49 protein-coding genes, 1 tRNA gene and 2 pseudogenes (2 of these 52 cut by a window edge) are annotated in these 57671 nt (G+C 59.6%); 29 read left to right on the plus strand and 23 right to left on the minus strand.

Translation table 11 applies throughout. From position 1 onward, the window contains the following. Nucleotides 1-3573, minus strand: the 5' portion of a protein-coding gene (locus MHY24_RS01080; protein WP_239228049.1) for a multifunctional oxoglutarate decarboxylase/oxoglutarate dehydrogenase thiamine pyrophosphate-binding subunit/dihydrolipoyllysine-residue succinyltransferase subunit. The gene continues 168 nt to the left of window position 1, outside the view; the window shows 3573 of its 3741 coding nt (coding positions 1-3573); it begins with the start codon at nt 3571-3573; its stop codon lies beyond the left edge, outside the window. Nucleotides 3574-3732: 159 nt separating this feature from the next. Further along, nucleotides 3733-4467: a hypothetical protein gene (locus tag MHY24_RS01085; RefSeq protein ID WP_204609521.1), complete on the minus strand. Its 735-nt coding sequence runs from the start codon at nt 4465-4467 to the stop codon at nt 3733-3735. A 116-nt stretch (nt 4468-4583) separates the two neighbouring features. Between MHY24_RS01085 and MHY24_RS01090 the strand changes: the two genes are divergently transcribed. The 3 genes from MHY24_RS01090 to MHY24_RS01100 all read left to right on the plus strand — a co-directional run bounded on the left by MHY24_RS01090 (nt 4584) and on the right by MHY24_RS01100 (nt 8234). After that, nucleotides 4584-6287 carry a carboxylesterase/lipase family protein gene (locus MHY24_RS01090; protein WP_239228050.1) on the plus strand — a complete coding sequence of 568 codons (1704 nt, stop codon included), beginning with the start codon at nt 4584-4586 and terminating at the stop codon, nt 6285-6287. Nucleotides 6288-6368: 81 nt separating this feature from the next. Beyond that, nucleotides 6369-7217: a hypothetical protein gene (locus MHY24_RS01095; protein WP_005327531.1), complete on the plus strand. Its 849-nt coding sequence runs from the start codon at nt 6369-6371 to the stop codon at nt 7215-7217. 174 nt (nt 7218-7391) lie between these two features. Then, nucleotides 7392-8234 carry a hypothetical protein gene (locus tag MHY24_RS01100; protein WP_239228051.1) on the plus strand — a complete coding sequence of 281 codons (843 nt, stop codon included), beginning with the start codon at nt 7392-7394 and terminating at the stop codon, nt 8232-8234. On the opposite strand, the gene MHY24_RS01105 is transcribed toward MHY24_RS01100, so the two are convergent. Further along, nucleotides 8231-8749, minus strand: coding sequence for a hypothetical protein (locus MHY24_RS01105; RefSeq protein WP_239191617.1), 519 nt, complete (start codon nt 8747-8749; stop codon nt 8231-8233). The two genes, MHY24_RS01100 and MHY24_RS01105, sit on opposite strands and share 4 nt — an antisense overlap. 112 nt (nt 8750-8861) lie before the next feature. On the opposite strand from MHY24_RS01105, the gene MHY24_RS01110 reads away from it, so the two are divergent. Then, nucleotides 8862-10103 (plus strand): MFS transporter, encoded by a 1242-nt coding sequence (locus MHY24_RS01110; RefSeq protein ID WP_239228052.1) that lies wholly within the window; start codon nt 8862-8864, stop codon nt 10101-10103. A gap of 14 nt (nt 10104-10117) precedes the next feature. Here the strand turns inward: MHY24_RS01110 and MHY24_RS01115 are convergent, their stop codons facing one another. Further along, a complete protein-coding gene (locus MHY24_RS01115) occupies nt 10118-10927 on the minus strand; it encodes an Nramp family divalent metal transporter (protein ID WP_204609511.1) in 810 nt (269 codons plus the stop codon). A gap of 232 nt (nt 10928-11159) precedes the next feature. Here MHY24_RS01115 and MHY24_RS01120 point away from each other — a divergent pair, with 232 nt between their 5' ends. After that, a complete protein-coding gene (locus MHY24_RS01120) occupies nt 11160-11894 on the plus strand; it encodes a hypothetical protein (RefSeq protein WP_049361434.1) in 735 nt (244 codons plus the stop codon). Between the two features lie 742 nt (nt 11895-12636). Here the strand turns inward: MHY24_RS01120 and MHY24_RS12030 are convergent. Both MHY24_RS12030 and MHY24_RS01130 read right to left on the minus strand, forming a co-directional pair. Continuing rightward, complete coding sequence (locus MHY24_RS12030; protein WP_316971205.1) at nt 12637-12939, minus strand: Nramp family divalent metal transporter; 303 nt, start codon at nt 12937-12939, stop codon at nt 12637-12639. Nucleotides 12940-13032: 93 nt separating this feature from the next. Then, on the minus strand, nt 13033-16155 hold the full coding sequence (locus MHY24_RS01130) for a DUF3427 domain-containing protein (protein ID WP_239228053.1): 3123 nt from the start codon (nt 16153-16155) through the stop codon (nt 13033-13035). A gap of 367 nt (nt 16156-16522) precedes the next feature. Here MHY24_RS01130 and MHY24_RS01135 point away from each other — a divergent pair, with 367 nt between their 5' ends. Continuing rightward, nucleotides 16523-16726, plus strand: coding sequence for a hypothetical protein (locus MHY24_RS01135; RefSeq protein ID WP_239191599.1), 204 nt, complete (start codon nt 16523-16525; stop codon nt 16724-16726). Nucleotides 16727-16763: 37 nt separating this feature from the next. Here the strand turns inward: MHY24_RS01135 and MHY24_RS01140 are convergent, their stop codons facing one another. After that, the gene (locus MHY24_RS01140; protein ID WP_239228054.1) at nt 16764-17108 is read right to left on the minus strand and encodes a (deoxy)nucleoside triphosphate pyrophosphohydrolase; all 345 of its coding nucleotides are present in this window, start codon (nt 17106-17108) and stop codon (nt 16764-16766) included. A 133-nt stretch (nt 17109-17241) separates the two neighbouring features. On the opposite strand from MHY24_RS01140, the gene MHY24_RS01145 reads away from it, so the two are divergent. Both MHY24_RS01145 and MHY24_RS01150 read left to right on the plus strand, forming a co-directional pair. Beyond that, nucleotides 17242-18588: a YjiH family protein gene (locus MHY24_RS01145; RefSeq protein WP_239228055.1), complete on the plus strand. Its 1347-nt coding sequence runs from the start codon at nt 17242-17244 to the stop codon at nt 18586-18588. Nucleotides 18589-18635: 47 nt separating this feature from the next. Beyond that, on the plus strand, nt 18636-19124 hold the full coding sequence (locus tag MHY24_RS01150) for a hypothetical protein (RefSeq protein ID WP_239228056.1): 489 nt from the start codon (nt 18636-18638) through the stop codon (nt 19122-19124). A gap of 37 nt (nt 19125-19161) precedes the next feature. Here the strand turns inward: MHY24_RS01150 and hutG are convergent, their stop codons facing one another. Further along, nucleotides 19162-20094 carry a formimidoylglutamase gene (gene hutG / locus MHY24_RS01155; protein ID WP_239228057.1) on the minus strand — a complete coding sequence of 311 codons (933 nt, stop codon included), beginning with the start codon at nt 20092-20094 and terminating at the stop codon, nt 19162-19164. A 63-nt stretch (nt 20095-20157) separates the two neighbouring features. Here hutG and MHY24_RS01160 point away from each other — a divergent pair, with 63 nt between their 5' ends. Both MHY24_RS01160 and hutH read left to right on the plus strand, forming a co-directional pair. After that, entirely contained in the window at nt 20158-20901 is a 744-nt protein-coding gene (locus MHY24_RS01160) for an IclR family transcriptional regulator (RefSeq protein WP_239228058.1), read from the plus strand. A gap of 78 nt (nt 20902-20979) precedes the next feature. Beyond that, nucleotides 20980-22533: a histidine ammonia-lyase gene (gene hutH / locus MHY24_RS01165; RefSeq protein ID WP_239228059.1), complete on the plus strand. Its 1554-nt coding sequence runs from the start codon at nt 20980-20982 to the stop codon at nt 22531-22533. Here hutH and MHY24_RS01170 read toward each other — a convergent pair. After that, nucleotides 22511-23302, minus strand: a complete 792-nt coding sequence (locus MHY24_RS01170; RefSeq protein WP_239228060.1) for an SGNH/GDSL hydrolase family protein — start codon at nt 23300-23302, stop codon at nt 22511-22513. The two genes, hutH and MHY24_RS01170, sit on opposite strands and share 23 nt — an antisense overlap. A gap of 189 nt (nt 23303-23491) precedes the next feature. On the opposite strand from MHY24_RS01170, the gene hutU reads away from it, so the two are divergent. From hutU to MHY24_RS01190, 4 genes are all read left to right on the plus strand, one after another. Continuing rightward, entirely contained in the window at nt 23492-25168 is a 1677-nt protein-coding gene (gene hutU / locus MHY24_RS01175) for a urocanate hydratase (RefSeq protein ID WP_239228061.1), read from the plus strand. Then, nucleotides 25169-26338, plus strand: a complete 1170-nt coding sequence (gene hutI, locus MHY24_RS01180; protein ID WP_239228062.1) for an imidazolonepropionase — start codon at nt 25169-25171, stop codon at nt 26336-26338. A 43-nt stretch (nt 26339-26381) separates the two neighbouring features. After that, nucleotides 26382-28241, plus strand: a complete 1860-nt coding sequence (locus MHY24_RS01185; RefSeq protein WP_239228063.1) for a DEAD/DEAH box helicase — start codon at nt 26382-26384, stop codon at nt 28239-28241. Nucleotides 28242-28389: 148 nt separating this feature from the next. Continuing rightward, nucleotides 28390-29616, plus strand: coding sequence for an HNH endonuclease signature motif containing protein (locus MHY24_RS01190; RefSeq protein WP_239228064.1), 1227 nt, complete (start codon nt 28390-28392; stop codon nt 29614-29616). A gap of 20 nt (nt 29617-29636) precedes the next feature. Here the strand turns inward: MHY24_RS01190 and MHY24_RS01195 are convergent, their stop codons facing one another. Genes MHY24_RS01195 through putP form a run of 3 tightly spaced genes read right to left on the minus strand, consistent with a single transcriptional unit; the run spans nt 29637 to nt 32312 of the window. Next, on the minus strand, nt 29637-30086 hold the full coding sequence (locus MHY24_RS01195; RefSeq protein ID WP_239191570.1) for a DUF2269 domain-containing protein: 450 nt from the start codon (nt 30084-30086) through the stop codon (nt 29637-29639). A 44-nt stretch (nt 30087-30130) separates the two neighbouring features. Next, on the minus strand, nt 30131-30709 hold the full coding sequence (locus MHY24_RS01200) for an HNH endonuclease family protein (RefSeq protein ID WP_239228065.1): 579 nt from the start codon (nt 30707-30709) through the stop codon (nt 30131-30133). 37 nt (nt 30710-30746) lie between these two features. After that, complete coding sequence (putP, locus tag MHY24_RS01205; RefSeq protein WP_204609485.1) at nt 30747-32312, minus strand: sodium/proline symporter PutP; 1566 nt, start codon at nt 32310-32312, stop codon at nt 30747-30749. Between the two features lie 166 nt (nt 32313-32478). On the opposite strand from putP, the gene MHY24_RS01210 reads away from it, so the two are divergent. From MHY24_RS01210 to MHY24_RS01240, 7 genes are all read left to right on the plus strand, one after another. Further along, nucleotides 32479-35514 (plus strand): DEAD/DEAH box helicase, encoded by a 3036-nt coding sequence (locus MHY24_RS01210; protein WP_239228066.1) that lies wholly within the window; start codon nt 32479-32481, stop codon nt 35512-35514. A gap of 3 nt (nt 35515-35517) precedes the next feature. Then, a complete protein-coding gene (locus MHY24_RS01215; RefSeq protein WP_200435167.1) occupies nt 35518-36339 on the plus strand; it encodes an SWIM zinc finger family protein in 822 nt (273 codons plus the stop codon). Continuing rightward, on the plus strand, nt 36339-37457 hold the full coding sequence (locus MHY24_RS01220) for an exonuclease SbcCD subunit D (protein WP_239228067.1): 1119 nt from the start codon (nt 36339-36341) through the stop codon (nt 37455-37457). Before MHY24_RS01215 ends, MHY24_RS01220 begins: the two co-directional genes overlap by 1 nt. Continuing rightward, on the plus strand, nt 37457-40042 hold the full coding sequence (locus tag MHY24_RS01225; RefSeq protein ID WP_239228068.1) for an AAA family ATPase: 2586 nt from the start codon (nt 37457-37459) through the stop codon (nt 40040-40042). The genes MHY24_RS01220 and MHY24_RS01225 overlap by 1 nt, the downstream gene beginning before the upstream one ends. Before the next feature lie 4 nt (nt 40043-40046). Further along, the gene (locus MHY24_RS01230; protein ID WP_239228069.1) at nt 40047-40553 is read left to right on the plus strand and encodes a MarR family winged helix-turn-helix transcriptional regulator; all 507 of its coding nucleotides are present in this window, start codon (nt 40047-40049) and stop codon (nt 40551-40553) included. A gap of 5 nt (nt 40554-40558) precedes the next feature. Beyond that, a complete protein-coding gene (locus MHY24_RS01235) occupies nt 40559-40858 on the plus strand; it encodes a molecular chaperone GrpE (RefSeq protein ID WP_239228070.1) in 300 nt (99 codons plus the stop codon). A gap of 108 nt (nt 40859-40966) precedes the next feature. Beyond that, nucleotides 40967-41170 (plus strand): hypothetical protein, encoded by a 204-nt coding sequence (locus tag MHY24_RS01240; protein WP_005323426.1) that lies wholly within the window; start codon nt 40967-40969, stop codon nt 41168-41170. Between the two features lie 56 nt (nt 41171-41226). On the opposite strand, the gene MHY24_RS01245 is transcribed toward MHY24_RS01240, so the two are convergent. The 3 genes from MHY24_RS01245 to MHY24_RS01255 are packed head-to-tail and all read right to left on the minus strand — an operon-like array spanning nt 41227 to nt 43805. Further along, nucleotides 41227-42393: an ABC transporter permease gene (locus MHY24_RS01245; RefSeq protein ID WP_239228071.1), complete on the minus strand. Its 1167-nt coding sequence runs from the start codon at nt 42391-42393 to the stop codon at nt 41227-41229. A gap of 3 nt (nt 42394-42396) precedes the next feature. Then, complete coding sequence (locus tag MHY24_RS01250; protein WP_239228072.1) at nt 42397-43296, minus strand: ABC transporter ATP-binding protein; 900 nt, start codon at nt 43294-43296, stop codon at nt 42397-42399. 2 nt (nt 43297-43298) lie between these two features. Further along, nucleotides 43299-43805, minus strand: coding sequence for a hypothetical protein (locus tag MHY24_RS01255; protein ID WP_239228073.1), 507 nt, complete (start codon nt 43803-43805; stop codon nt 43299-43301). 98 nt (nt 43806-43903) lie between these two features. On the opposite strand from MHY24_RS01255, the gene MHY24_RS01260 reads away from it, so the two are divergent. The 3 genes from MHY24_RS01260 (at nt 43904) to MHY24_RS01270 (ending at nt 46725) form a co-directional block, all read left to right on the plus strand. Beyond that, on the plus strand, nt 43904-44701 hold the full coding sequence (locus MHY24_RS01260) for a MerR family transcriptional regulator (protein WP_239228074.1): 798 nt from the start codon (nt 43904-43906) through the stop codon (nt 44699-44701). 659 nt (nt 44702-45360) lie between these two features. Continuing rightward, on the plus strand, nt 45361-45918 hold the full coding sequence (locus tag MHY24_RS01265; RefSeq protein ID WP_204609464.1) for a hypothetical protein: 558 nt from the start codon (nt 45361-45363) through the stop codon (nt 45916-45918). A gap of 405 nt (nt 45919-46323) precedes the next feature. Next, the gene (locus tag MHY24_RS01270) at nt 46324-46725 is read left to right on the plus strand and encodes a GNAT family N-acetyltransferase (protein WP_239228075.1); all 402 of its coding nucleotides are present in this window, start codon (nt 46324-46326) and stop codon (nt 46723-46725) included. A gap of 241 nt (nt 46726-46966) precedes the next feature. Here the strand turns inward: MHY24_RS01270 and MHY24_RS12120 are convergent. From MHY24_RS12120 to MHY24_RS01280, 3 genes and pseudogenes are all read right to left on the minus strand, one after another. After that, nucleotides 46967-47212, minus strand: a pseudogene (locus MHY24_RS12120) (hypothetical protein); the annotation flags it as partial. Further along, a pseudogene (locus MHY24_RS12125) lies at nt 47131-47406 on the minus strand (Shedu anti-phage system protein SduA domain-containing protein); the annotation flags it as partial. The pseudogenes MHY24_RS12120 and MHY24_RS12125, both read right to left, overlap by 82 nt. A 15-nt stretch (nt 47407-47421) precedes the next feature. After that, nucleotides 47422-47904, minus strand: coding sequence for a hypothetical protein (locus MHY24_RS01280; protein ID WP_239228076.1), 483 nt, complete (start codon nt 47902-47904; stop codon nt 47422-47424). 52 nt (nt 47905-47956) lie between these two features. Here MHY24_RS01280 and MHY24_RS01285 point away from each other — a divergent pair, with 52 nt between their 5' ends. After that, a complete protein-coding gene (locus tag MHY24_RS01285; protein ID WP_239228077.1) occupies nt 47957-48316 on the plus strand; it encodes a helix-turn-helix transcriptional regulator in 360 nt (119 codons plus the stop codon). Further along, nucleotides 48313-48915 (plus strand): cadmium resistance transporter, encoded by a 603-nt coding sequence (locus tag MHY24_RS01290; RefSeq protein ID WP_239228078.1) that lies wholly within the window; start codon nt 48313-48315, stop codon nt 48913-48915. Before MHY24_RS01285 ends, MHY24_RS01290 begins: the two co-directional genes overlap by 4 nt. Before the next feature lie 342 nt (nt 48916-49257). Here the strand turns inward: MHY24_RS01290 and MHY24_RS01295 are convergent. The 5 genes from MHY24_RS01295 to MHY24_RS01315 form a co-directional block, all read right to left on the minus strand. Next, a tRNA-Arg gene (locus MHY24_RS01295) sits at nt 49258-49331 on the minus strand. Between the two features lie 53 nt (nt 49332-49384). Beyond that, a complete protein-coding gene (locus tag MHY24_RS01300) occupies nt 49385-50968 on the minus strand; it encodes an alpha/beta fold hydrolase (protein WP_239228079.1) in 1584 nt (527 codons plus the stop codon). Between the two features lie 124 nt (nt 50969-51092). After that, complete coding sequence (locus MHY24_RS01305; RefSeq protein WP_239228080.1) at nt 51093-51713, minus strand: LUD domain-containing protein; 621 nt, start codon at nt 51711-51713, stop codon at nt 51093-51095. Continuing rightward, the gene (locus tag MHY24_RS01310) at nt 51710-53215 is read right to left on the minus strand and encodes a lactate utilization protein B (protein WP_239191528.1); all 1506 of its coding nucleotides are present in this window, start codon (nt 53213-53215) and stop codon (nt 51710-51712) included. The genes MHY24_RS01305 and MHY24_RS01310 overlap by 4 nt, the downstream gene beginning before the upstream one ends. Beyond that, on the minus strand, nt 53215-54000 hold the full coding sequence (locus tag MHY24_RS01315; protein WP_204611449.1) for a (Fe-S)-binding protein: 786 nt from the start codon (nt 53998-54000) through the stop codon (nt 53215-53217). Before MHY24_RS01315 ends, MHY24_RS01310 begins: the two co-directional genes overlap by 1 nt. 212 nt (nt 54001-54212) lie before the next feature. Here MHY24_RS01315 and argS point away from each other — a divergent pair, with 212 nt between their 5' ends. From argS to MHY24_RS01330, 3 genes are all read left to right on the plus strand, one after another. Further along, complete coding sequence (gene argS / locus MHY24_RS01320) at nt 54213-55865, plus strand: arginine--tRNA ligase (protein ID WP_239191526.1); 1653 nt, start codon at nt 54213-54215, stop codon at nt 55863-55865. Beyond that, nucleotides 55866-57203 carry a diaminopimelate decarboxylase gene (gene lysA, locus MHY24_RS01325; RefSeq protein WP_239191524.1) on the plus strand — a complete coding sequence of 446 codons (1338 nt, stop codon included), beginning with the start codon at nt 55866-55868 and terminating at the stop codon, nt 57201-57203. A gap of 174 nt (nt 57204-57377) precedes the next feature. Then, nucleotides 57378-57671: the beginning of a homoserine dehydrogenase gene (locus MHY24_RS01330; RefSeq protein ID WP_204609445.1), read on the plus strand. It continues 1050 nt past the right edge of the window; only the first 294 of its 1344 coding nucleotides appear in the window; it begins with the start codon at nt 57378-57380; its stop codon lies beyond the right edge, outside the window.

Here is a 57671-nt window from a genome sequence, read left to right on the forward strand (position 1 = left end):
GGCTGGCTCGTCTTGAATGAAGCGAACCTGGGTGGCGTTCGGGTAAGCCTCGAATGCCTCGCGCAGGCGGTTGAACGGAATCGGGTGGAGCATCTCCACGCGGACGATGGCGATGTCATCGCGACCATCGGCCTCGCGCTTCTTTTCCAGATCCCAGTACAGCTTGCCGGAGACCAGCATGATGGTCTTGACCTTGTCGGTATCGCCGACCTTCTTGCCGTTGACATCAACGAAGTTCGGGTCGTTGATAACGGACTGGAAGCGCTTGACCTCGGTGAAGTCTTCCACGGCGGAGGTGGCCGCCTTGTTGCGCAGCATGGACTTCGGGGTGAAGACGACCAGCGGGCGCTTCATCTCACCGAGTGCCTGGCGGCGCAGCAGGTGGAAGTGGTTAGCCGGGGTGGAAGGCTGAGCCACGGTCATGGAACCCTCAGCGCACAGCTGCAGGTAGCGCTCGATGCGGGCGGAGGAGTGGTCCGGGCCCTGGCCCTCGTAGCCGTGTGGCAGGAGGAGCACCAGGCTGGACAGCTGGCCCCACTTGGCCTCACCGGAGGAGATGTACTCGTCGATGATGGTCTGGGCGCCGTTGGCGAAGTCACCGAACTGTGCCTCCCAGGCCACGAGGGCGTCTGGGTTGCCCACGGTGTAGCCGTACTCGAAGCCCATGCCGGCGAACTCGGTCAGCGCGGAGTTATAAACCATGAACTTGCCGCCGTTGCCCTTGGAGGTGGCGATGGCGTGCATCGGGTTGTACTCGTTGCCGTTGCGTGGGTCGAAGGTGACGGCGTGGCGCTGGGTGAAGGTACCGCGTCGGGAATCCTCACCAGCCAGGCGGACAACCTTGCCTTCGCCGGCCAGGGAACCGAAGGCGATGAGCTCGCCCCAGCCCCAGTCGATGCCGCCCTCACGGGAGGACTTCTCGCGCTCCTTGGCTACCTTGCCCACGCGCTTGTGGTACTCGAAGTCCTCTGGTGGGTTGCCATAAGCGGCACCCAGCTCGGCGAGTTCCTCAGCGGTAATGGAGGTATCGAGGCCGCGGGTGAGCTCCTGGGAGGAAGTGATGCCGGTCTGCTCCTTCGGGCGAGCCTTGCCGGCTTCCTTGTGCTCAGCAAAGACGGATTCCATCTGGTCGTGGAAGTCACGTGCGGCTGCTTCGGCATCCTCAGCGGAAAGGTCACCACGGCCGATGAGATCGTTGGTGTAGTGCTCGCGCACTGCCTGGTGCTCGTCGATGACGGAGTAGAGCTCCGGCTGAGTCATGGATGGGTCATCGGCCTCGTTGTGACCGCGCAAGCGGTAGACCATGAGGTCGATGAAGACATCCTTGCCAAACCGGCGGCGGTACTCGGCTGCCATCTGACCAACCCAGACAACTGCCTCTGGGTCATCGCCGTTGACGTGGAAGACCGGGCAGTCGAAGCCCTTGGCCAGGTCGGTGGCGTAGTGGGTGGAGCGGCCGGAGTCCGGGGTGGTGGTGAAGCCCACCTGGTTGTTGACCACGATGTGGACGGTGCCGCCGTTGGTGTAACCGCGCAGTTGGGACAGGTTGATGGTCTCCTGGACAACGCCTAGGCCGGTGAACGAAGCATCGCCGTGGAGCATGACCGGAACAACGGTGTGGCCCTCTGGGCCCTTGTCCAAGATATCCTGCTTAGCACGGGCGATGCCCTCCATGACCGGATCGACGGCCTCGAGGTGGGATGGGTTGGCGGCAAGGGTGACCTTGATTTCGCCATCGCCAAACATCTGCAGGTGGTGGCCCTCGGAACCCAGGTGGTACTTCACGTCACCAGAGCCGCCGAGCTGGCCGCCCTTGTAGTTGCCGTCAAACTCGCCGAAGATATCGGCCAGTGGCTTGCCCACGATATTGAACAGGACGTTGAGGCGGCCGCGGTGTGGCATGCCGATGACGACCTCGTCCAGATCCTGGCCGGCGGCGGTATCAATGATGGAATCCAGCAGCGGGATGAGGGTCTCGGCGCCCTCGAGGGAGAAGCGCTTCTGGCCCACGTACTTGGTCTGCAGGAAGTTCTCGAATGCTTCGGCGGCATTGACCTTCTGCAGGATGTACTTCTGCTCCGCGTTGGTTGGCTTCGGCATGCCCGCCTCCAAGCGGTCCTGCAGCCAGCCGCGCTCATCGCGGTCGAGGATGTGGGTGTATTCGGAGCCGACCTTCAAGGTGTAGGCGGCGCGCAGGCGAGAGAGCACCTCGCGCAGGGTCATCTGCTCCTTGCCGCCAAAGCCACCAACATTGAAGGTGCGGTCCAGATCCCAGATGGTCAGACCGTGGGTTGCGATGTCGAGGTCGCGGTGGTCCGGGTTAGGCAGGCCCGGCTGGATCCAGCCCAGCGGGTTGGTATCGGCCAGCAGGTGGCCGCGGGAGCGGTAGGACTCGATGAGCTGCATGACGCGGGTGTTCTTGTCCACGCCGGAGTTCGGCATGTCCTGCGCCCAGCGGAACGGCTCATAAGGCACGCCCATGGAGGAGAAGAGGTCGTCCCAAAAGGCGCCGTCGACAAGCAGCTGGCCAATGGTGCGCAAGAACTCTCCGGACTCTGCACCCTGGATGACGCGGTGGTCATAGGTGGAGGTCAGGGTAACCAGGCGGCCGACGCCCAGGTCTGCCAAGCGGTCCGCGGAAGCGCCGGCGAACTCGGCCGGGTAATCCATGGAGCCCACGCCGATGATGGAGCCGGCGCCCTTGGTCAGGCGGGCGATGGAGTGGCGGGTGCCGATGCCGCCTGGGTTGGTGAGGTTAATGGTCACACCAGAGAAGTCATCCATGGTGAGCTTGTTCTTGCGAGAACGGGTAACGATGTCCTCGTAGGCCTCAACAAACTCGGAGAAGGACTTGGTCTCGCACTCCTTGATGGCGGCGACGACCAACGCGCGGGAGCCATCCTTCTGCGGCAGGTCAATGGCCAAACCCAGGTTAATGTGCTCCGGCTGGATGACATAAGGCTTGCCATCCTTTTCCTCGTAGCGCACGTTCATATCTGGGTGCAGCTGTACGGCCTTAACCATGGCGTAGCCGATGATGTGGGTAAAGGAGATCTTGCCACCGCGGGTGCGCTTGAGGTGGTCATTGATCATGGAGCGGTTTTCCCACATGAGCTTGACCGGCATATCGCGCACGGTGGTAGCGGTAGGAATCTCCAGGGATTCCTCCATGTTCTTCGCAATGGCCTTGAACATGCCCTTGAGCTGGCGCTCGTCGCCGCCCTTGTAGTCTTCGATGCGGTCGAGCGGGGACTCGGACTTCTTCACGGACTGCTTTGCCTTAGCGGACTTTTCCTGCGCCTTGGCCACGGACTTATCCACGTTAGTCTCGCGGGCCTCCTGCTTGCGGGCGGTAGTCGTACCCTCAGTCTTCTTCGCGGCAGGCTTAGACGGCTTCTTCGGGGCTTCCTTGGCAGGTGCCTCAGACTTGGGCGCGCCGTTTGCTTCGAAGTAGTCGCGCCACTCCTTATCTACGGAGTTAGGGTCCTTGGAGTACTGCTGGAACTGCTCGTCTATCAGCCACGCATTGGGGCCGAAGATATTCGATGTGCTCACGGCAGGTATTCGCCTCATTTCTCTGCTTTAAAATGGTCGTTTATTCGACTTTAGTGCGGCCTTTGCACGAGCGCATGCGTCACTCGCCAAAGAGTCTGCCTACATGATACGGGTCATACCCCTAAACTCACTATGTTAGGGGTATCAATAGCCCCGCTTAGTGGTTTCCGGCTACCCCTAGGCTTGGGTGAGGGGAGAAAGCTGCTCGCTGGCGTGCTCGATGACCTGCTTGGCCAGCTTGCGGTTGGCGGTGGTGCCCAGCACGGCGCCGATGCCCATGGGCATGAGCTTGCTGATCCACGCCCACTTCAGGCGCTTGGTGATCTGCTTGGTAAAAAGCTTGGTCAGGCGGCCGTTGATGCCAGACAGCGTCGGGCCGGAGAAGCGGGAGAGGCTAGCGGCCGAGCGCATGCCCGCCACGCTATTGAGATCGCCCACAAAAGTATCCACCAAAGCGGACCCCTTCGAACCGGTCAGCACCAAAAGTACAAGGGCGCGGCGGCGCTCGGGGGACTTGATGTCATCGCCACGCAGGTAGGCCGAAGCCAAGATGTACCACGCGGCCGCCTCCAAGAAGACTACGGATTCGCCGGCGATGGTAGCTGCGCCGGTTACCAAACCGACACCAGGGATGGCAGCAGAAGCGCCCGCGGCCGCACCGGTGCCGGAGGTGATATTGAGGAAGTGCTTGTCAATGAGTTCTTGCAGCTGCTGCGGGCTCGCGTCCTTATTGCGCTTTTTCAGGTTGTCGACGTACTTGATGATGACACCGGACTGCACGGCTACTGCGCGGTCCAGGGAATTGAGGAGCGCGGAGGTAAAGCGGTTGGTATCTTCCGGATCGATGTCATAGGTATCGACGGTGTCGACCTCGGCGGAGTTGTCCTTCTTGTCTTTAGTAAAGAAACCCATGTGTCCTTTTCTTTCGCTAAAACTTATCTGCGCCCAGCATAGTAAAGGCTCTATTAATACGCCGTCGCGCCGCAAAGAGATCGCCGAGGGCGTGCAGGGCACCTAAGCTAGAGGGCATGGTTACGCCGCACGAGAACAACCGCGACTCCGAGGGTTTCCCTCTGGAGGAGTCTTCTGCGGCGGCGCGCCTCAAAGCAGAGCAGGCCCACGAACGCGCCCGCCGCGCGCACGAAGAGGCCCAAAACGCCCTGGCAGATGAGCTCACCGTGCGCACTACCTCCGGGTGGGTGCGCGGCGTTATAGAGGAGGACCTGCGCACCGATCGCCCCATTAGCGCCGGGCCGGTGCTCACTTGGCGCGGCATCCCCTTCGGCGATACCACCGCCGGGGACAATCGCTTCCGCGCTCCGCAGCCCGCACCGGCCTGGGAGGGCGTGCGCGATTGCAGCCAGTTCGGCCCACCGGCCCCGCAGACCACGTATTCCTGGACCGACCGCATTATCGGCTCCGAGGACTGTCTGCACCTCGACATCGTGCGCCCGCGCACTGAAGAGAAGCTTCCCGTGGTGGTCTACCTACACGGCGGCAGCTTCATAATGGGCTCGTCCCACATGCTTATGCTCCGCGGCTTTGAGTTAGCCACCCGCATGGACGTGGTCTACGTATCCATTAACTTCCGCCTCAACTCCCTGGGCTATTTGGATCTGCGCAGCCTGGGCGGGGACTGCAGCGCTAACCCGGCGGTGGCCGATCAGATCCTGGCGCTGCAGTGGGTGCGCGACAATATCGCGGCCTTTGGCGGCGATCCGGATTCCGTCACCCTCATGGGCGAATCGGCCGGCGGCGCGGCGGTCCTCACCCTCATGACGAGCCCGGCCGCGGAGGGCCTCTTCCACCGCGCCATTGCCCAGTCCCCGCCGATTGCCATGATCCATTCCCGCGCCCAGTCCACCTTGTGGGCGCGCGAGCTGGTGCACCGCATGGCCTTGCCCCGGTGCACCTCGGTGGAGGACCTGCGCCAGGAAAACTTTGCCGATCTGGTGCGCTCGGGCCAATCCATGATGTGGCGGGCCGGCGAGCTCATTCACCTCAATTCCTGCTACGCGCCCACGGTGGATGATGAGCTCATTCCGGAACACCCCATCGCCGCCTTCGAAAACGGGCACCAGCACCAGATTCCGCTGCTCATTGGCACGAACTCGGACGAGGCTAGCTTTGGCAAATTCCTCTTCCAGCGCCAAAGCTCCCGCGAGCGTGCCGCCTTGCGCCTGGTGGCTTCCTTCGATCCCCAGCACGCCCCCGAGGTCGTCGCCGCCTATGACGGCGCGGTGGCCAGGGAGGACTTTGCGCACCTGCTTGCCGACGCCCTCTTTTGGGCACCTTCCACCCGCATCGCCACCGCCCATGCAAAAGTGGCGCCAACGTGGATGTATCGCTTCGACTTCGCCTCTGCCGTGCTCAAGTGGTTGGGCCTCGGCGCGATGCATTCGATGGAGCTCGGCAACGTCTTCGGTGACCCTTATTCCTCGCGCGCGTCTTTCCTTACCAATTGGGGCTCGCGCGCGGAGATGGAGGAACTTACCGCCACTATGCAGCAACACTGGTCTGCCTTCATCCATGGCGGCCGCCCGGAGATGAGTTGGCCGCGCTACGGGTCCACTCAACGCGCCACCATGATCTTCGATGCCGAGGCCTATATTGAGCACGCGCCGCACGAGCTCAAGCGGCAAGCCTGGGAGGGATACCACATGTTGGAGTGGGGAAGTGGGCGCCCGGAGCTGGTGAGATCTTTGGGCTTCCAACCATCCGGGTGGGAATAACGGTAGACTCCACAGTGACCGCGGGCGGCGGCTTGCCTACCGTGGGAACCTCTGCTTCCGAAGGATGGATTTTAAACCACCATGAGCTTTTTCGAAGATATTGCTTCTGCATTGGATGCCGAGGGCATCGAGTCCCGCGTCAACGATGACGTCATGTTCGTTCCAATCACTTCTGATCTGGAAATCCAATTTATTGAAATCGATCCGCTTCTCCCCGCCGCGAACGTCTACATTGCCGCGGCGGATGTTGATGAAGACGATGAAGAATTTGAGGCAGTCCTCGTCTCCGTCGCCTTCTCTGTAGATGATGCCGTGGAGGCGGTGTCCCGCCACATCGCTACCGACCAGGTCGTCACCGTCCTGCGGGACCTGCTGGAGGGCACCGATGAGCGCATCGCGGAACTGGAATTTGCCCAAGATGAGCTCAACCCGCACCTCGTCGTGGCCGAAGTGGCCAATGACTCGGAGCTGCGCGTGCTCGTGGAAACCATCGATGGCGTTCCGTCCGCCATCGTGCGCTTCCTTGCCTTCGACTTCGACGAAGACGATCTCGATGACATGGAGGATGAGGCAGTCGCCCTCGCCTGGGAAGTGGACGAAGAGGATGAGGACCTCGACGAGGCTGACCGCCTCGCCCTCTTTGATAACGCCGAGTTTGATGATGTTCCCATCGTGGAGGTTCCCGCCGAGGCCCTCGAGCTTGGCACCTACACCGACTTCGATCGCCTCTTTGATGTCCTAGGCCTCGTCTCCGAGCAGGCCCTGGACTGGGAAGCACAGCTCGTCTCCTTCGATGATGAAGACTACGAAGAACCTGACGTCTACGACATCTTCGGCGAAGACGACGAGGACGAAGACGAGGACTACTTCGACGGCGACGATGCCGACCTGGACGACGAATCCGACGCCCCCGCAGCCGACGAAAAATAGTCCCCGCCTCCCCATAGCCCAGCCCTGCCGCCACCAGCGGCCAGGCTGGGCCTTTCCCGTTTTAGGGGCCCTTTTGTGTTGCTACTTTCGCGCGCCGCCAATTAGGCTTTAGGGCATTCCCAGCCTGCAGCTGGAAATCCGCCCTGAACCTAGCTTTGTGAGGAGGAGAAGACCATGGCGATGACCCGCGATACCACGTGGCGCTACGTCCTTGTTGTAGTAGCCGTGGCACTCTCGCTTGCCGCGTGGTTTTGCACCGTCTTTGGGGTGTACTCCACGGTGAATGTGACTTTCGAGTCCTACCTGACCTCCAGCGTCTGGGTCCTCCTCCTGGTGGCCGCGGTGCTGCTGTATACCTCGCAGCATGGGTTGGTGCCTAACTGCATCCTCCTGTATCCGATCTTCGGCGCCTCTATCAACCTGCTATTGGGCTCGTTGACCGTGCGCACGCAGGTGCCGATGTTCTTCGACACCGTCGGCACCGCCATCGTCGCCATCATTGCCGGTCCCGTGCTCGGCATGGCCACGGGGCTTACCACCACCGTATTGGGCGGAGTGTATTTTGCCTATGATCTCGCCTTTGCGCCCGTAGGCATTTTTATCGGTGCCGCAGTAGGCCTGCTGGCTCGCCGCGGGGTATTCAACAAGCTGTCGTGGATTATTTTCTCCGGCCTCGGAATGGGCATCGGCTCCGGCGTGATGAGCGTGTACGTGCTCATCTTTTCCTTCAGCGGTCGCCCGCGCAAGGGGCCAGAAAACCTCACCAAGTTCTACGAGATGATCTTCCAAGACGAGCGCCTGGCCATCATCTTGCAAGGCCTTACCTCGGACATTCTGGATAAGGTCTTTACCGTCCTCATCGCCTGCTTGGTCCTGCGCTTTATGCCAAAGGCAATCGCCCGGCACTACACGGTGACTTTCAACCACGAAGTGATGAGGAAGGTGCTCCACGCTCCTGACCCGCATGCAGAGCCAGACGCATCTGCGCAGTCAACAAACCAGCGAGCGACCGCCTAGGCGGCTTGGCTGAAACCGGCGAAGAGTGACTCGGGGGAGTGGACCGGCTGATAGGAGCTATCCACGAGCCACACATAAGTGGCGTTCGGGCCACGGGAGACCTCGTGGACGGCACCAACCATCTCTGCCGGCACGAGCGTCCGCACCCAGCCCTCTGCCACGGCCGGATCTACCGGCTGGCCAAAGTTCTCGGTAATGCGGATGGTAATCAGATAGGCCGGAATACGGTCTTGCCCAAAGCCGCGCACGCGGGCCTTCACGCGCGCACCCACACGGTGGCGGGTGATGCTCATGCAATACTCTCCGCCCGGTCCACCGGCGGGCGTCGGCAGTTGCTTTATCGGTGGGCGCCAGGTGGGAGTGGGGCGCGCCAAGGAACGCGGGTGGTGCATGATGGCGGCGATGGAATTGATGGTGTCATATTCGTGGTAGAGCAAGTCTGCCGCAATCTCGGAAGCGGACTGGGGCAGGTTCATTGCGGTGGGCTGGGGAAACTTCTTTTGTACGTTGTGCATGGCCATCACACTAGACCCCAGTGCGGACACAGCCCCAGCAAAAGCAAACGCCTGTTCGAACGTAAACCGCAAATGGCTTTCCCTGACGCCAAGGATTAGAGTTGCAGCCGATATGATGAATACACGCAGTGGGGAAGTAGAACACGGGGAAGCGCCGAAGATCCCGCGCGAAATCTGGGTCATGGTCACGGCCGCCTTTATTATCGCTTTGGGCTACGGCCTCATTGCCCCGCTGCTTCCGCAGTTCGTGGCGAGCTTCGATGTCTCCATGGCTGCCGCGGGCCTTGTGGTCTCCATCTTTGCCGCCTCGCGCCTTATCTTCGCGCCCATGTCCGGATCGCTGGTGGATCGCGTCGGCTCGCGCCGCGTCTATCTCATCGGGCTCATGACCGTCGCGGTGACCACGGGCCTAGTCTCCATCGCCCAAAGCTATTGGCACATCGTGGCCCTGCGCGCCCTGGCCGGCATTGGCTCGACCATGTTCACCGTCTCGGCCATGGGCCTTATCGTGCGCATGTCCCCGCCGACGATTCGCGGCAAGTGCTCTGCCACCTATGCCACGGCCTTCCTGCTCGGTAACGTCGCCGGCCCCGTTCTTGGTGCCAGCCTGTCCTTCCTGGGGTTCCGCTGGCCATTTTTCATCTACGGCGTGGGCGTGGCGCTGGCCGCATTCGTCGTCTGGTGGCAAATGCCTCGCGTGAACCACAAGCAGGCCAGCCAGGATAAGCTGCCGCCCATGCGCCTGCAGGAGGCCTGGGGTGATACCGCCTACCGCGCGGTGCTGACCTCCAACTTTGCCCATAGCTGGATCAACATGGGCGTGCGCGTATCTGTCCTGCCACTTTTTGCCGCCTCCATTTTCCACAATGGCGCGGCCGCCTCCGGCCTGGCGCTCGCAGTCTTTGCGGCCGGCAACGCCATCGTGTTGCAGTTCTCCGGCAGGTGGTCCGATATCCACGGCCGCAAGCCGCTCATCCTCATTGGCCTCGTTGGCTCTGCCATCTTCATGGTGCTCATGGGCATGGCCACCAGCGTGTGGTTCCTCCTGCTCGTCTCTGCCTTTGCCGGCGCCTCTTCCGGGCTTATCAACCCCTCCCAGCAGGCCGCGGTGGGCGACATCGTGGGCAATGACCGCTCCGGCGGCAAGGTGCTATCCACCTTCCAGATGGCCGGAGACTTCGGCCAAATCTTGGGCCCCATGCTCATTGGCCTGCTTGCCGACGCCTCCGGCTTCCCCCTCGCCTTCACCGTCTGCGGTGCCATCGCCTTCATCGGCATCATTGCCTGGGCGTTCGGCCGCGATCCGCACGCCGCGGTGGGGAACAAGCCGAAGCGGGTGCCGCAGGAGAAGTAGGCACGTATTCTCGGCTAGAGAATTTCACCCAATTGGGAAGCGCAAAGATAAACGAAGGCAACGGAGATTACCGCCATCAACGTGTTGACGATCCAGCCGTTTCTCCATTGCTTTGGGGTGTGTTTGGTGTTCAGCAGGACCAAAAGGGTAAGGCCTAAGAACGGCATAAACAAAGCGCCCAGGACTCCGTAGGCGATGATGAGTCCGGTTGGCTTTCCAAGGAGTAGAAGCAGCATTGGTGGGAAGGTCAGCCAGATGAGGTAAGCGCGGTAGTACTTTCCACCAGTACTGGTTCGGGGATCGCCTTGCGGGATCTTTTTGAGGTGACCGATGTAGTCAGCAAACATCAGGGATACACCGTTCCACACGCCAAGGCAGGAAGAGAATGCGGCGGAGAAGAACCCGACGATGAACAACTTAGACATGAACGTTCCGTAGCGGTCCTCGAGAACGTCTGCCATATCAACGAGTCCTTGGTCGTTATCGGACACAGCGACGTTAGCGCTGTAGAGCAGTTCTGCGCCCAGTGCGAGTGTAGCCAGAACAAAAATACCGGTAACCGCGTAAGCTACAGCATTGTCCATGCGCATAACCTTCATCCATTTTGGCGTGTACCATTCCTTTTCTCTCAGCCAGTAGCCATAAGCAGCAAGCGTGATTGTGCCACCTACTCCGCCGGCGATGGACAGTACATAGATGAAGGAGCCATGGGAAACTTGAAAAGTTGCAACATATCCAACCGCTAGGCCGCGTGAAACAGGTAACCACCAGAGGCAGAGTGGTAGGGGAATGAGGCTCGGGCCTGGGGTGACACGGTTACCCATTAGTGGGGTGTAGCCGGACAACGCGAGTAACTGGCGTGGTCATGGCTTCTATCGCGCAGGGTCTACTTATTGCTATGGCCTGAAGTCGGGGACGTGTATCCCAGGGGTGTAACGCCTGGTAGACTCCCCGCCTTGATTTACCCCTAATGGGTAACTTAAACGTCTACCGCCGTGCCCCAGGACGGCCAGGACGGGTAGCCCTCATGTCCGGCCCGTGTCGTATGGTGTGTTTATGAACCGGTTGCAATTCTGGGAATGGGGTTTATGGCCCTGGCTGGGTGACGTTATCGCCTCCCAGCCGTTCCTCACTCTCATGGTGCCCGTGGCCACTCTCACGGGCGTGGTAATCACCACGAAAAGTAATGAACGTATCCGCCGCCGGGAACTCCAGGGGGAGGGAGAACGGTGGCGTTATGAGGTTGTGAGAGATAGCGCGGCGGTGCAACGCCAGGCGGTCCTCACGTTCCTGGCGGAGGTGGCAAACCTACAGGGCAAAATGGAGGCTAAAGCCTACGGAGCCGCCCTGGGGTACGTGTCAGAAATAGATCAACTCGTTGATGGTGAACCCGGGGACTATGAGGTGGTTAACGGCCAAATGGATACCGCCCGCTGGTTTCTGAATGAGGCCATTACACGCGCCCTCACGCTGGAGTTGTCACTGGCGGATCCGGTGGTCCGTTCTAACGCCGTGGTCGTCCGCCAGGCTATGGAGACGGACAAGTCTAGGTACTACGCGCCGGAGGGAGAACCGAAACAGATACTCCCTAATCCCTATGTTGATGAATTACTAACGGAGACTTACCCCATGTCTAAGGCTGTAGAGACGGCCCTGGAGGACTTGAAAGAAACGGCCATTAACCGCCTCCACCCGCTCCCGCCGGAGCTGTCAGTGGAACAACCACAGTCGAACTGGTGGCCGTTCGGAAAGAGGGGCACTCCATCGACTGCGAAAAGAAGTAGAAGATGACATGGCCCACACCAGTTACCTTTATATGGGTTTTAGGGGAAGGTGCGCGAGTTTCCAGCGCCACAATCTAGTTGACTTCACAAACTTCCCGGGGCTCGTTTTGACAGCCGGGACTTAAAGCCCTGCACCGTCCACCAAGGATTGTTGGTTCGTTCAAGTACCTTCATAACGTCTGCTTGCTGGGCCTGATTTTGAATACGTCGCCAATACCGTTTGAGCAATGGATTAGTGGGCCACACCGGTTTGTATGTCAATGAGAGAGACTCACCTAGCCCGATTGCGCAACCGACAACAATCTCTCCCCGCCCATCGCACCTCATTTCGCTTATGTGACCCCGAAAACCGTCTTTGGGATAAATCAGGTCACTACCTTTTTCGAGCGCGAAAGTGTCCCCAAAAACGACCGTGCGAAACCCGTTGTTCCGTAGTAGCGCCGTTTCGTCATCAATGCGTCGGAGTTCTAAGCGTGGGCGAGAGGTCCGTTCAATAAGACCGAGAGTAGAGGCAACCAAAAGACCAGATATAACGCCCGAGACGGTTCCGTCTGTGATCCCGTTTGACCAGCACATTGAATGAGGTTTCCTTTACATAAATTCCATCACTGGGCGTTTGGATATTCTACCTAACGCATACGAAAAGGACCCAGGCCTTGAATTGGCCCCCGAAAGTTGGATTGGTTTAATTCTAGGCGGTTAGGGTTTCAAGGGTCTGATTTCGAAATAGGGGGCAAAAACCAGGAAGTCTACCGACCCATTTCTCGGCACCCATGGAACATGGTGTTTCCGGTGGCAAGGCTATACCGTCCAACGCTTTCGGCTAGAACAATTTTCATAATCATACCGATTATGACTGCCCACAAGAGAGCGTAGCCATAGCGTTGGCCCGCAATCATGGTGGCAACTAAGTCAGCTGCGCCGACACCAGTCGCTGCGGCAACATATCCCGGACCAACTAAGGTCCATTTCTCCCTTGTCTGGTTCGTCATTCCTTTGCCGTGCATTCCCCCTGCAGGCCGGACGGCACTCGATTCGCTGGTTTGACTCATAGAACCCTCTCGATTGAGTGTGCTTTAAATCACTATAGGGAGAGCGGCGCTTGCTACCAGCAAAACGGGTGTATCCATTTCCTGAACGGATTTCTAGGCCACCGTTCTTCCCGCAGCATACAGAGCCTTAGGCATCGACCTTTGGAGCTTCCATTCAAATTGAATTGGTTTTTCCCCATGGTGGGATACATAGTCCACCGCGCCTAGATAGGTATAGGCGCTCGCTGTCCCGACTTCGTTCTTCTTAGTAAAGCGCGAGGCAATAAGTATTTTTCCTTCACGCTCCCGATGGCCGATGTATCGCCTAGCCGCCTTCGATTTCAAAGTTGTTGTTGATTGAGATTCCCAGTGCAAAAGGTCGGGTGAAATTGGGTAGTCGCGGTAATTTGTCGAAGCACTAACCTGGTCGTCTTTTTGAAATGTCACCAAGAAGAGATCTGTGTTGATATCGGGAAAGTACTTCACTCCTTCGCGTGGCAGGTTTACAAGCTGCTGAAGGCTTCCTGACTCTAAAGCACCAATAAGCTCGGCCAACGAGTAATCCGCATGCGTTTCCAAAACTGAACTATCGCTATGCTGTGGAACGATGCGCGAGGAGTCACTGCTCAGTTGCATAACCTGCTCCAACTCCCAAGCAACTTGTGGATGCTGGCGCAAAGTCGTCAGGGCGGCGTCATAGGAACCAGGGTGCGGAGAATTTGAGTTCGCCCAGAATCCGAGTACGAGCATTCGGGTGAAGGCCTGGTCGGATGGCCCCATGTCGGAGTAGCGAAGATTTGAGGAGGAAAGGATACGCAGATAGGCATCGATTCGGTGTGGATCGTTGACGTGAAGGAAGACCCGAATTCGGTTAAGTAAAAACGATTCGGTCTCATCCGTGTTTTGCTGTAGTAGCCCTTCTTCTCGAAGTAGCCGGGTCCATGAATATTTGGATGGACGGTAGATATCCTCTAATTGCAGGTTCGAATCCTCAAGGAACTCTTTGAGATTCGTGGTTCGAATTTCAGAGAGCAATGCACGCACTTTGCGTAAGGAATTCCGTGAGACCTTCTTGACGTTTCGGAGAACCTGCTCGGTCGTCGATTGGTCGAACTGGATATGCGAACCCGGTGGGGTGGTGGGGAAGCCCTGCTCAATTTCTTCAGCTAAGCGCTTGCCCCGCTTCCGGGTTAAGGCATGGAATTTTCGCTCAAAATCAAAATCGACGTGCTGCTGTCCAATGAAATCGAGAATGACGCAGGAGTCCTTGCCTGGAGATAGACGAAGACCACGACCCAGTTGTTGTAGAAAGACCACAGGGCTTTGTGTCGGGCGGAGCAAAAGAAGGGTGTTAACAGAAGGAATATCAACGCCCTCATTAAATATATCTACAGAGAACAGGACTTTGACGTCGCCAGTCTCCAGATCTTTGATGGCCTGAGCACGCTCGGTGGCGGTGAGATCGCTTGTGACAGCTCGCGCTGGGATTCCAAATTGCTGGAATTGCCGCGCCATATATTCTGCGTGGGCAATCGTGACGCAAAAGCCGATAGCTTTCATCTCTGAGAGATCGAAGATGCGTCGGTTTAGCTCGTTAACAATGAAGCGGGTGCGCTTTTCTCCCGCTTTGATGTAGAACTCGGAGAGCTCTTCGGTGTTGTAGTCCTTTTTGCCTCGGCTCCATGTCAATGAGGAAAGGTCCGTTCCATCGGCAATCCCGTAGTAATGCATGGGGACTAAAAGCTGTAGACGCAATGCATCCCACAAACGAAGTTCATGAGCTACGCGATAGTCAAAGTATTTCTGGACGTTTTCTCCATCACCACGTTCTGGTGTTGCCGTTAAACCCAGGAGCTCTTGTGGCTGGAGGTGGTCCAAAAGTGCTTTATAAGTGGGGGCTTGTGCGTGATGAAACTCGTCGATTATTACGACATCAAAATGGTTGCTACTTAGGTTTTGTAAACGGGAAGCGCTGAGAGATTGCACGCTGGCGAACACATAGTCCCAGCGGCGAGGCTGAGCGCCGTCGACTAGCAGCTCGCCAAAGTCCGCATCTTTAAGCACTTCCTGGAATGTCCGTCGGGCTTGTTGAAGAATTTCTTTCCGGTGTGCAACGAAAAGCAGCCGAGGGCGTCGCTTCCATTGTTCGCATAGGTTCCGGTAATCCAATGCGGCAACTACCGTCTTTCCTGTTCCTGTAGCAGCAACCAGGAGGTTCCTATGCCGATCTTTTACCTCACGCTCTGAGCGTAGCGCCTCGAGCATCTCTTCTTGGTAGGGGTAAGGAGTTACCTCAAGGCCAGATAACTCCAGTTGGCGAAGCGCCCCGGAGTTTTCGCCACCCTTGGCGACGCGAAGAGACCGCTCGAGTCTCTCCATGTCGCGATTAGGGTCGAAGGTCTTGAAATGACTGTCGTGCCAGTAGCTATCGAAAGTCTTGATGAACTTATCGATTACTTCAGGAGTCGCGGTATTGGACCCGCGGACATTCCACTCCCAACCATCGACGAGAGCAGATCGGGAAAGGTTGGAACTGCCGATAAAGGCAGTATCGAACCCGGATTTTCGGCGGAACAGCCAAGCTTTGGCATGAAGGCGAGTGGATTTGTGCTCATAGCAAATCTTTACTTCGGCCTGATACTTCTCAACCAATCGCTTGAGCGCTGCTGCGTCGGATGCACCGCAGTAGGTAGAAGTGAGTAGCCGGAAAGGGATCTCGTTATCGCGAAGGTACTCGAGTTGTCTATCAAGAACGCTGATGCCGGAGTTCTTGATGAGCGCACAGAGCAGATCAACCGAATCAGCAGTTTTGATTTCTCTCTCGATTTCGCTGGTTAAACTAGATTCTCCTTGGGCGTTAGTGAATAGTGCACTCTTGGTGAGTGAAACATCCGGAAGCAGGGGAGGGTCCGCCAATCCGGAGTTGTATACGGCGTAGAGGAGTTCTTCGGAATCAATCTCTTCATCTTCACCCAGTAGAAGCGCGATGTTGTTGATTAGGGCAACCCGGTCTTCGGGTGACTTTAAACCGTATAGCCGTCGCTCTAGAAGTGAACCAATGTGTTGTGAAACCGCCGAGGTATAGCGGCCATGAGCTTCTTCATCGGAGCTTCTTCCAATACCGAATCCTGCAGCAGGATGTTGGCTTAACGTTTCGTTCATGCGTTCACGGATTCGGGCCGTAATAGGGGTCTCGTAAACGCCGAAAGGTAGGGAAGAGTCAGGGTTAGCACTCATAATGACCAAATTCTAAAGGCTTCGGAATGCAAATTGGCTGATTCAAGGATTGGCGAAGTAATTTTTCTCCAGGCGGTGTTGCCCTTCAGTGATTTTGAGGCATGGCATTCACTAGAGTTCTTTGATCTCAATTAAGAAGATCAATCCCTGCAGCCTAGACCTATATCCCTGTCGATTGGAGATCGGATTGAGAAGTCCAAAATGGCTACGAGATGAGATTCTTTTGGTCGCCGAAATTGGAATCCGTTTAGGATGGCCAGCTACAGGACCTAAGGAGGAAATATCTCGGGTTTCCAACCTTCTGGCCAGGGGAGTCATGTATGGAGATGAATTCCAGCCAGGTCCTAAATTTAGGAATGTCAATGGCGTGAGCCGGAAATACTTTGATCTCTACTCGGCGCGCCCCTCCTATGAAGGACAAACGACAAACGGAGGCAAGGCAACGCAGGAAATCGCAGCGTTGGCGGAATCCGATCCGCAATTGGTAGTGCGTTTGGCGGAGGATATCCGCCGCATGCTGGCAGAAGGAAAATACGAAAGGAAGAATCTTTCTTTTCTTAGCTGTGACTAGAAGCAATAGCTTCTACTGCCGGGATATCAGCGGGGGCTCACGTCAGGTGCGCGGCCTCTGCGGCGGTAACCCATTTTGTATCGTCGTGGTCGGTCAGGCGTAGGTCGCCGTCGACAAGCGTGCAATAGAAAGTGGTTAGCTCAATGGTCGCAAATTCGTACTCATAGGTTGTTGTCGTCACTTTCTGGCCGACCTCGGCGATGAGGTTGAGCTCCTCGCGAATTTCACGAGCTAGAGCTTGCTCAGGGGTTTCGCCAGGCTCGATCTTTCCACCCGGAAATTCCCAATGGCCTTCCAGTGGTTTGCCTGGTTTCTTGCGGCAGGCGAGGAACCGCTCGCCGTCGTGGAAGACGGCGCCAACGACGCGTATGGGGTTAGACATAACTCCATTGTGCCTTGGATCTCGGAAACATCTAGACAGTGAGCTGTTACTTAGATAACATATCCCCAATGTTCGCGTAAGGCTGTCACGCGGGCTTGATTTTTGTATGCAAGCTTGAGGGGACGGTTTTACTGTGACTTCTACCGAATCTGTCTATACCTCTCACCAGAGCCATGACGGGGAGATCCCGCAGCCTGGGGGACGGTGGAAACTCTTTTTATATAGCGCCATTGGCGCGTTCGTATTCTTCCTGCCGGTGACGTACCAGGATAAGCGCTCCATTCCTTTGGACCACATGGTCACCATGGTGCGCGAAGGGATTCCGGCGCTGGTGCCGTGGATTATCTTTGCGCTTGCGGTCTATGGCACGGTGCGCAGCTTTACCACCGGCGCGTTCAAAGAAAGCGTATTGCAGGCGGTCTTTGCGGTGCTCAACATTGTGGGCGCGGTGGTCTCCTTCCTTATGGTCATCGATGCGCTGCCGTGGGTGTTGGGCGATGAAGACCTGGTGCCGTTCCTGTGGAACTCCATCGCGATTCCGGTTGGCCTCATTGTGCCTATCGGTGGTGCGTTCCTGGCGTTTCTCATTGGCTTTGGCCTGCTGGAATTTGTCGGCGTGCTCATGCAGCCCATCATGCGGCCGCTGTGGAAAACGCCGGGGCGCTCCGCGATTGACGCGGTGGCCTCGTTTGTGGGCTCGTATTCGCTGGGCATTTTGGTGACGGACCGCGTGTATCAAAAGGGCGGCTATACCGCTAGGGAAGCGGCGATCATTGCCACCGGCTTTTCGACGGTCTCTGCGGCCTTCATGGTCATCGTGGCCAAGCAGCTTGACCTGATGAATATCTGGGGCACCTACTTCATTGTCACGCTCTTCGTGACCTTTGTGGTTACCGCGATTACCGTGCGGATTCCGCCGCTGCGCACCATTCCAGACGAGTATTTTGCGGAAGCGCACCCAGATCCGGAAAAGCCGGTAGAAGGCTCGCGCATCAAAAATGCGTGGCGCGAGGCCATGCTGGCGCTCCAGCGCGCACCGTCCCTGCCCGCAGCCATCTGGGAGAACCTGCGTGATGGAGTGCGCATGGCGGCGGCCATTGTTCCTTCCATTATGTCGGTGGGTCTCATCGGTCTGCTGCTTGCGCGCTTTACACCCATCTTCGAGTGGATTGGCTACCTATTCTACCCGTTCGCGTGGGTAGTGCAGCTGCCGGAGCCGGTCCAAGCAGGCAAGGGCGCAGCCATGGGCATTGCGGAAATGTTCCTGCCCGCCACCGCAGTGGCAGGCAGCGACAGCATGGTGCTCAAGTTCGTCATCGGCGTGGTGGCAGTCTCCGCCATCATCTTCTTCTCCGCGCTGGTGCCGTGCATCTTGGCTACCAAGATTCCGGTGAAGCTCACCCACCTGGTCATTATCTGGTTTGAGCGTGTAGCGCTGACCATTCTTATCGCCACGCCGATTGCCCACCTGCTGTTTTGATAAGTTGAACCCAAGACGGGTAAGAGGATCGATATTGCTGGAGGGCAATGATGCTTATAGCCACTATCGCAGCTGAGGTAGCTTTCTGGCTTTGCTTAGTGGCTGGCTGCCTCTTGCGCTACGTCTTTAATCAGCGCAAACTTGGCTTGACACTTATGGCCGCGACCCCAATCATCGACCTGCTGCTATTGGTATTTTTCTATGTGAGCCTGAGCCAAGGCGGTAAAGCCGAGTTCATGCACGGCTTCGCGGCCTTTTATATTGCTTTCTCGGTTGTCTTCGGCAAAGACATTATTGGGTTCGTCGACCAGAAAGTTTCTGGCGCCAACCCTCGCACAGGGCCTAAAGATGACCAGCGCAGTTTCACACAGTGTGTCCTCGCAAGTGTTGGCGCAGCGCTTTTGCTGTTAATAGGAATTGTGGTGACTGGCTTAGCGGGTAGCTTCTGGCTTGTCTACTGGCTCATCGCCGTTGCCTTTACTCCCGCTATGTGGTGGGGAGTCCAACGTTGGATGAGTAAGAAAGCTACCCGATAAGCTGCACGGCCCAGGTAAAGCCCAACGCCATTGGCGTTTAGCTAGTGAGGTGCGCCGTGACGATGTCGTCGATAAGCCGCGCCGCTGCCTTAGCGGTGCGGTTATCTATGTCAAAGGTGGGGTTAAGCTCAACGACGTCCACCAGGGCCAGCTTGCCCGTTCGCGCAATAGCCACGGCCATGGCGCGGATGTGCTCATAACTGACGCCTAGCGATGCCGGTGCGGATACGCCCGGCGCGGTGGACGCTGGCAAAACGTCGAGGTCGATGGACAGGTGGACCTTGTCCTTGCCCTCGGTAGCGCGGGCGGCAAGCTCGCCGCACTCGGCCGGGGAGAGGTTGAGCAGCTCTTCGTCCAGGGTGATGGCCACGCCGAGGGACTTGGCTTCGTCGAAAAGCACCGCGGTGTTATTAGGGCGGGAGATACCCAGAACGGTGTAGTCGAAATCATCGGTGAGCTCCGAAATCTGCTTGAACGGGGTGCCGGAGGTTGGTTGATCGGCGCGGCGCAGATCGAAGTGGGCGTCCAGGTTAATGATCTTGGTGGCGCCCACCGCACGGTAGAGGCCGCGGTGCGAGCCGAAAGCAGTCTCGTGACCTCCGCCCAGAATGATGGGGAGGGTGCCGGCTTCGACGAGTTCCTGGACCTTATCGGAGAGCGCATCGTGGGCGCCTTCGAGGTCGTCGGCTTGGGTGGTGATTGTGCCGGCGTCGGCAAGCGCATGCGCATGGTGCACCGCCAAGGAACCCAGCGCGGAACGCAGCGCGGCCGGGCCTGCGGCTGCACCCTGGCGGCCGCCATTGCGCAGCACGCCCTCATCGGAGGCAAAGCCCACCAGGGTTACCGGGGCGGGGGAGTCGGTGGACTGATTGATAACGCTATGCCAGCGGGCGTGCTCTGGGCCAGGGCCATCGGAGCGGCCGGACCATTCGGGGGCGGGGGTGAAAAGTTCAGCTTTTTCGGTGTTCATGGTTACCGAGGGTAGGCAAGAACGCGGGATATGGCAGGAAAATTCTGCCTACAATCACTAAGTGTGAGTACAAATCGAGTTCCAGCGGCCCGTCACGCGTTAGAGATTCTTAAGTTGTTATCGACGATTGACGTACCAATTTCTGCTGCCAGGATACAAGGTGAACTGGGACTGCCACGGTCATCTACCTATCACTTGCTAGCGGAGATGGTCGATGCCGGCTTTGTGGCGCACTTGCCGGAACATAAGACTTACGGCCTAGGCCTAGCGGCCTATTCCATGGCTTCGGCCTATGTAACTCAACAGCCTTTGGTGCGAATGGCTACTCGGGACTTGGAAAGGTGTGCGGATCTGGTGGGTGGATCGGGGCACTTGTCTCGTATGGCTGGATCGGAAATCTTGTACTTGCAGGAGGTCCGTGCCGCAGGGGCAATCTCTTTGGTGACCGAGGTTGGAGTGCGATTGCAAGCGCATAAGACGGCGTCGGGGCGCGTAATGCTGGCGCATCTTCCTGACGCGGAGGTGCGCGCCGCATTCGATACCGCGGGTGGTAGTGGCTTTTCTGCTTTGAAGGAGCGCTTGCGGTTGGTGGCCGCGCGGGGTTGGGACCAAGAGGTGGAGGAAATTACCCGCGGCCAGGCTTCTGTAGCGGTGCCTATTCTGGACCATCTGGACCGCCCAGCGGCGGCGGTGGCGGTGACGTATCCGGTAGGGACGCCAGATGCAAAGGTGGATGGCGCCATTCGGGCACTGCAGGAGGCGTCAGACAAGGTCGCGGGGAAAATTTACCGCAATCGAAAAAAGTGAGGTAGCATACATCTATCGCGTTGGGTTGTCGCGCGACACATTTTTGATTATCAATCCCTACTCCAAGGAGTTTTTGCCATGCCTAACGCCTACCCATCCACCGTGACCGTCAACGTTGGTGCGCTGAGCATCGAGGACGTCGTTGCCGTTGCCCGCTATGGGGCGAAGGTGGAGATTGCGCCCGAGGCTCTCGAAGAGATAGCCGCGACCCGCGAGCGCGTGGAAGAACTGGCACAGGATCCCACCCCGGTCTATGGCATTTCCACCGGCTTTGGTGCACTTGCCCGCCGCCACATTCCGGAGGAGATGCGCGCCCAGTTGCAGCTTTCCCTGGTGCGCTCGCATGCCGCAGGCACCGGCCCAGAGGTAGAAGAAGAAGTCATTCGCGCACTTATGCTGCTGCGCCTGTCCACCCTTTGCACCGGCCGCACTGGTGTGCGCCCAGTGGTCGTAGAAACCTATGCCAAGGCACTGAACGCTGGCATCGTGCCGGTGGTGCGCGAGTACGGATCGCTGGGCTGCTCTGGCGACTTGGCGCCGCTGGCCCACTGTGCGCTGGCCCTGCTGGGTGAGGGTGAGGTGCGTGTCAACGGCGAGCTTAAGGACGCAGGCGACGCCCTGGCCGCGGCCGGCATCGAGCCGCTGCAGCTGCGTGAGAAGGAAGGGCTCGCGCTTATTAACGGCACCGATGGCATGCTCGGCCAGCTCTGCCTGGCCATTACTGACCTGCGCGCGGCCGCAAAGACCGCCGATATTGCCACCGCCATGACTGTGGAAGGACTGCTCGGCACCCTTGTGGTCTTTGCCGATGACCTGCAGCAGCTGCGCCCGCACCCAGGCCAGGCCGATGCCGCGGCCAATATCCTCCAGGTGGCCGAAGGCTCTGAGATTCTGGAGGCCGCGCTCGAGGAGTTCAAGAAGAACCAGGTGCAGGATGCGTACTCCGTGCGCTGCGCCCCGCAGGTAGCGGGCGGGTTCCGCGATACCCTGGCCCACACCGCCCAGGTGGCCGAGCGCGAGCTCGCAGCCGCGGTGGATAACCCGGTGGTAACCAAGGATGGCCGCGTGGTCTCCAATGGCAATTTCCACGGCGCGCCGGTAGCCTATGCGCTCGACTTCCTGGCTATTGTCACTGCGGACTTGGCGTCCATTTCCGAGCGCCGCACCGACCGCTTCCTGGACCCGGCGCGCAACCGCGGGTTGAATGCTTTCCTTGCTGATGACCCCGGTGTCGACTCCGGCCACATGATCGCGCAGTACGCCCAGGCTGGCATCGTCAGTGAGATGAAGCGCCTGGCTAACCCATCCTCGGCCGATTCCATTCCGTCTTCGGCCATGCAGGAAGACCATGTCTCCATGGGGTGGTCCGCCGCCCGCAAGCTGCGCAAGGCTGTCGATGGCCTGCAGCGGGTGCTCGCCGTAGAGATCCTCACCGCCGCCCGCGCCATCGACATGCGCGAGGGTACCCCGGCCAAGGGAACCGGCGCGGTGATTGAGAAGCTGCGCGAGACTGTCGAGGGCCCCGGCGTGGACCGATACCTGTCCCCGGAAATCGAGGAAACTGTACGCCTAGTCAAGGAGGGCGCTCTTATCGACGCCGTCGAGGACGCTACCGGCCAGCTGCGCGGCTAAGGGCTTGGGCCATCGCCACCTGTCCCGCGTGGGTGGGGTGCATGGGGAAGGAATTGGTGTCCTTGCCCGTAAAATCCACCCACGGCGAGGGGGAGCAGGCGGTGTGGTCTAGGGCGGCGTCGGCAAGCACGTAAGTGGCCCCATTGCGCTCGGCGGCCTCGCGCACCGCCTGGTTGATGCGCTCGATGGAGCTTGCCAACCATTCCCGGTCACTGGCCGGGATTTTTTCTATATAGGGGCAGGTCTCCCCGCGCTTGATAAGGGGGAGATAGCCGGTGGCAAGGACCTTCGCATTAGGGGAGCGGCGGTGAATCTCCTCGTAGACCTTGTCGAGCCGGCGGGGCAGATCGCGGATTTCTAAGTCAATCTGCGCGCCGGATTCCGCCTGGCAGATATCGTCCGTGGCGCACTGGGTAAGGCGCACGAAGCTGGCGTCATTGCCGCCGATGGATAGGCTCACCAGGTCGGTGTCCTTGCGTAGGGCGTCCACCTGGGCGGGGTGCTCGCCGGCCGAGGAAAGTACGTCGAGGGTACTAGCGCCCTGGCAGGTGACATTGGTGAGCTCTGCGCCCATGTCTTTGGCCGCGAGCTCTGGGTAGGAGTCTTGCGCGCGCACGCAGGTATTGGGCGGATCCAGTGGCAGCGTGGTCGAGCCCATGGCCGCATAGGAATCTCCTAGCGCCACATAGTGGGGCGGCTGCGGCTCCTCGGCGGGGGTGGAACAAGCGGCGAGGAGGGCCACGGAAAGGAGGGGGATGAACCGACGCATGCAGGCCATCGTAGATCATTCCGTGGGTGTCTCATATACGAGACAGTTCGGGTTTGTGTGGCATGGTGCACAGAGCTGCATCACAGTACCTTGTGACATGTGACGCTGAACAAGTCCCCGGGGACAGCCCCGGGACACCGGCCTAGGGGGCTTGGGAAGGCGTCAGAAAAGCACGACGAAAGGAAGCCCATGTCTCAACCACGCGAAGTACGCGCGCCGCGCGGAACCGAACTGTCCGCCAAGTCCTGGCAGACCGAAGCGCCCCTGCGCATGCTCATGAATAACCTCGACCCCGAGGTTGCAGAGCGCCCCGAGGACCTCGTGGTCTACGGCGGCACTGGCCGTGCAGCGCGCAGCTGGGAAGCCTTTGACGCCATCGTAGAATCCCTCAAAGACCTCGAGTCCGATGAGACGCTGCTGGTGCAGTCCGGCAAGCCGGTGGGCATCTGGAAGACCAACGAGTGGGCACCGCGTGTACTTATTGCTAACTCCAACCTCGTAGGAGACTGGGCTAACTGGGAGCACTTCCGCAAGCTCGAGGACGAGGGCCTGATGATGTACGGCCAGATGACGGCCGGCTCCTGGATCTACATCGCCACCCAAGGCATCCTGCAGGGCACCTTCGAGACCTTCGCGGCCGTGGCTAAGAAGCGCTTTGGCGGCAGCCTGGCCGGCACCTTCACCCTGACCGGTGGCTGCGGTGGCATGGGCGGCGCACAGCCGCTGTCTGTCACCCTCAACGGCGGCGCCTGCCTCATCGTGGATGTGGACGAGACTCGTCTCAAGCGCCGCCAGCACAAGCGCTACCTGGACGAGGTTGTCACCGACCTTGACGAGGCCCTCAAGCTGGTCCTGGATGCCAAGGAGAACAAGAAGGCCCTGTCCGTCGGCCTCGTGGGCAACGCCGCCGAGGTATTCCCAGAGGTCCTGCGCCGCCAGCGCGCCGGGGAATTTACCGTAGACATCGTCACGGACCAGACCTCCGCGCATGACCCGCTGTCCTACCTGCCTTCTGAAATCACTATGGAAGACTGGCACAACGAGGCCAAGGCGGATCCGACCACCTTTACCAAGAAGGCTCGCGAGTCCATGGCTGCCCAGGTCCAGGCTATGGTCGAGTTCCAGGATGAGGGTGCCGAGGTCTTTGACTACGGCAACTCCATCCGCGATGAGGCCCGCAAGGCCGGCTACCAGCGCGCCTTCGAGTTCCCGGGCTTCGTTCCGGCCTATATTCGCCCGCTCTTCTGCGAGGGCCTGGGCCCCTTCCGCTGGGCCGCGCTCTCCGGAGACCCAGAGGACATCAAGGTCACCGACCAAGCACTCAAGGAGCTCTTCCCGGACAACGAGCACCTGCACAACTGGCTCGACGCCGCCGAAGAATACGTCGAGTTCGAGGGCCTGCCAGCACGCATTTGCTGGCTGGGCTACAACGAGCGCCACAAGGCCGGCCTGCTCTTCAACGACCTGGTGCGCGAGGGCAAGATCAAGGCGCCGATCGTCATCGGCCGTGACCACCTGGATTCTGGCTCCGTGGCCTCCCCGTACCGCGAAACCGAGGCCATGCTCGATGGCACCGATGCCGTGGCTGACTGGCCGCTGCTCAATGCCATGACCGCCGTATCTTCCGGCGCTACCTGGGTTTCCCTCCATCACGGCGGTGGCGTGGGCATGGGCCGCTCCATCCACGCAGGCCAGGTCACCGTTGCAGACGGCACCGAGCTCGCCGCGGCCAAGCTGCGCGCGGTGCTCACCAATGATCCGGGCATGGGCGTTATCCGCCACGTCGATTCCGGCTACACTCGCGCGAAGGAGGTCGCCGACGAGCGCGGCGTCCGCATTCCGATGGAATTCAAGGCAAGGGACTAGATGAGCACACTTTTTACCGGCATTTCAGAACTCCGTACGGTCAGCGAGCGTGGCACGCTTAACGACGCCGCCATTATCGCCCAATCCGGCACCATCGCCTGGGTCGGCCCAGCCTCCGAGGCACCGGCCGCCGACGAGAAGGTGGACTTAGGCGGCCGCGCCGTCCTGCCCGGCTGGGTAGATTCGCACACCCACATGGTCTTCGACGGTGATCGCTCCGCCGAATTCGAGGCCCGCATCTCCGGCGGTTCCTATGAAGCAGGCGGCATTGCCGTGACCATGGACGCCACCCGCCAGGCCGGCACCGACCGCCTGGACCAGCTGGTGGCGGACCGCGTGGCCGCCGGCCGCCGCGGTGGCACCACCACCTTCGAGACCAAGACCGGCTACGGCCTCAATACCGAGTCCGAGGTGGAGGCCGCCAAGGTAGCCTCCCGCCACGTCGATGACGTGACCTTCTTGGGCGCGCACCTGGTTCCGCCGGGAGCGGACGCGGAGGAGTACCTCGACGAGGTCGTTGGCCCCATGCTCGAAGGCGTTGCTCCCTACGTGCAGTGGATCGACGTCTTCTGCGAGCGCGGCGCCTTCAACGAGGAACAATCCCGCCGCGTGCTGGAGGCCGGTAAGAAGTTGGGCCTCGGCCTGCGCGTGCACGGCAATCAGCTGGGCGAGGGGCCGGGCGTGGCCCTGGCCGTGGAGCTGGGCGCCGCCTCGGTAGACCACGTCAATCACCTAACCGACGAGGACGTCGAGCTGCTAGCCAATTCCGATACCGTGGCCACCATGCTGCCGGCGTGCGACCTGTCCACCCGCGAGCCGCTTGCTCCGGGCCGCACGCTTCTCGACGCCGGCGCTACCCTCGCCATCGCCTCCAACCTCAACCCCGGCACGTCTTATACCTCCTCGATGAACTACTGCGTGACCACCGCGGTCCTGCAGCAGCACCTCTCCGTCGATGAGGCCATCCACGCCGCCACCACCGGCGGAGCGACCGCCCTGCGCCGCCACAACGTTGGCAATGGCCTCGACCCGCAGGGCCGCCCTGCGAAGGGCACCATTGTGGAGGGCGCCGCAGCGGACCTGCACGTGCTCGACGCCCCCAGCGCCGTGCACTTGGCCTACCGTCCGGGCATGCCGCTGAGCTACCGCACTTTCGTCGCGGGCGCTTAGGATATGGAGTTTGGGGCGGCAATCGCGTAGGGTTGGTGAAGCAATGAGCATTACCGATAACGCCACCGGCGGCGTCAACGAGCCGGAAGATTTTAATAAGTCGGAATCTCAGGACAACTCGCAAGGTGTCACCAAGGACACCAGGGCTGCGAATACTTCTGAGGACACCGGCGCTGAGTCCCAAGATTCAGCCAACGACAACTCCCAGGGGTTCGCGCATCTTGGCCTGCCAGAGAAAATTCTGGAGGCCGTTGCGAAAGTAGGCTTCACCAAGCCGTCCCCCATTCAGGAAGAAACCATCCCGATCTTGATGGAAGGCCGCGACGTTGTCGGCCTTGCCCAGACCGGTACCGGCAAGACCGCAGCCTTTGCGCTGCCGGTTCTGTCACAGATTGACACCAAGGCCCGCCATCCGCAGGCCCTCGTGCTCGCTCCCACCCGCGAGCTGGCGCTGCAGGTGGCGGACTCCTTCCAATCCTTCGCCGAGTCTCTCAAGGGCGTCGAGGTGCTGCCTATCTACGGTGGCCAAGCCTATGGCATTCAGCTATCCGGTCTGCGCCGCGGTGCGCAGGTCATCGTGGGTACCCCGGGTCGCGTCATCGACCACCTGGAGAAGGGCTCGCTGGACCTGTCCCAGCTGCAGTTCCTCGTCCTCGATGAGGCCGATGAGATGCTGAACATGGGCTTCCAGGAAGACGTCGAGCGCATCCTGGAGGACACCCCGGACCGCAAGCAGGTGGCGCTTTTCTCGGCCACCATGCCGAACGCTATCCGGCGCCTTTCTAAGCAGTACCTCGACAACCCCGCCGAGGTCACGGTGAAGTCCGAGCGCCGCACCAATGACAACATCACGCAGCGCTTCCTCCTCATTCCGCACCGCGCAAAGATGGATGCCTTCACCCGCATCCTTGAGGTCATCAATTACGACGCCATCATCGTCTTCTGCCGCACCAAGCACGAGACCGAAGAGGTGGCCGAGACCCTGCGTGACCGCGGCTTCAGCGCCGCCGCCATCAACGGCGATATTGCGCAGGCGCAGCGTGAGCGCACCGTCGATCAGCTCAAGGATGGCCGCCTAGACATCCTCGTGGCTACCGACGTCGCCGCCCGCGGCCTCGACGTCGAGCGCATCACGCACGTGGTCAACTTCGATATCCCGAACGATACCGAGTCCTACGTCCACCGCATCGGCCGCACCGGCCGCGCTGGACGCTCCGGCGAAGCCATCCTGTTCGTCACCCCGCGCGAGCGCCGCATGCTGCGCTCCATCGAGCGCGTGACCAACGCCCGCTTGGAAGAGATGGAACTGCCGTCCGTCGATGAGGTCAATGAAAAGCGCAAGGAAAAGTTCGCGCAGTCCATTACCAACTCCATGGACAATAAGCAGGCGGACTTCTTCCGCACCTTGGTGCGCAAGTACTCCGAGGACAATAACGCGCCCATGGATGACATCGCCGCAGCCCTCGCCGTCATGCTGCAGGGTGGCAAGAACTTCCTGATGGAAGACAAGCCGCTGCCCAAGCCGAAGCGCGACCGCGACCGCCGCGACGATCGCAAGCGCGATTTCAAGGGTGGCGGTAAGGGCCGCAGCCCAAAGCGGCCGGACGGAGACTTTGAGACGTACCGATTGGACGTCGGCAAGCGGCAAAATGTGCGCCCAGGAGCCATCGTGGGTGCTATTGCTAACGAGGGTGGCCTGTCTGCCAAGGACTTCGGCCGCATCACCATCGCGGTGGGCCATACCCTGGTTGACCTGCCAAAGAACCTCGACCCAGCAGTGCTGGACCGCCTGAAAGATACCCGCATTTCCGGCCAGCTGATCAAGATTCAAAAGGACACCGGCCGCCCACCTCGCCGTGACCACGGCGGTGGACGCAAGCGCGGTGGACGCTGGCGCGACTAGCATTTTCGACTCGATGGGCCTCTTTGGAGGCCCATTTTTTCGTGCCATTTGACCTGCGGTTTTACTATAAACGGGGGTAGTGTGTCGGAGGGGTTTTGTATACTGAAAGCGCAAACATGTTCTAGAGAAACTTCTGCGGGGGAAGTCCATGAATGCGCCCTACTTTGCCAATACCAATCCAGCAAATTCCACCTCACAAGCAGCAACAGACATTCGCAAGGCCGAATACCTCCTTTGGAAACGCCTGCATCCAGACCCGGATGACGATATCGAAATAATTAGCCAATCACTGTCGGATCTCACCGGAACGCGGCAGTCCCGAATTAGAAATATTATTTTCGCCTTTGAGCGATTGCAGGAGCTGCCGCGCCTTAAAGCCCGGCAGGAAGAGCACTACCACTTAGATTTAGACCGCTTAATTACTATTGACCAGACGCTGTCCAAGTTGGGCGAGATTGACACCGAAAAACGCCTGCTTATCGACGCCGAATTAACCACCTACCTCACCCCCAAACGCCCCAACCAAAAATTACCGTCCCATCGCAACCTGCGGCGAAAGCTGCGGGAGCTTATTGTCCGCCTTGATCCGACCATCGCCGCACGCGACCCGCGGCGCAAGGAGTCCTATCACCTCGAGCCTACGGGCGGGGAGTGGGCCGCAGTGTGCCTCGACGTGGGCCTAGAGACTGCCGAAATCATCGACCGAAATATTCGCGGTGTGGCCACGGAGAAGGACATTTCCTTGGCTCAGGCTGCGGTCGAGTTGCTCACCGGTGAGGCCGAAGCCAAGGCGAAGGTGGTGCTCAATATGTACCGCTGCGATCTGCCGGATGCTCCTGCTTTCGTCCAAAACCTGGGTTGGGTTTCGCCTGAGGTGGCCGATGACATGCAATCGCGGGCCACGACCGTGCGCGACATGGAGAAGGCGGCAGAAGATGAAAGCGGAAACTACGTCACGCCGCCGCATATCCGCGCCTTTGTGGAAGGGCTCGATGGAACCTGCAGGTGGCCCGGATGTACGCGGCCGGCGATGGCTTCCCAGATGGACCATCGGCATGATTTCGCTGACGGAGGACCTACTTCGGCGGCAAACTTGACCTGCCTGTGTCAACATCACCACAACATCAAGACTGATGGGCGAGCGTTTTATATCAAGGACCCGATTAGCGGGGACGTCGTCTGGCTCTTTGAGGATTCGACTTGGGTCTATGACGAAGCCAGCGGGCCGCTCGCGCCGAAGAATCGGAGGTGGGCGCAGACAGTGGCACAGGCGACGCGGCGGCGTCGAGAAAATGCGCACGAAGATGCGCAAAAGCTGAAGGAAGAGCTAGAAAACGAGAAAAGGGACAGTGAAGACACTGTCCCAGAGGAGTAAATGGCTTTTTAGAAGGCCACTTAGAAGTGGACGTACATCAGGATGAGGCAGATGATCCACAGAAGGTTGAATACGCCGCCGAATGCGGACAGTGGCTTCTTAGCTGCCGCGTAGTCGAAGGATTCAGTCGATTCGAGGGCGGCCATCGCCTTCTTCTGCTTTGGCAGAATGACGAAGAAGAGCAGGCACCATGCGATGATGGCAACCAAGATGGCGATGTGGAAGTTCACTTCGGACTTGTAAGCGCTGATATCGGAAAGGAATACGCCGAGGCCGAGGATAGGCACGATGGCAGAGATGTAGCCGTAGGTATTGGTGATGTTGTGCAGGACGCGAGCGGAGCCGAGCGCCGCGTGGTCACCCTGTGCTGCCTTGACCATTTGGGTCTGGAAGCTAGAGGTGGATACGCATACTGGGCCGATCAAGAGAATGGCTGCGGCCACGTGGAGGAATACAAGGAAAGAAGTCATTGAAAGAACCCTTCAATCGCGGAAAGTTGCCACGTCAACCCTAATCAATTTCCGGTGAGTACGGCTAACCGACATTGCCTTTGCATCACCCGCACGTCCTTGGAAGGCAGGGGAAGGGAGTACTTTCGGGCTATGTCAGCAAGGCGGCGGGAATAGTCGCAGCGGTTGGCGGGAGGTAGCCATTCCGCGGGAAGGGCGTCTGACTTTTCTTGGTTGAGCTCACGGCTGGTGGCTACGAGATTGAGCGGGTCGTTGCCAAAGCGGACCTTGGTTTCGCGGTCCCACTCGGAAGCGCCCATGTCATAGGCCGCGGAGAGGGGAAAGATGTGGTCGATCTCAATGGGCGAGGTAGCGGGAATGGTGGTGTCACTATAGGGGTCATAAAGGGTCCCGCTGCGGGCGTGGCAGGAGTGGAGGGGATCGCTGGATTGGCTTTCTAGAATGACCTCGCGGGTGGTGCAGGCGCCGTGGGGCTGCCAGATGCCGAAGTCTTCACGGTTGTAGCCGGCGGCTTCGGGGCGGGAGGGGAGCGTGGTGACGTCAAAACGCGGAAAAGGCCACGCATACCATGCACCGATGAGGACGGTGATGCATGATAGTGCGGCCAGGTAATAGGACTTCATGTCCTATTGGACTGCGAGGAGTCCGCGTTGGTTCCGACTACTTATCGGTGACCTTTTCTGCGGCTTCCTCGAAGTCGAGGTTGGAGTCATTTTCCACGAGCTTGGCCAGCTTGGTGGACTCTTCGAATTCGGCAACAACCTCTGGCTTAGGCTCCTTCGTGAGCTTGGAGACAATAACCGCCACGATGAGGGCCAGGAAGAAGCCTGGGACGATTTCGTAGAGGACGTCGGAAAGCGGAGACATGCCCCAGCCAATAGCAACGATTGCACCGGTAAGCATGCCGGCAATGGCACCGGCGGAGTTGAGGCGCTTCCAGTACAGGGAGAGCAAGATGATCGGGCCGAAGGCAGAACCAAAGCCTGCCCAAGCGAAGCCAACCAGACCCAAAATGGAGTCAGATGGGTTGATTGCCAGCAGGGCGGCGATGACCGCGATGGCGACGATGGCGGTGCGGGAGAGATTGATGAGGACCTGCTCGCTGGGCTTCTTCTTAGCAAAGATGAGGAAGAGGTCCTCGATGAGGGAAGTAGAGACGACGAGCATTTGGGACGACATGGTGGACATGATGGCGGCCAGAACCGCGGTCAGGACGAAGCCTGCGGGCAGTGGGTGCATCATGGCCTGCGCCATATCCAGGAAGATGGTTTCGAAGTTCTCCTGGTCGGTGATGCTGTGGCCGGTCTGGGTGAAGTAGACGGTGCCAGAGAGAGCGACGAAGATAGCGCCGATAACGGACAGACCCATCCAGGTAACGCCGTAGAAGCGGCCCTGGCGGGCGTCGGAAGGCTTACGCAGCGCCATGAAGCGGACCACGATGTGTGGCTGGCCAAAGTAGCCCAGGCCCCAGGCCAGGTTGCCGATGATGACGCCAGCGGAAACGCCCGCGAACATGGAGAAGTAGTTGTCATTTTCCACTACGCCATCGGTGCCGTAGGCATTATTGCTTGCGAAAGAGAAGATGGAAGCAGGATCGCTGAGAGAGACGATTGCCATAATTGGCACGATCATCAAGGCGACGAACATGAGCACGCCCTGGACGACGTCCGTGTAGGACACAGCCAAGAATCCGCCGACGAAGGTGTAGAAGATGGTCACCGCGGCGATAACAAGCATGCCGGTGAGGTAGTCGCCACCGAAGGTGGACTCGAAGTAGCGGCCGCCGGAGACCATGCCGGAGGAGACGTAGAAGGTAAAGAAGAAGATGATGATGGCTGCGGAGATGATGCGCAGCAGGCGGGACTTATCGTGCAGGCGGTTTTCAAAGAAGGACGGCACGGTAATGGAGTTGGCCGCGATCTCCGAGTAGGAGCGCAGGCGCGGTGCGACCCACTTCCAGTTTGCCCAGCAGCCGACGAGCAGGCCGATGGCCATCCATAGCTCGGACATGCCGGAGAGGAAGAGCGCGCCAGGCAGGCCCATGAGCAGCCAGCCGGACATGTCGGAAGCGCCTGCGGAGAGGGCCGCTACGAATGGGTGCAGACCACGGCCGCCCAAAACATAATCGTCATATTGATCGGTTTGCTTGTAGCTCCAATAGCCAATGGCTGCCATTGCGAGGAGATACACGATCATCGCAATGACGTACCAAGTTGAATCTTGCACGTTTTACTCCTTGTAGGTGTGTGATGACATTCTCACGTTAACGGGGTCACAAGGTTAACCCAAGCGAAAATACAGGTGTGGCGCAGATCTCCGTTTCGATTTTCTGTCGTTCAACTGGGAAAAGGACGGAACATAACGAGCGTGTAACAAAATCAAATGGGCTGCTATGCTGGCGGCTATGGCTTCTTACCTAGTGCATGGACTGTGGCTCCCCGTTACGGGACTAGGTCTATGGATTGAACAGGTAGAAGGGCACAAGATCGTCATGCCCAATGCCGTTCCTGAGGGCACCTTCCCGCCAGCGGTGGAGTCCATCCTGGCGAAGAAATCCTTCCGCAACCGAGCGCGGGTATCGCTGCGTACGCCAAAGGGCAAGGATGTCTCCCTGATGGTGCCCATGGCGATGTTCGGCCCCGAAGAGGCCGTGGCGGCGCTCGCCCAAATGGAGCACCTGAACCACAAGCCGCCCGCCACCATCGCCCCCGACCTTCAGTGGCTGATTCATGCCTACAGCGGCCTGTGCAAGTTCGTGCGCGCCGGGCGCGTGACCTTCCGGCTGGCTTACCAAGCCAATGAGTGGTTCCCCATGTGGCAGCTGGCCTCCGGCCTGGGCGAGCGCGGCTGGCTCGCGGAGATGATGGCGGCCGCGCCGGGCATTTTGCACGTGAATAATCGGGCGCTCTCGGATGACATGGCCGATGAGCTCACCCACTGGATTGCCTTTCGCGAGCTGCGGCCCGTGGCGGAGGCGCCGCGGCCGATGCCATGGCACGAGTTCGCCCGCGCCCTGCTCGATACGCGGCCAATCCGGCGGGGACGCTCGCAGCTGCTGCGCGGGCTCAATGAGTGGAAGAATTCCATCTACGAGGTTGAGCTCCAGCTGGTCTACATCGTGGAGGAGCCGCTTGACGTTGACCCGGATACGGCCAAGTGGCCAGTGCGCGTGCGGGTGCGCTCGGGCACGGATTCTCCGCGGCCGGTGTCGGCGCAGAGTTTGGATAGAGCGAGTGTGGAAAAGCTGCGCGAAGCTCACCGCAAAGCCGTGCGCATCGCACCCACGCTGGGGGAGACCGCGCAGCTGCCACAGCCTGGCGACGGCGACTGGGACGTCTACCTAGAAACCCACCAGCTCACCCATTTTATTACCCACGAGGTGGATAAGCTCAAGGCCAGCGGCGTGACCGTCATGCTGCCCAAAGCATGGGCGCAGATGGAGACTAAGGCCAAGCTGGAAACCCACGAGGCCCGCGATCCGGCCGAGGCCGCCACGAAGAAACACATCGGCATGAATAAGCTCGTGGACTATAACTGGCGCATGTCCGTGGGCGATGTGGAGCTGACCGAGGAAGAGATGGAGGACCTGGTCAATTCCAAGTCCGGCCTCATCCAGCTGCGCGGCAAGTGGGTCATGGCCGATAAGCAGGTCGTCTCCCAAGTCTCCGGCTACATGGACGCGCTGCGGGAGAAGGCCATCGCGCGCAAGAAAAAGGAGCTCGAGCAGCTAGCAGCCTCCGCAGAGATGGCTAAGCAGCTCGACCAGCCAGGGTGGGAAGCTCTGATGGCGGACGTGGAGCGCCGCCGCCAAGAATTCAACGAGGGCGGCGAGGAGCACGAGCAGGTCACCGTGGCCGAACTGCGCGAGCTGGCGCTAGAGTCCATGACCCAAGAGCCCATCGAGTTCACCGGCAGCACCTGGCACACTGCGCTGCTCGGCGGGGTGGATAAGGTTGCCCCGGAGCGCGTGGAGATTCCCGCCTCCGTCCATGCGGAGTTGCGCGAGTACCAGCGCCGCGGCGTCGACTGGCTGTATTGGATGTCGCGCAGTGGCATTGGGGCAGTGCTTGCCGACGACATGGGTCTCGGCAAAACCCTTCAACTACTGTCCCTCCTCGCGGTAGAGAAAGACCGCGGTGAGCAGACCGGTCCCACGCTCGTGGTGGCACCAACGTCCGTGGTAGGCAACTGGGCCCGCGAGGCCCAGCGCTTCGTCCCAGACTTCAAGGTCATGGTGCAGCACGGTCCCAGCCGCCCGCGCGGTGAGGACTTTGCCCAGGCTGCCGCCAAATCCGACCTCGTCATCACCACCTACGGCACCGTGGGCCGCGATTTTAATGACATGGGCGAGGTGGGCTGGCAGCGCGTTGTCCTCGATGAGGCCCAGGCCATCAAGAATTCCGCGACGCGCTCGTCCAAGGCCGTGCGCTCGCTGCCCTCAGAGCACCGCGTAGCACTGACCGGCACCCCGGTGGAAAATCGACTCTCCGAGATGCGCTCCATCCTGGATTTTTGCAATCCCGGCGTGCTGGGCACCGCCTCGTTCTTCCGCAATCACTTTGCCAAGGCCATCGAGCGCAATAATGACGAGGAGATGTCCGAGCGCCTCCGCCAACTCACCGCGCCGTTTATCCTCCGCCGCGTCAAGACGGACCCGAATATCATCGATGACCTGCCAGAAAAGTCCGAGCAGATCCTCACCGTATCCATGACCACCGAGCAGGCCGCCTTATATAAGGCACTGGTCAACCAGGTGAAGAAGGACCTGCAGGAGGCTACGGGCATCAATAAGCGCGGTTTGGTGTTGGCCTCGCTGACCCGCATCAAGCAGATTTGTAATCACCCGGCGCACTACTTGGGCGATAACTCGCCGGTGACGTTGAAAGGCAAGCACCGCTCCGGCAAGGTCAAGAAGCTCATGCGCATCGTGGACGAGGCCACCGAATCCGGCGAGCGACTCCTCGTCTTTACCCAGTACAAGGCCTTTGGAGATATCCTGCAGCCCTATCTGAGTGACCAGCTGGGCCGCGATATCCCCTTCCTCCACGGCGGAGTAACCAAGAATAAGCGCGACCAGATGGTGGAAGATTTCCAGTCCGAGGACGGACCGCCGGCGATGATCCTTTCGCTCAAAGCCGGCGGCACCGGTCTGAACCTGACGGCCGCCTCTATCGTCGTGCACATGGACCGCTGGTGGAATCCGGCGGTGGAAAACCAGGCGACGGACCGTGCCTTCCGCATTGGCCAGCGCCGCAATGTGCAGGTGTATAAGATGATCACCGCAGGTACGCTGGAGGAATCCATCCAGGATATCTTGGACGGTAAGACGCAGCTGGCCGGCGCCGTGGTGGGCGAAGGCGAGGGCTGGCTCACCGAGCTGGACCCAGATCAGTTGGCCGCACTCATGAGCTACCGGGGGAGGGAGTAATCCATGGCCGTTAAAGGCGACGACAACGTCATCTATGCCAATTTTGGCACCCGCAAACGAGTAAGCACCCCGGCCGAGGTCAATCACGTAGACCGCAGCGGGCGCATCCTGTCCACTACGGCTTCGCGGATTGCGGCCTTTACCTCGCATGGTGCGGATCGCGGCCGGATTACCCGCGGCCGCCAGTATGCCGAAGGCGGACACGTCGTGGGCCTCGAGGTGCGCAACGGCGCCATCCACGGGCGCGTGGCAGGCTCCCAGAACGAGCCCTTTGCGGTGCTCATCCAGCTGCCGTACCGCAATAACGACGATATTGCCCAGCTGGCCACCGAGTTCGCCCGCACCCCCAATTCCGTGGCCAATGCGCGCAAGGGCCTGCTTTCCGACGCCGCCCTAGACACCCTCTTCGCCCCCGAGGCCGAAGACCTGCGCCTGACCTGTGACTGCCCCGATGGCGAGTACGTATGCAAGCACATTGTGGCGGTGGGCGATAAGCTCGCCACCCGCGCCGATGCGGACCCAGCCGTCATCTTTAATATGCGTGGACTGGACTTTGCCCGGCTCGAGCGCATGGTCTTAGAGCAGGCCAAGGCGGTCAGCCGCGAAAGCTTTACCCCGAGCGACCTGTCCGAGGAAGAAAAGAATGACATCTTCTGGAACGGGCGCGAGCTGCCGAAGCTGCCGCAGCCCAAGGTCGCCCCGGCCATCGATGACTCCGATCCGGATCTGCTGCGCAAGGCCATGCGTTCGGTTTCGCATACCAACCTGGATCTCCTGCGTGCGGTATCCGATATTGAAGACCTCTACTACCACCTCTCGCACTAATGACTGCTACCACGTTTATCCATACCTCCGATTTTCAGCTGGGCATGACCCGTTGGTTCTTGAAGGGCGAGGCCCAAGGCCGGTTTAACGATGACCGCGAGGCTGCCATCGTGCGGCTAGGCGAGCTGGCTGAGGAAACCGGCGCGGAGTTCATCGTCGTGGCCGGCGACGTCTTTGAGCACAATGCTCTCTCGCGCGACATCCTTGCCCGCGCCACGGAGATGTTTAAGCTCCTGCCGGTGCCGGTTTATGTCCTGCCGGGAAACCACGATCCGCTGGTGGCTGATTCGGTCTTTTATAAGACCAGCGCGGAGAATGTCCACGTCATCGCAGACTCAGAGCCCATCGAGGTCGCGCCCGGCGTGGAGTTGGTCGGTGCGCCGTACCTGTCCAAGCGCGCGAATCACGACTTGGTCCGCCAAGCGCTCGAACCGTTGGAGCCGGCCGAGGGCATTCGCATCGCCGTTGGTCACGGCCAGGTGGATTCCCGCTCTGGCGAGGATGACGCCGATACTATTGACCTTGCCTTCGTCGAGGATAGCCTGGACCGCGGGGTGATCGACTACCTGGCGCTGGGCGATACCCACTCCACCGCCAGCCTCGGCACCACCGGCCGGGTGTGGTTCTCCGGCAGCCCGGAAACCACGGACTATAAGGAAACGAGCACCGGTGGCGGCGAGGCCGATTCCGGCAATGCGTTGGTGGTGCGCGTGGGGGATGAGGTGGACGTCGACAAGCGCCGCATCGGCCGCTGGACCTTTGAAGCCATTGATGCCGCCGTGGATTCCGCCGAGGACGTGGAGCGCTTCCTCGCGCGCCTGGGCGAGTACACGGATAAGGTACGCACGGCCGTGAAATATAGCCTGCGCGGCACGCTCGGCGTCGAGGCCCACGCCCGCCTGCAGCGCGGCCTGGACGAGTACGAGGCCGTGTTTGCCTCCCTGCGCCCGCGCGAGCGCACCATGGACCTTTACTTGGAACCCAGCGAGGAGGAATTAGCCAGCCTCGATATCTCCGGCTACGCGGCCGAAGCGCTGCATGAACTGCTAGATAACCGCGAGGATCCAGTCGTCCGCGACGCCGCCAACCTGCTATTCCGCCTGGAGGGACAGTCCTAATGCGCATACACCGCCTAGAACTTAACAACGTCCGCGGCATTGAGCACCTGGTCCTCGATGAACTGCCCGAGACCGGCGTCGTGGTCATCCATGGCGAGAACGAGGCCGGCAAGTCCACCATCGTGGAGGCACTCGACGTGGTGCTCACCGAAAAGCACAGCGGCCGCTCCAAGCGCATTCGCTCCCTGCAACCGGTGGGCAAGGACGTTGCCCCGGAAGTAACGGCCGAGCTAAGCGTGGGGGAGTACCGCTTCCGCATTGCCAAGCGTTGGCTATCCAAGAAGTCCTGCGAACTGAATATTTCTTCCCCACGGCCGGCGCAGTTTACCGGCAGCCAGGCCGACGATGAGCTGGAGCGTATCCTTTCGGAGCATTTGGATCGCTCGCTTGTCGACGCCCTCTTTATGCGCCAAGACGACACCGGCGAGGCCATCTCTGCCGTCGGCATTCCTAGCCTGACCCGCGCGCTCGAGCGCGAATCCGGCCTGGCCGAGGACGAGGTCTCCGGCGACGATTCCGCGTTGCTCGCTCGCGTGGACAAGGAATACCAGCGCTACTTCACCGCGGCGAAAGGTAACCCGGCCGGCGAGTACAAGGACGCCGTCGCAGCCCTAGCCCGCGCCGAAGAGGAATACACAGAAGCCACCCGCGTCCTGCGCGAGCTCGATTCCGTGGTCGAGCGCTACGAGCAACTCGAGCGCGACCAAGCCGCCGCTGAAGCAGAGCTCCCCGCCGCCCGCGCCGATCTCACCGACAAACAGGCGCAGGCCGAGGAAGCCGCCACCGCGCAGGCCACCCTGGACTCCCATAAGGCCACCCTCGCTCGTGCTTTAGAAGACCTTGCCCGTGCGCAAGCCGCGGTCACCGAGCGTGCCGAGCTCGTCACCGCGGCCGAAGAAGCTGCCGTGGCCACCGAGGCCGCCCAGCATAAGCTCTCCGCCGCGCAAGACAAGGCGAAGGAAGAAGCCGCGGCCAAAGAATTGCTGGAGAAGCAACTGGCAGAGGCCAAAGCGGACTATGCCGCGGCCCGCACCACTCTCAAACAGGCACGTCGCCTGCAGGATAAGCAGAAGTTCGAGCAGCTCAGCGCCCGGCTGGAATCGCTCGACGGCCTAGCCGTCGAGGTAGACCAGGCACGTGCGGTCATCGCCCAGCGCGGCCGCGAGGTGACCGCGGCCGATATCACCGGCCTGCATAAGGCAGACTCAGCGCTGTCGGTGGCCGAGCGCCTGCACGAGGCCGCGGCCGCCAAGGTGTATTTTTCCGGACCTGCTGGCTCCACCATCCGCGTCGATGGCGAGGACATCGAGGTGGGGGAGGACACGGCCGTCGAGCTTGTCGATTCCCGCGTAATCACCATCGGCGATATCACCGCCCGCTTCTCGGCCGGTTCCTATTCCGCGGAGGACACCCAGCGCGATGTGGAACAGGCCCGCACGCGGTTGCAAGAACTGCTCGATACCCTGGGCGTGGGTTCAGTAGCTGCGGCCGAAGAAGCCCATGAGACGCACCGTGCGCAGAACGACGACCTCGATGCCGCCACCCGCGCCCTTGCCGCGGAACTGGGACCGGATGATTTGGGCGAGCTGCGCGCCCAGCATGCTGCGCTGGCTGAGAAGATCGCGGACCTTGCGGACGGGGAGGAGCTAGACCTCGCCGCCGCCGAAGCCGCGGAGGAAGATGCGAGCGAAAAGGTCGATGCGCTCGACCGCGAACTCGTGCCGTACCGCGAAAGCCGCCTGGCCCATGAGGCTGTGCGCCTCGATGCCGAACTTGCTGCGGCCCGCGAAAACGCGCAGCGCGTGACTCGAGACCTTTCCTCCGCGCGTGAACGCGCCGCCGACGAGGACCTGCGTGCCGAGGTCACCCGCCTAGAAAGTGTCGTGGGAGACCTGCGCGGGCAGCTGGATCAGATGGAAGCTGTAGACCTTGAGACCGCCAACTCCTTGGTAGAAGGCGCGCAGTCCCACCTGGATTACCTCACCGACCGTATCCAACGCTGCGAGGTAGACCTCGGCCGGCTTTCCAGCGAGGTGAATTTCCACTCCGGTGCCGCCGAGCGCGCCCAACAGGCCACCGCGGCGGTGGAGATGGCTCGGGCGGTATATGAGAGTGTGGACAAGCGTGCGCAAGCCGCTCGCTATCTGCGAGAACTTTTGCTCAAGCACCGCGACGCCGCCCGCCAGCGCTACGCCGCGCCCTTCGTGGCTGCACTGTCGCGGCTGGCCCGCACCGTGTACGGCGGCGACATCACTTTCGAGCTCGATGACGACCTCCGCGTGACCACCCGCACCCAGGACAATGAGACGGTGAGCCTAGCGAGCTTGTCCGGTGGTGCCCGAGAGCAGCTGGCCATCCTCACCCGCTTTGCCATCGCGCAATTGGTGGGGCCGGAGTCGGTTCCCGTCATTGTGGATGACGCGTTGGGCTCTACCGATGCACACCGCCTGCAACTTATGGCCACGCTCTTTTCCCACGTGGGCCGAGACAACCAGGTATTGGTCTTTACCTGCATGCCGGAGCGCTACTCCCGCGTGCCGGGACGCAGTGAGCGCGACATAGCCGCGCTCAAAGGGGTAATCTAGTGCCATGCCTTATCAAACTCGCTGGTTAGACGACGAAGAGCAGGAGCTATGGCGCCTGCTCCTTGGCGCCGTGCGCAAGATCGATAGGGGAATGGAGGAAACGCTCAAGGCCGGCGGCGAGGTATCTGCCTCCGAGTTCGCCGTCCTCGTCGCCCTGTCCGAGGCACCGGAACAACGCCTGCGCCTGCACGAACTGTGCACGCAGCTGGAGTGGGACCGCTCCCGCGCCTCCCACCAAGTAACCAGGATGGAAAAGCGCGGCCTGCTCACCAAGGAACCAGACGAGGAGGATGCTCGCGGCATCAACGTGTGCGTGACTCATGTTGGCTTAGAACACCTGCGGCGTGCCGCTCCTGAACACGTGGAATCCGTGCGCCGCATGGTCTTTGACCATCTTCAACCCGAGGACGTACCGGCGCTGCGGCGCTTTTTCACCGGAGTTCTTCAGGTCAATAACATCCCGGGCTATGAGGGGTACGTGCCAGATTCGCTACTACACGGAAAGGATTAAGCTCCATGATGGGACAAGAGCTCTTTGAGCACCCGAAGAAGCAATATAAGACCTACGGGATCACCGCGTTGGAGGAGCTTAGCCCGCGCATCGGCGATCCAGAGGTGCACTTGGACAACGCCGCCAGCGAGGACCAGGTTGCCGCCATGGAGGAGGCACTAGAGGCCTACCCAGATTCCGCTCTCACCTATGACCAAGACACCGAGCTGTGGATCGTCGGCGCAGAAGAGGACATTGAGCGCATGCTTGGAGACCGCGAGTCCTTCGTAGAGGCGCTGCTCAATGATGAGGACCCAGGAATTTAATTGCCGAATTTTGGTGTCAATCAAAAGTGCGAGGAATGCGGCCTTGTGGGCACTTAACTGTTAAGATATCCGTAGTTAATCCTCGGTGGATCGAAAGGTTTTATCATTATGAACGAGCGTGAGGCTCAGGAACAGCGCGAAGCGGCAGCTCGCGATAAGAGCAAGGGCTGGGTTTCCGTCTTTGTGCAGTGGATCCCGAACATGCTGCTGGCACTGGTAATGGTTGCTGCCATGTTCTTCGGTATGTACTACATCGAGCACGGCACCTTGGACATCACCCAGCCGATCACCAACGAGTTCATTACTCAGTAGCTTCGGCACATAGAAGAATCCGGCTCCCGCACAATCGGCGGGGAGCCGGATTATTTTTATTTGCCCAAGGCTTGGCGCCAGGTCATTTTGCGTCCATTGTTCAAAATGGCGCGGCGGTAGATGCGGCCAACGATGACGATAATAAGTGCCGTGACCAAGGCCATGAGCAGGTAGCTAGCGGCAAGTCCCAGCCAGCTGAGGTTGCCCCCGGCCACCTGCATAGGGGCGACCAGCATGGATACCGGCGGCAGCCAGGTCATGACCTGCATCCATGTGGCATCTAGGTGCATCCAGCCGAACATCGGTACATACATGGTGGCAAAGACGAGGAACAGGATAGGTGCCTGCGTGGATTGGAGATCCTCGGTGCGCTGCACCATCGAGCCGGCTGCAGCGTAGAGGCTGCCAAAGAAGAGCAGGCCTAGAATCTCGCCAACAAGGAGGACGGCTACCAAGCCGTAGTCCAGCTCGATGTCACTAGCCAGTCCGGTGACAGCTAGGGAGATGGCACCGCCGCCTAAAATGAGCAGCGTGGCCAGGAATCCGACGATGGTATTGCCCAGAATCTTGCCGGCCAAAAAGTCCACCGGACGCACGGAAGACAAGATAATTTCCACCACTCGGGACGACTTTTCCTCCGTGACGCGGCCGCCAATGAGGCCGGCGAAGGTCATGACGGAAAAGACGACCACCATTGCGCCAATGAGGACCGTGGCTACGCCGGCCATCTTTTGTTCCGTGCCGTCCTCTTCTTCTAAGTTCACCTGGTTGACTGTGGTGGATGGGGTAGCGTCTGCTAAATCCTGTGGGTCGATATTGAGCTTATCCAGCGCCGTTGCTTGTGCTTGAGAAGCAACGATTTGGTTGACGGTGGTGGTGACCGCGGCAGGCGTATCGCTCTTGCTGAGGAGATCCCAGCCGTCATCCTCTGCCGGCACTAAGGCGGCATCGGCGTCTTCATTCTCTACCATCTGCTGGGCTTCTGCGCGGTCTTTCGCCGCGGTGGCATCGATGCCGGAATCATCAAAGGCAGACGCTTCCATCCCCACGACGGCTACGGAATCTGGTTCGTCATCGCCGCTGAAGAAATTGATAGCGATAGGGGCGATAATGGCACCGAGGATGAGCAGCAGCATGGTGCCCACCACCATCTTCGACTTTAGTGCGACTGCCATCTCACGCCTGGCGACAACCCCGATGGTCTTCATTGCGGAATACTGCATGGCCTAGGCCTCCTCGTTCTGGTTGCTGGTGACGACGTCCTGGAAAAGCTCGGTCAGGTCTGGGATCTTGCGGCCGAAGGAATGTACCGGGCCTGCGGCTAGGGCTGCCTGCAGGATTGCCTGGTCATCGATGGTTTCATCGGCCTCGAGCACGACGGCGTCGGCAGTTTCTGCCACCAGCTCCGTGCCTTCCGGATACCAGCCGCGCGCTGGGGTAGCCACCTCAAAGCGGGGAGGGCCTTGGCTGCGCAGCTTGTCGACGCCCCCTTCAGCCACCATCTGCCCCTTCGTCACAATGCCTACGCGGTCACACAAGCGCTGCACCAGGTCCAACTGGTGCGAGGAGAAAATGACGGGCACGCCGCGGTTGGCGCGCTCGCGCAGCATGTCTGACATGACGTTGACCGCAACCGGGTCTAGGCCGGAGAAGGGCTCGTCCAGAATCAGCATGTCAGGATCATGGATAAGGGAGGCTGCCAGCTGCACCCTCTGCTGGTTGCCCAAAGACAGGTCATCGAGCTTATCGTCCATACGCTCGCCCAGGCCAAGCTGCTCAAGGAGCTCAGCGCCGGCGCGCTTGGCAGCGGGTTTATCCATGCCGTGCAGCGTGCCGAGGAAGACTAGCTGGCTCAGCAACGGCTCCTTGCCGTAGAGGCCGCGCTCTTCAGGCATATAACCTATGCGGCGGCGATTATCGTCATTAATTGGGGTGCTATCGAAATAGACTTCGCCGGAGTCTTTCGCTAGCACACCAAGCGCAATGCGCATGGTGGTGGACTTTCCGGCGCCGTTGGAGCCGACGAAGCCGAAGATTTCGCCTTCGCCAACGCTAAAGGTCATATCCCGCAGGGCTTGAGTCTCCCCGAAGGACTTATTGAGGTGATCGATGGTCAAAGTGGGCATGTTTAGTCCTCCGAGTTCTGGTTGAAGGTCAGTGCGTAGCCGACAGCGGGCAAGGTGCCAGAGATGAAGTAGCTAAAAAGCAGGTAGTAGCCGACTCCTAACAGAAATTTGGTGCTATTTATTTCGAAGGTATCTCCGCTCAGAAACCGGAAATTAGATGCGAAAGCAGCCAATCCTCCGACGAATAGCAATGTCGTTGACAGCTTGAACGCCTTTTGCCGCCAGTGGTCCAGCACCTGGGCTTCATATTCATCGAGGGTGGCCAGGGGCTTAGTATCTTTGGTGTCGATGGAAATCCGCAGAATGGTCCACGGGATGCACGAGAGTGCGATTGTTATCGACGTGGCAAAGAGAGCCCAATAGGCGGAAAATGCCAGTGCAATGACGAGGAAAATCGCGGATACGGCCACGCAGCCATACATTGCCGCGATTAATCCACGGGTGGGGCCGGGCCTGCGGAACCGTTCGGCGCGGATCGTTGTTGAAACAGGGGCGTCGTTTGCTGTCATGCATTCAAGTGTTGCATAAACCCAACACTCTGGCAACAGTTTCTGCAGATTTTCTCTGGGGTTGACCCTGACGTGGCGTTAGGCGTGACAATGAAGCCATGGACGACATCGATGAAGTTCTTTATACCGTTGGCGAGGTAGCAGCGCTCTTCCGCATTACGGTGCGCACCTTGCACCACTGGGAGGCACAAGGCTTGCTATCTCCCACGTGGCGCAGCTGGTCCAACTACCGGCTCTATACCGAACAGGACTGCGCCCGCGTGCAGAAGATTCTGATCTACCGCGCTACCGGTATGAAATTGACCGATATTAAACAGCTGCTAGATGGCGGTTCCTCCGATGTGGAGCATCTACGGAGGCAAAGAGAAAGCCTGCTCGCGCAGCGAGACAGTCTTAGCGACATGCTGGCAGCAATTGACACCTTGATGGAGGATGCAATGAATAACCGAAAGCTCACCACCGAAGAAATCGGACAGATTGTCGGCGATGCCAACTTCGCCGCGCATCAACAAGAAGCCGAAGAGGCCTACGGATCGAGCGAGGATTGGGCTGTGTATCAGCAGCGCACTGCCGGTTGGTCGGAGAAGAACTGGAGCGATGCTCAAGCCGGCGTGGCTGAGGTGGAAAAAGAACTTGCCGAAGCTGTAGCGAGCGGTAAGACACCGGATTCGGAGGAGGCGCAGGGGATCGTCGAAAAGCACCGCGAAGCATTAAGCGCCTTCTTTCCCGTCTCGCCGGCAAAGCACTTCTTAATCTCGCGCGGCTACGTGGCTGATGAACGCTTCCGTGCCCACTATGAAACGCAGCAAGAGGGGTTGGCGCAATGGTTGGCGGACGCCATTGAGCATGCTGCTAAGGCGCAAGGGGTGGATACCGACAATCCAGAGTGGCGATAGAAGGCTCGTGTCCAGCTAAGGAAGACCTAGCTGACCGGAGAAAAATAAACCGCTGCCCACCAGAAAATCCTGCTGGGCAGCGGGGTCGGAAAACTCCTTCACCAGCTCCAACCCCACACCCTTGCTACCGGTGTTCTACGGCCTCATCCGAAATGTTTCACGCCACCACGCTGAACTGGAAAGTCACTGCCACGATCAGGCACCCGTTTCGTAGCTCGACCCGGTCCGCGAGACGGAAAACCGCGCTGTCCAGGAAGGTAGACATACGCCGACAGTATCAGACACACCGCCCGGCAAGCTGTGCAAGCCGGCCACGAGTCCGACATTGAATCCGCCGTGTGCGCGGGGATTCCCGATTTTTCCTGGCCATATTCCCCAGAAAACCAGTGATAGGTTGCCCCCGAAAAGGTGGTCACTTTCGTTCCGATTTTGTGTACATGGCTAGAGCGATTGTTGGAACTCGGGTGGTTTCGGTATTGGAAGGAGATAAGGCATCTAGGTGATATTTCTTTCCGATTGTCTCATGAAAACAAGACAGTTGACGTCAAAGTTATTTCAACTATGACAGGCGTCTCAATACCGAAAGACTTATTGTGCCCCGCAGTTACGTCTTGAATTCGCAAAGTGAGCAGAAAACTACTCGTTCTGCCAGAAGAAAAATGGTTGCTTTCCTGATGTCAACCGTTCTTCCAACGTCTACTTTGTCCATAGTTCCCGCTGCAAGTGCTGACAGTATTTCAGAATCTGCCCCAATCTATAGTGAAAGGGTGGAAGGGTTTCCACCGGAGTTTTATGAAGCTCTCGACAATGCCTCGAAAGAATCTACTCCGGAAGGCGTAGCTGCGGCACTTTTTCCAAGCGATCCGGAAGCTCAAGCTGAGATAATGCCTTCGCTTCGTGAAGTTGAAGCAATCCAGAAGCAACATTCTGATTCGGAAGAGGTTTCTGTCCGTGCGGTTCCAGCCGCTATTCTGCCGTTCATTGCTGCAATTGGTGGCTGCGTCGTAGGGGCTCTTGGAGGAGCGGCTGCAAGCGAGCTGGTTAGTAAAATAAGGCATGGTCACAGATTAGAAGCCGAAGCCCGTGTTGATGCGCTAATTGGTGGCTGCATCACAGGGGCAGTCCCTCCGTTGCTTCGTCCTGTCGCAAACGCTGCAAAGGTCCCCATTCGTAATGCCGTATTAGCGCTTATGATTAGGTGGTATCAGATTACTTAAGAGCTGAGTAGGACACTTATGAAAAATGGGGCTTGGCCTCTTTGGCAAGTAGTCACCGCGTCTCTCTTAGGAGCTATCGCGGTCACAATTATATCGCTCCAGAGTGAGCAGGGAACCCTGGTGGAAGCGATTTTAATCTTCTGCTTGTCTTCGGTTTTTCTTTTTATCGTGTTCTTTTCTGCAGCGAGACTATTCAACGCGCTCTACCGACGTTGGAAATCTTTCAATCAGGAATAGGCGTAAAATTATAACGTCTATTCCTTTCTTTACTGGAGCAGCAATTGTTTCCATCATTGCCGCAGCCGTACTTTAAGGGCTGTGCATCTGGTGCACATCTTGAGTTCTGAGAGTCGTTGCAACGCTTTCCCTGGTTGCGCCCTTTAGCGTGGTGTATCTGTTACCCGGGTGAAGCCTCGTTTCGGTGAGCATAAAGGCGACCACCGCGTAGATCATATTGCAGCGTCCCCAGTTACGTTTGATTCTACGGAAGGGTGGTTCGGCCTTGGCCCCGTATCAGTCTCGCCGGATCAGCAGGGAAATGGAATCGGCAGTGCGCTCATCAAAGCCGCTCTGAACCAGTTAAAGCAGGCGGGTGCTGCTGGCACCGTTGTTTTAGGGGAGCCGGATTATTACTGCCGCTTCGGCTCTAAGCAGATACCAGGAGCGTATTTTACTGGCACGCCGGCTGAGTATTGTACTGTCCTGCCTATTGGACACGAGGCCCCGCGGGGGCCGTTCGCTATCTTCGCGCGTTTGGCTAGCGCGAAAAATTTGCGTTCAGAATATCTCTATGCGTCAAGAAGGTGATGAATCAAGGCTTCGGGGCTTTCACGAAACCCCCTGACCAGTTATATCAGATCCGCGGCTACACGACAGTAGTCAAACAAATGCCGCGAGCAGGAACTTCGTCTTAGAACTCAAAGTTAGGAACCTCCGCATCCGTGCCTTCTCGCTTCTCAGCAAGCTCCACATTCCACCGCGTCCGCTCGACAAGTTCGTCAAAGGTAAGCACCTCCGGTGACCTAAGGTTCGAGAGGAAACTTTCAAAGCTACGGAACTTCGCGTCAATCCGGTTTCCTTGCGAGCTACACAAGTCGCTCATGGAGCCGATCACCAAAAACGAGCGTGGCTCGACCAAATTCGCACCGTCGCCAGTGCTGCCTCCCTCGGTGTTCCTCTCGGCAATCCATCTAGCGTGGCTCTCTTTGGCGACTAGAACCGTTTCTTGGCCTGGGCTACTGCGCCGAAGAAATCGCGGCTGATCCCGTAAACAGCACTGCGGTATTGGTCCCATGTCAGCAAAGGCGTGTCCGGGTGTTTAATCTCTGCCAGTGCCACTGAACGCAGCAGGCCGTTGGACACTAAGAAGGCGTCGGCGCGTTTCCCGGAAGCGTGCAGGTTTGCTCCGCGAACTGTTTGCTCAAGATTTCTCTCGTCCCAAGTGGTGTAGAGTCTACTTCCGAGACCAACGCCGAGGGCCCATGGGTTGGCTTCGAGAAGGTTCTACCACGCCTTCTCAGCGCCACCCGCCGCGTTTTTCGCTTCGGCAAACGCTTCGTGGTCGTCGAGCCACGATTGCATAGTGTTAACGACGTCGCGACGGTTCTTCAGTTCCTTGATCTCGGCGGCCGAGGTCTCGGTTTCTACGAGTACCTGGAGCGCCTTAGGGTCTCGCTTGTACAGCCGCTGAAGTTCGCTTTGGTCGGCGATGATGCGGTTGAGGACGTCATCGTCAACCCTGGAGGTTTTCTCGCCGGTAACGGGAATCGAGGCGAGGCTGCGGGTGAGGTCGATAAGTTTGTTTGAGCCTTCCCGGTTCGAGACGACGACATCATCGAGTTTCGGTCGTTCGAGTCTCTTCTTCGCGCCTGAAAACAGACCTCGCCAACTACGCCAGGCTCGCGCACAACTTGGATCTCGAGCTGGCGACGCTGTTTCGCAACTTTGCCGGAATCTCTGCCACTTCCACTGTTTTCTGAGCAGCACACGCCGCTACATCGGACTTGACATGTTCAGTGCTCGCTGTATAGTTCAGTCCATGCTGACTATTGCTTCACGTCTCGACGTGATGAACCGCCTGGGTCGTGCACTGGCCGATCCCACTCGATCGCGGATCATCTTGACCCTGCTCGACCATCCCGCTTACCCGGCGGAACTGGCTCGAGCTTTGGACCTGACACGCCCGAATGTGTCCAACCACCTGGCATGCCTGCGCGATTGCGGGATCGTCGTCTCCGAGCCCGAGGGTCGTCGGACACGATACGAGATTGCCGATCCCCACCTGGCGCAGGCGCTGACGACACTGGTCGATGCCACCCTGGCAGTAGACGAAGACGCCCCGTGCATGGATTCCGCCTGCTCGCTTCCCGGATGCGACGTAGCTGGGGAGGGCGCATGATCCTCACCACGGTCTTGCAGGCGATAGGCCTGTTCGCAACTACCAACATCGACGACATCATCGTGCTCTCCCTCTTCTTCGCGCGAGGGGCAGGCCAGAGCGGAACCACCGCCCGTATTTTGGCCGGCCAGTACCTCGGTTTTGCCGGCATCCTCGTCGCCGCGATCCTTGTGACCATCGGCGCCGGAGCATTTCTGCCCCCGGCAGCTATTCCATACTTTGGTCTCATCCCTCTGGGCATCGGCCTCTGGGCCGCATGGCAGGCCTGGCGCGGAGACGATAACGACGATGACGACGAGGCCAAGGTTGCCGGCAAGAAGGTCGGCGTTTGGACAGTCGCAGGCGTCACGTTTGCCAATGGCGGCGACAACATCGGTGTCTACACCCCTGTATTCCTCAGCGTGGAACCTCTCGCGGTAGTCGCCTACTGCGTTATCTTCCTCGCGCTCGTTGCGGTCTTGGTGGCCCTGGCAAAGTTTGTCGCCACCCGCCCCCCGATCGCGGAAGTGCTCGAACGCTGGGAGGGCATCCTCTTTCCCATCGTTCTCATCGGCCTCGGCATCGTGATCCTCGTCAGCGGCGGAGCCTTCGGGCTCTGACGGAGCAGCAGTGTTCCAAACGGCCCCGACTGGGCGCACCCCTCTCTGTTCAGACCCCAACAACTACCCGCAGCCAGTCCTGCGTGATCACAGCAACAAGACCGCTATGAAGCGCTGCAAAAACCGCGCCACCAGATGAGTACGGAAACTCTTCCGCGGCTCGGTCCGCGCTCATAAACAATCCGCGCTATAACCCGAGCAGGAACGGCGTTCAGACAAAGAAAAATGACCCCTCCGAACGAACAGAGCGGGTCATTTTTGTGTTCGCGGCCGTTTTCCTTCGGCCGGCAGGAGGTTTCGTGAAAAGATTGGAACAGTTTCGTGAAACCCCACTTCTAACCGTGTCCCCGACAGGGATCGAACCTGCGACCTTCGGTACCGGAAACCGATGCTCTAATCCGCTGAGCTACGGAGACATCGCTGGGAAAATTCCCAACGATGTGATTTTAGCGCATGGGTTAGCGGGGGACTAAATCAACCCGGGGGCGTCGGCAGTAGTGACTTCGCCGGTGCGCAGGTAGTGCACGCCAATGTCATCAACGACCTTATTCTGGGACGCAAAGTGGGCATGGCCGGGGCCGTGGACGGTGACCACACGCGACTGCATCGGCTTGGAGAGGCTGGTGTGGTATTGGTACGGCGTTTGCGGGTCGCCCGTTGCCTGGATTTGGAGGGGCTTGGTGGCCAGCTTAGAGCCATCGAGAGGCGCCTGGCCCGTGACCGGCGCGCGGCCACCGCAGCCCGCGCCGGAGCCGTAGAGGGAGTTGATGAGGGTGAATGGGTCAACGCTGACGAAGTTGGCCCATAGGTAGCTTGGGTACAGCAGCGGATTACCCGGCACGGTGTTTTCATTGCAGACGATGAGGTTTTGCATATTCATCGCCTGAGCCACGGATTCTTGCTCCTTGCGCACTGCCTCCGGGTCGGGCTGCTCGGCATCCATGGGCTCGCTGCCATTCAAGTGCTTGGCAAAGGCATCCCACTGCGCAGGAACCGGAACAACGACGCGCGTCATGCCCAAGAGTGGGGAGGAAACCTGCACGGCATTGGGGTGCTGAATCTTCTGGTTGAGGAACTCCGCTTGCACCCGCAGCGGGCCGGTGGCGGTCATGATGTCCGCGCCAGGCTGGCCGGCAAACTCGAGACCTGGAGGAAGGTCACCAATCTTGGCATTTGGGGGCAAGACCGTGGGGCGAACGCCGGCCTCACGGGCTACCTTTTGCGACCACTTTTCATAGACCTGCAATGGGGTAGTGCCAAGGTGGTACTTGGCGTTATTTTTGGCAATGAACCCGAAGAGATCATGCAGTCCCTTTTCATAGCCACGCTGTTGCGAAGCAAAGATGCCATTCCACGCCAGCTTGGGGCTCATGCCCGAATCCAACAGGACCTTGCCGGTATGCTCCGGATACTTGGTGGCGTAGGCGGAGCCGAGGTAGGTGCCATAGGAGGTGCCGGCGATGTCAATCTTTTCTTCGCCCAAGGCGCGGCGCACCATTTCCCAGTCCTGCAGGGTATTCGCGGTGGTCAGCGAGTTGGTATAGCCCGGGGTGTGCTTTTCGCAGGCATCGCGGGTGAGCTTACCTACCTGGAGGCTTCCTTGGAGCGGATTACTGGTGGCCGTGGCATCGCACTTTACTGGCGTGGAGCCGGGCAGGCCACGCGGTTGTACACCGATGGTGTCCCACTCATCGCGCACGGCTTTTGGCCATGGAATAGCGCTATTTCCGGCCCAGCCATAGGCATCGCCACTAGGGCCACCAGGGTTGGTAAACAACGCGCCACGGCGGGCACCTGGGTTGGCGGCGGGAACGCGCACGAAGCCGACGCTAATGGTGCCGGCTTCAGGGTTGTCGTAATACGTAGGCACGTCGATGCGGCCGCATTCGGCATTGTCGATGTCTACCTGCTCAGGGCAGTCTTCCCAGGAAATGGCGGGCTTGGTGTCCTGCGGCGCGGGGGCTGGCGCGGCCGTAGCAATCGGTGCAGCGACACCAATGGTGACCGCAGCAGCTCCGAGCGTGGCCGCAAACTTAGAAGAAAAAGAAAGCATAGGTTAGGTCTCCAGAATAAAAGTAATTGGTAGACCTAGCCTATGCTTTTTTGATGCTTTTGGCATCATATTCACAGTAGGTGGGTGCCCTCACCGGCCGAGGCAGGAGAGGGGCTACGCAGTACTACTTAACGATGACAACGATGAGGTCACGCGGGCCGTGCACGCCCTCGACACGAGTGAGCTCGATATCGGAGGTAGCGGATGGGCCAGAGATCCAGGTCGCTGGCTTCTCCGGGTTCATGCGGGAGATGACCTCGGGGATGCCGTAGACGATCTCGTTCTGATGGACGATGCACAGGTGGCGGTCCGGAACCAGGGTCAGTGCGCGGCGACCACAACGCTCGTCAGACTCGAGCACGATGGTGCCGGTCTGCGCCGAGGTGACGTGGGAATAAGTGACCACAGCGTCGGTCTCGTTCAGCGTGCGCGGATCGACGGACTTATCGTCCGGCTTGGCGTCGAAGCCCTCGAAGAGGGTGGCGTCCATGCCTTCGGCGTAACGAATGTCGTTGCACTCGCGGTCCTTGAGGATCGTGGCGATGGTCTGCTTGAGCTCGCCTTCCTCGGTGACGTGCACCTCGGCCTTGTAATCCTCGAGTCGGTCAATAAGCATATCGCGCAGCTCGTCCGCGTTCAGGGTGCCCTCGTGGTGGTAGTCGCGCGGGGCATCAACGTGGTCGGGGAGACCAGCCTGCTTCTGAGCGGAGCGGATGCGGCTTAGGATTTCCTGCTTTGCGTTCACTTTTTGGACTCCTCACGTGCCTCGGCAAGAAGTTCCTTGCCTTCTTCGGACTCGAACCACTGGCGGAAGGACTTCTTTGGCGGAACCGCAGTGTCGCGGCCCTCGGACCAACCGGACATAAACAGTGGCAGGGATTCGATGGTCTTGTTGGTGCCACCCAAGATGCGGCCCAGGGCGACCATGTGGGTTGCCTTGTTCCACAGCTTCGGGTTGCTCCACAGCAGCTGAATGGTCTTGAAGAGCTTCGGCTCGATTGGTGGGGTGGCGTGGGTGACCTTCTGGTGGCGGTTTTCCAAAATGACGTCGGAAAGCGGAATCTTCACCGGGCACACCTCGTCGCAGCGGCCGCACAGCGAGCACGCATAAGGCAGGCTGGCGGAAGGATCGTTGTGGTCCTTCATACCGGTCAGCTGCGGCGTCAGGGAAATACCGATCGGGCCAGGGTAGACAGAGCCGTAGGCGTGGCCGCCGGCGCGCTCGTAGACCGGGCAAACATTCAGGCAAGCCGAGCAACGGATGCACTTGAGGGCCTGGTGGCCAATCGGGGAGGACAGGGCCGCAGTACGGCCGTTATCCAGCAGCACCAAGTGGAAGTTCTGCGGGCCATCGCCCTCAGTAACGCCGGACCACATGGAGGTGTATGGGTTCATACGCTCCGCGGTGGAAGAACGCGGCAGCAGCTGAAGGAAGACCTCTAAGTCCTGGAAGGTAGGAACCAGCTTTTCGATGCCCATCACGGTAATGAGGGTCTCCGGCAGGGTCAGGCACATACGGCCATTGCCCTCGGACTCCACGATGTTGATGGTGCCGGTTTCTGCTACGCCGAAGTTGGCGCCGGAGATGGCAACCTTGGCCTGCATGAACTGCTCGCGCAGGAACTGGCGGGATGCCTCGGCCAACTCTGCCGGTTCTGCCTGCAGGGTGTCATCGGTATTCGGCATCTTGTTGAGGAAGATATCGCGAATCTCCGCGCGGTTGCGGTGGATAGCCGGAACCAGAATGTGGGACGGCTTATCCTCGCCCAGCTGCACGATGAGCTCGGCCAGGTCGGTCTCGCGAGCGTTGATGCCCGCTGCCTCCAGGTGCTCGTTCATGCCGATTTCCTGGGTGGCCATGGACTTAACCTTGACCACATCGGTCTCGCCGGTGGCGCGGATTAGGCCCTCAATGATCTGGTTAGCTTCCTTGGCGTCACGTGCCCAGTGGACGACGCCGCCGCGAGCCTTGACTGCCTCTTCGAACTGCTCGAGCAGCTCTGGCATGCGGGCGGCAACGTCTTCCTTGATGGCGGAACCTGCAGCGCGCAGCTCCTGCCAATCATCCAGCTCCTCCACAGCGTTGGAGCGCTTCTCACGAATGGAGGTGGTGGCGTGCTGCAGGTTGTGGCGCTGGGTGGCGTTATTCAGGCCAACGTGTGCCAGGGGAACAAAGGCCTTGCTGCCGCGCAGGTTGCCGTAGCCTTCCGGCGCGCGCGGTGGGGTGGTATCGAGGAAAGAGGTCATTAGAGCATCGTCTCCTTGGAGTAAGCGGCGGAGGTCGGAGTCCATGGGTGCTCCTTGGTGGAAGCCAGGATCTCAGCCATGTGAACGGCGCGGACGCCGGAACGCTGGCGGCTCAAGGCGCCGCCGATGTTCATCAGGCAAGAGGAGTCACCGCCGGTGACGAACTCCGCCTCGGTTTCCTTGATGTGGCGAGTCTTATCGGTGACCATCGCGCGGGATACCTCTGCGTTCTTGATGGCGAAGGTGCCGCCGAAGCCACAGCATTCTTCCTTATTCGGAAGGGTGACCAGTTCGATGCCTTCGACTTCCTGCAGTAGCTGCAGTGGGCGGTCGCCCAGCTTCAAAAAGCGCAGGCCGTGGCAGGAGGGGTGGTACGTCACGCGGTGAGGGAAGAATGCGCCCACGTTGGTAACGCCTGCCACGTCTACCAGGAATTCCGGTAGGTCCAGGGTCTTCTGGGTGGTCTTGCGGGCGCCGTCGACGTCGGCGGAGTTGCCGTAACGGTCGGCGATGCGCTCGTGCTGCTCACGAACGGCACCCACGCAGGAGCCAGAGGCAGCAACGACGTAGTCGATGGAGGGATCTGCGAAGGCATCCGCATAGGAGCGGATCATGCCCAGGGTTTCCTTCTGGTAGCCGGTATTGATGTGCATCTGGCCGCAGCAGGTCTGTTCCTCCGGGAAGACCACCTCGTGGCCCAAGCGGGAGAGAACCAGTGCCGTTGCCTTTTGTACGTCCGGGAAAAGGGCGTCACCAATGCAAGTGGAAAATAGCGCAATGCGCATACGGTGCTCCTCGTTGATTCTTGACATGGGGGGTAGGCACAACCCTACTCCTTTTAAGCAGTACGTGCGTAATGCGTCCCTTTGTTGACCAGCGATTATTTCGCAATATCAATGTTGCAAAAAGTTGTTATCAAACGTTTGTCCTGCAAAGAGGAGTTTTCTGGCCCGGCCCTTTTCACACTTGACTTTTCAGTCCACTAGAATCGTGCGACATGACACCAGCTGATTTGGCCACATTGATTAAAGAAACTGCCGTTAAGGTCATGGAAAGCCATGAGCTTGATTCCTCCGTTTTGCCGGAAACGGTAACCGTAGAGCGCCCACGCAATCCTGAGCACGGCGATTACGCCACCAACGTGGCATTGCAGGTGGCTAAGAAGGCAGGTGCAAACCCGCGCGAGCTGGGCGGCTGGTTGGCAGAGGCCTTGGCGGACAATGATGCTGTTGCAGAGGCCGACATCGCGGGCCCTGGTTTCATTAATATTCGCCTAGCTGCCGACGCCCAGGGAGAGATCGTCACGCAGATCCTTCGCGCCGGCAAGGAGTACGGTTCTAACGATTCCTTTGCGGGTAAGAAGGTTAACCTCGAGTTTGTCTCCGCTAACCCGACCGGGCCGATCCACCTCGGCGGTACCCGTTGGGCGGCCGTGGGCGATTCCCTGGGCCGCGTGCTGGAGGCCTCTGGCGCGGAGGTCACCCGCGAGTATTACTTCAATGACCATGGCGGCCAAATTGACCGTTTCTCCCGTTCCCTGGTGGCTGCTGCGAAGGGCGATCCTACTCCGGAGGATGGCTACGGCGGAGCCTATATCCAGGACATTGCCCAGGCCGTCGTGGAGAAGAACCCATCCGCGCTAGAGGGCAGCGACGAAGAGGTCCAGGAAGCTTTCCGCGCAGACGGCGTGGAGATGATGTTTGCGCAGATCAAGCAGTCCCTGCACGAGTTTGGCGTGGACTTTGATGTCTATTTCCACGAGAACTCCCTCTTCGAATCCGGTGCGGTCGATGCCGCGCTGGAAAAGCTCAAGGCCGAAGGCCATATGTACGAGGCCGAGAATGCGTGGTGGCTCAAGTCCACCGTTTACGGCGATTCCAAGGACCGCGTGGTGGTCAAGTCCGATGGCAATGCAGCTTATATTGCAGGTGACATTGCCTACGTGGCCGATAAGTTCGACCGCGGACACGATTTGAATATCTACATGCTCGGCGCTGACCACCACGGCTATGTGCCACGCTTGAAGGCTGCCGCAGCCGCCTTGGGCTACAATGCCGACGCCGTCGAGGTGCTCATTGGCCAGCTGGTTAACCTCCTACGCGATGGCAAGCCAGTGCGCATGTCCAAGCGTGCGGGCACGGTCATCACCATGGAGGATCTCGTGTCCGCCATCGGTGTGGATGCTTCCCGTTATTCCCTGGTGCGTTCCTCTGTGGACCAGAGCATCGATATTGACTTAGGCCTGTGGGAATCCCAGTCCTCCGATAACCCCGTCTACTACGTGCAGTACGGCCACGCCCGTCTGTGCTCTATCGGCCGCAAGGCAGCCGAGCTGGGCGTCGATGCGGAAGGCGCGGATCTTTCCTTGCTCACCCATGATCGCGAGGGCGACCTCATCCGCACCCTGGGTGAGTTCCCAGCCGTGGTGGAAGAAGCCGCGCAGCTGCGCGAGCCGCACCGCATCGCCCGCTATGCCGAGGACCTCGCTGCAGTCTTCCACCGCTTCTATGACTCCTGCCAGGTTCTGCCCAAGGCTGGCGAGGACGAAGCTCCTATCCATGGTGCCCGCCTCGCGCTGGCACAAGCCTCCCGCGTGGTCTTGGCCAATGCCTTGACCATGGTGGGCGTGAGCACTCCGGAGAAGATGTAAGTGGCGGATTTCAATGAGCTGCCGGCCCACGTCTGGCCGCGCAATGCAAAGCGCGAGGAAGACGGCGTAGTAACCATTGCTGGTGTTCCGCTGCCGGATTTGGCGGAGGAATTCCAGACCCCGCTCTATGTCTTCGATGAAGATGACTTCCGGTCTCGCTGCCAGGATATGGCCCGCGCTTTCGGTGGACCCGAGCACGTGCACTATGCCTCCAAGGCATTCATTTCGAAGAAGATCGTGAACTGGGTCAATGAGGAAGGCCTGTGCTTGGATGCGGCCTCGCTCAATGAGCTCAAGATTGCCTTGGCCGCGGAGTTTCCGGCCGAGCGCATCACCACGCACGGCAACAATAAGGACGATGAATACCTGCGTTTGTGCGTAGACGCCGGCGTGGGCCACGTGGTCATTGATAACGAGCTCGAGCTGGAAGAACTCAATCGCATTGCGGGCGAGGCTGGCAAGGTCCAGCCGGTGATGATCCGCGTCAAGCCGGGTGTTGATGCGCATACGCACGAATTCATCGCCACGGCGCATGAGGACCAAAAGTTCGGCATTTCGCTCGCCACGGGTGCGGCCTTTGCTGCGGCCAAGCGTTGCTTGGAGGCGGACAACCTGCACCTGAGCGGCCTGCACTGCCACGTGGGATCCCAGGTCTTTAATGCGGAGGGCTTCAAACTTGCCGCAGAGCGCGTCATGGGGCTGTACCGCCAGATTTATACCGAGCTGGGCGTGACGCTGGAAGAGCTCGATCTGGGCGGCGGCTTTGGTATTCCCTACATGACTTATGAGGAGGCGCTGGATATCGAGCGCGTGGCCGGCGATATGCTCGGCGCGGTCAAGCACACCGCAGAGGAGCTGGGCATTGAGGCGCCCTTCCTCTTGGTTGAGCCCGGTCGCTCCTTGGTTGCCGGCTCGGCGGTGACCGTCTACCGCGTGGGTACCGTCAAGGATGTAGAAACCGGCAAGTCGGATCTGCCGCTGCGCCGCTATATCTCCGTCGACGGTGGAATGTCAGACAATATCCGCCCGGCACTCTACGGTTCGGCCTATGACGTGCGCGTGGTCAACCGCTTTAGCGATGGGGAAGAGGTGCCCTCCCGCGTGGTGGGCTTCCATTGCGAGTCCGGCGATATTCTCCTTGAAGACGGCGAGCTACCCAATGATATCCAGCCGGGAGACTTGATCGCCTTTGCTGCTACCGGTGGCTACCAGTACATGATGTCCTCGCGCTATAACGGTGCGGTGCGCCCGGCGGTCGTCGCCACGCGCGTGGGCCAGACCAAGCCCATGCTGCGCCGCGAGACCATCGAGGATCTTCTTTCCCTCGAAGTGGACTAGCCCGGCCACTCGGCCCCCGTCACAGCGCCTAATTTAATTCAGGGCCTGTGACGGGGACTTTTCTATCTGTTGACCCATTTACGGCGAAAGTAGACAGCTTGTTCTGTATAGTGTCCTGTATCCGCTTTTAGCGGGCACTAAACCTTTACCCCAACCGCACAATGGAGACGGATTATGGCTGCATCGACTAGCGAGCTTCAGGCACACGAGCATTCCGGCAAGGGCGAGGGCGAGACCGTTGGTATCGCGCTGCTGGGCTTTGGCACCGTTGGTGCTGAGGTCTTTCGCCTGCTGGGAGAGAATGCTCATGCCTTTGCTCACCGCATCGGTGGCCCAGCCGAGATTCGCGGCATCGCCATCCACAATAAAAATAAGCTGCGCCCGGGTGTGCCCCAGGAGTTGTTGACCGATGACGCCAAGGCGCTCGTCGCCCGCGACGATATCGACCTTGTGGTTGAGGTTATCGGC

It is taken from the genome of Corynebacterium sp. ACRPQ (genome assembly GCF_022347225.1).
Classification (GTDB): Bacteria; Actinomycetota; Actinomycetes; order Mycobacteriales; family Mycobacteriaceae; genus Corynebacterium; species Corynebacterium tuberculostearicum_D.

Bases quoted from the DNA above. Each gene is read 5' to 3' on its own strand.
- MHY24_RS01085 (WP_204609521.1), bottom strand. From the start codon at position 4,467: ATGGGTTTCTTTACTAAAGACAAGAAGGACAACTCCGCCGAGGTCGAC.
- MHY24_RS01090 (WP_239228050.1), top strand. From the start codon at position 4,584: ATGGTTACGCCGCACGAGAACAACCGCGACTCCGAGGGTTTCCCTCTG.
- MHY24_RS01095 (WP_005327531.1), top strand. From the start codon at position 6,369: ATGAGCTTTTTCGAAGATATTGCTTCTGCATTGGATGCCGAGGGCATC.
- MHY24_RS01100 (WP_239228051.1), top strand. From the start codon at position 7,392: ATGGCGATGACCCGCGATACCACGTGGCGCTACGTCCTTGTTGTAGTA.
- MHY24_RS01105 (WP_239191617.1), bottom strand. From the start codon at position 8,749: ATGCACAACGTACAAAAGAAGTTTCCCCAGCCCACCGCAATGAACCTG.
- MHY24_RS01110 (WP_239228052.1), top strand. From the start codon at position 8,862: ATGATGAATACACGCAGTGGGGAAGTAGAACACGGGGAAGCGCCGAAG.
- MHY24_RS01115 (WP_204609511.1), bottom strand. From the start codon at position 10,927: ATGGGTAACCGTGTCACCCCAGGCCCGAGCCTCATTCCCCTACCACTC.
- MHY24_RS01120 (WP_049361434.1), top strand. From the start codon at position 11,160: ATGAACCGGTTGCAATTCTGGGAATGGGGTTTATGGCCCTGGCTGGGT.
- MHY24_RS12030 (WP_316971205.1), bottom strand. From the start codon at position 12,939: ATGAGTCAAACCAGCGAATCGAGTGCCGTCCGGCCTGCAGGGGGAATG.
- MHY24_RS01130 (WP_239228053.1), bottom strand. From the start codon at position 16,155: ATGAGTGCTAACCCTGACTCTTCCCTACCTTTCGGCGTTTACGAGACC.
- MHY24_RS01140 (WP_239228054.1), bottom strand. From the start codon at position 17,108: ATGTCTAACCCCATACGCGTCGTTGGCGCCGTCTTCCACGACGGCGAG.
- MHY24_RS01150 (WP_239228056.1), top strand. From the start codon at position 18,636: ATGATGCTTATAGCCACTATCGCAGCTGAGGTAGCTTTCTGGCTTTGC.
- hutG (WP_239228057.1), bottom strand. From the start codon at position 20,094: ATGAACACCGAAAAAGCTGAACTTTTCACCCCCGCCCCCGAATGGTCC.
- hutH (WP_239228059.1), top strand. From the start codon at position 20,980: ATGCCTAACGCCTACCCATCCACCGTGACCGTCAACGTTGGTGCGCTG.
- MHY24_RS01170 (WP_239228060.1), bottom strand. From the start codon at position 23,302: ATGCGTCGGTTCATCCCCCTCCTTTCCGTGGCCCTCCTCGCCGCTTGT.
- hutU (WP_239228061.1), top strand. From the start codon at position 23,492: ATGTCTCAACCACGCGAAGTACGCGCGCCGCGCGGAACCGAACTGTCC.
- hutI (WP_239228062.1), top strand. From the start codon at position 25,169: ATGAGCACACTTTTTACCGGCATTTCAGAACTCCGTACGGTCAGCGAG.
- MHY24_RS01185 (WP_239228063.1), top strand. From the start codon at position 26,382: ATGAGCATTACCGATAACGCCACCGGCGGCGTCAACGAGCCGGAAGAT.
- MHY24_RS01190 (WP_239228064.1), top strand. From the start codon at position 28,390: ATGAATGCGCCCTACTTTGCCAATACCAATCCAGCAAATTCCACCTCA.
- MHY24_RS01195 (WP_239191570.1), bottom strand. From the start codon at position 30,086: ATGACTTCTTTCCTTGTATTCCTCCACGTGGCCGCAGCCATTCTCTTG.
- MHY24_RS01200 (WP_239228065.1), bottom strand. From the start codon at position 30,709: ATGAAGTCCTATTACCTGGCCGCACTATCATGCATCACCGTCCTCATC.
- MHY24_RS01210 (WP_239228066.1), top strand. From the start codon at position 32,479: ATGCTGGCGGCTATGGCTTCTTACCTAGTGCATGGACTGTGGCTCCCC.
- MHY24_RS01215 (WP_200435167.1), top strand. From the start codon at position 35,518: ATGGCCGTTAAAGGCGACGACAACGTCATCTATGCCAATTTTGGCACC.
- MHY24_RS01220 (WP_239228067.1), top strand. From the start codon at position 36,339: ATGACTGCTACCACGTTTATCCATACCTCCGATTTTCAGCTGGGCATG.
- MHY24_RS01225 (WP_239228068.1), top strand. From the start codon at position 37,457: ATGCGCATACACCGCCTAGAACTTAACAACGTCCGCGGCATTGAGCAC.
- MHY24_RS01230 (WP_239228069.1), top strand. From the start codon at position 40,047: ATGCCTTATCAAACTCGCTGGTTAGACGACGAAGAGCAGGAGCTATGG.
- MHY24_RS01235 (WP_239228070.1), top strand. From the start codon at position 40,559: ATGATGGGACAAGAGCTCTTTGAGCACCCGAAGAAGCAATATAAGACC.
- MHY24_RS01240 (WP_005323426.1), top strand. From the start codon at position 40,967: ATGAACGAGCGTGAGGCTCAGGAACAGCGCGAAGCGGCAGCTCGCGAT.
- MHY24_RS01245 (WP_239228071.1), bottom strand. From the start codon at position 42,393: ATGCAGTATTCCGCAATGAAGACCATCGGGGTTGTCGCCAGGCGTGAG.
- MHY24_RS01250 (WP_239228072.1), bottom strand. From the start codon at position 43,296: ATGCCCACTTTGACCATCGATCACCTCAATAAGTCCTTCGGGGAGACT.
- MHY24_RS01255 (WP_239228073.1), bottom strand. From the start codon at position 43,805: ATGACAGCAAACGACGCCCCTGTTTCAACAACGATCCGCGCCGAACGG.
- MHY24_RS01260 (WP_239228074.1), top strand. From the start codon at position 43,904: ATGGACGACATCGATGAAGTTCTTTATACCGTTGGCGAGGTAGCAGCG.
- MHY24_RS01265 (WP_204609464.1), top strand. From the start codon at position 45,361: ATGGTTGCTTTCCTGATGTCAACCGTTCTTCCAACGTCTACTTTGTCC.
- MHY24_RS01285 (WP_239228077.1), top strand. From the start codon at position 47,957: ATGCTGACTATTGCTTCACGTCTCGACGTGATGAACCGCCTGGGTCGT.
- MHY24_RS01290 (WP_239228078.1), top strand. From the start codon at position 48,313: ATGATCCTCACCACGGTCTTGCAGGCGATAGGCCTGTTCGCAACTACC.
- MHY24_RS01300 (WP_239228079.1), bottom strand. From the start codon at position 50,968: ATGCTTTCTTTTTCTTCTAAGTTTGCGGCCACGCTCGGAGCTGCTGCG.
- MHY24_RS01310 (WP_239191528.1), bottom strand. From the start codon at position 53,215: ATGACCTCTTTCCTCGATACCACCCCACCGCGCGCGCCGGAAGGCTAC.
- MHY24_RS01315 (WP_204611449.1), bottom strand. From the start codon at position 54,000: ATGCGCATTGCGCTATTTTCCACTTGCATTGGTGACGCCCTTTTCCCG.
- argS (WP_239191526.1), top strand. From the start codon at position 54,213: ATGACACCAGCTGATTTGGCCACATTGATTAAAGAAACTGCCGTTAAG.